The organism is Streptomyces enissocaesilis, from assembly GCF_039533765.1.
In the GTDB taxonomy this organism is placed as follows: domain Bacteria; phylum Actinomycetota; class Actinomycetes; order Streptomycetales; family Streptomycetaceae; genus Streptomyces; species Streptomyces enissocaesilis.
The window spans coordinates 169,618-227,288 of sequence record NZ_BAAAUD010000053.1; the positions used below are offsets into that span (position 1 = coordinate 169,618).

Annotated in this window: 44 protein-coding genes and 1 pseudogene (1 of these 45 running past the window's edge); 26 read left to right on the forward strand and 19 right to left on the reverse strand. The window is 72.4% G+C overall.

All coding sequences use genetic code 11. The features are described from left to right. A protein-coding gene (locus ABD374_RS27975) for an ROK family protein (RefSeq protein WP_344498737.1) crosses the window boundary here: on the reverse strand, positions 1–777 show its 5' portion. It extends 444 nt beyond the left edge of the window; the window shows 777 of its 1,221 coding nt (coding positions 1–777); the start codon lies at positions 775–777; the stop codon falls past the left edge of the window. Positions 778–849: 72 nt separating this feature from the next. On the opposite strand from ABD374_RS27975, the gene ligA reads away from it, so the two are divergent. Beyond that, a complete protein-coding gene (ligA, locus tag ABD374_RS27980) occupies positions 850–2,943 on the forward strand; it encodes an NAD-dependent DNA ligase LigA (protein WP_344498739.1) in 2,094 nt (697 codons plus the stop codon). A gap of 75 nt (positions 2,944–3,018) precedes the next feature. Further along, a complete protein-coding gene (locus tag ABD374_RS27985; RefSeq protein WP_344498742.1) occupies positions 3,019–3,270 on the forward strand; it encodes a hypothetical protein in 252 nt (83 codons plus the stop codon). Positions 3,271–3,291: 21 nt separating this feature from the next. On the opposite strand, the gene ABD374_RS27990 is transcribed toward ABD374_RS27985, so the two are convergent. The 3 genes from ABD374_RS27990 to ABD374_RS28000 form a co-directional block, all read right to left on the reverse strand. After that, positions 3,292–5,250 carry a M64 family metallopeptidase gene (locus ABD374_RS27990; protein WP_344498744.1) on the reverse strand — a complete coding sequence of 653 codons (1,959 nt, stop codon included), beginning with the start codon at positions 5,248–5,250 and terminating at the stop codon, positions 3,292–3,294. Between the two features lie 65 nt (positions 5,251–5,315). Further along, complete coding sequence (locus tag ABD374_RS27995; protein WP_344498857.1) at positions 5,316–6,536, reverse strand: anhydro-N-acetylmuramic acid kinase; 1,221 nt, start codon at positions 6,534–6,536, stop codon at positions 5,316–5,318. An 8-nt stretch (positions 6,537–6,544) separates the two neighbouring features. Beyond that, complete coding sequence (locus tag ABD374_RS28000; RefSeq protein ID WP_344498746.1) at positions 6,545–7,867, reverse strand: MFS transporter; 1,323 nt, start codon at positions 7,865–7,867, stop codon at positions 6,545–6,547. Positions 7,868–8,011: 144 nt separating this feature from the next. Here ABD374_RS28000 and ABD374_RS28005 point away from each other — a divergent pair, with 144 nt between their 5' ends. The 4 genes from ABD374_RS28005 to ABD374_RS28020 all read left to right on the forward strand — a co-directional run bounded on the left by ABD374_RS28005 (position 8,012) and on the right by ABD374_RS28020 (position 11,860). Then, on the forward strand, positions 8,012–8,464 hold the full coding sequence (locus ABD374_RS28005; RefSeq protein ID WP_344498748.1) for a YchJ family protein: 453 nt from the start codon (positions 8,012–8,014) through the stop codon (positions 8,462–8,464). A 165-nt stretch (positions 8,465–8,629) separates the two neighbouring features. After that, entirely contained in the window at positions 8,630–8,971 is a 342-nt protein-coding gene (locus ABD374_RS28010; RefSeq protein ID WP_344498750.1) for a DUF3140 domain-containing protein, read from the forward strand. Next, on the forward strand, positions 8,968–9,657 hold the full coding sequence (locus ABD374_RS28015) for an HhH-GDP family DNA glycosylase (RefSeq protein WP_344498752.1): 690 nt from the start codon (positions 8,968–8,970) through the stop codon (positions 9,655–9,657). The genes ABD374_RS28010 and ABD374_RS28015 overlap by 4 nt, the downstream gene beginning before the upstream one ends. Before the next feature lie 232 nt (positions 9,658–9,889). Next, the gene (locus ABD374_RS28020; protein ID WP_344498859.1) at positions 9,890–11,860 is read left to right on the forward strand and encodes a potassium channel family protein; all 1,971 of its coding nucleotides are present in this window, start codon (positions 9,890–9,892) and stop codon (positions 11,858–11,860) included. Between the two features lie 5 nt (positions 11,861–11,865). Here the strand turns inward: ABD374_RS28020 and ABD374_RS28025 are convergent, their stop codons facing one another. Further along, positions 11,866–11,997, reverse strand: coding sequence for a hypothetical protein (locus tag ABD374_RS28025; protein WP_344498754.1), 132 nt, complete (start codon positions 11,995–11,997; stop codon positions 11,866–11,868). A 230-nt stretch (positions 11,998–12,227) separates the two neighbouring features. Between ABD374_RS28025 and ABD374_RS28030 the strand changes: the two genes are divergently transcribed. Genes ABD374_RS28030 through ABD374_RS28040 form a run of 3 tightly spaced genes read left to right on the forward strand, consistent with a single transcriptional unit; the run spans position 12,228 to position 15,070 of the window. Further along, complete coding sequence (locus ABD374_RS28030; RefSeq protein ID WP_425577378.1) at positions 12,228–13,271, forward strand: PucR family transcriptional regulator; 1,044 nt, start codon at positions 12,228–12,230, stop codon at positions 13,269–13,271. A 60-nt stretch (positions 13,272–13,331) separates the two neighbouring features. After that, positions 13,332–13,958, forward strand: coding sequence for a DUF5819 family protein (locus ABD374_RS28035; protein ID WP_344498758.1), 627 nt, complete (start codon positions 13,332–13,334; stop codon positions 13,956–13,958). Further along, the gene (locus tag ABD374_RS28040; RefSeq protein WP_344498760.1) at positions 13,955–15,070 is read left to right on the forward strand and encodes an HTTM domain-containing protein; all 1,116 of its coding nucleotides are present in this window, start codon (positions 13,955–13,957) and stop codon (positions 15,068–15,070) included. Before ABD374_RS28035 ends, ABD374_RS28040 begins: the two co-directional genes overlap by 4 nt. Before the next feature lie 18 nt (positions 15,071–15,088). Here the strand turns inward: ABD374_RS28040 and ABD374_RS28045 are convergent, their stop codons facing one another. Further along, positions 15,089–17,176 (reverse strand): MDR family MFS transporter, encoded by a 2,088-nt coding sequence (locus ABD374_RS28045; RefSeq protein ID WP_344498762.1) that lies wholly within the window; start codon positions 17,174–17,176, stop codon positions 15,089–15,091. Between the two features lie 149 nt (positions 17,177–17,325). Between ABD374_RS28045 and ABD374_RS28050 the strand changes: the two genes are divergently transcribed. Together ABD374_RS28050 and ABD374_RS28055 are read left to right on the forward strand one after the other, a co-directional pair. Next, entirely contained in the window at positions 17,326–18,768 is a 1,443-nt protein-coding gene (locus tag ABD374_RS28050) for an FAD-dependent oxidoreductase (RefSeq protein ID WP_344498764.1), read from the forward strand. A 175-nt stretch (positions 18,769–18,943) separates the two neighbouring features. Further along, complete coding sequence (locus tag ABD374_RS28055) at positions 18,944–20,119, forward strand: ABC transporter permease (protein ID WP_344498766.1); 1,176 nt, start codon at positions 18,944–18,946, stop codon at positions 20,117–20,119. A 10-nt stretch (positions 20,120–20,129) separates the two neighbouring features. Here ABD374_RS28055 and ABD374_RS28060 read toward each other — a convergent pair whose 3' ends face one another. Both ABD374_RS28060 and ABD374_RS28065 read right to left on the reverse strand, forming a co-directional pair. Then, entirely contained in the window at positions 20,130–22,304 is a 2,175-nt protein-coding gene (locus ABD374_RS28060) for an OmpL47-type beta-barrel domain-containing protein (RefSeq protein WP_344498861.1), read from the reverse strand. Between the two features lie 60 nt (positions 22,305–22,364). Further along, positions 22,365–24,854: a ThuA domain-containing protein gene (locus ABD374_RS28065; RefSeq protein WP_344498768.1), complete on the reverse strand. Its 2,490-nt coding sequence runs from the start codon at positions 24,852–24,854 to the stop codon at positions 22,365–22,367. Between the two features lie 173 nt (positions 24,855–25,027). Here ABD374_RS28065 and ABD374_RS28070 point away from each other — a divergent pair, with 173 nt between their 5' ends. From ABD374_RS28070 to ABD374_RS28080, 3 genes are all read left to right on the forward strand, one after another. Beyond that, on the forward strand, positions 25,028–26,029 hold the full coding sequence (locus ABD374_RS28070) for a multicopper oxidase domain-containing protein (RefSeq protein ID WP_344498770.1): 1,002 nt from the start codon (positions 25,028–25,030) through the stop codon (positions 26,027–26,029). Between the two features lie 46 nt (positions 26,030–26,075). After that, entirely contained in the window at positions 26,076–26,330 is a 255-nt protein-coding gene (locus ABD374_RS28075) for a WhiB family transcriptional regulator (RefSeq protein WP_344498772.1), read from the forward strand. Positions 26,331–26,459: 129 nt separating this feature from the next. Next, a complete protein-coding gene (locus ABD374_RS28080; protein WP_344498774.1) occupies positions 26,460–28,064 on the forward strand; it encodes a GMC family oxidoreductase in 1,605 nt (534 codons plus the stop codon). 160 nt (positions 28,065–28,224) lie between these two features. On the opposite strand, the gene ABD374_RS28085 is transcribed toward ABD374_RS28080, so the two are convergent. The 3 genes from ABD374_RS28085 to ssgD all read right to left on the reverse strand — a co-directional run bounded on the left by ABD374_RS28085 (position 28,225) and on the right by ssgD (position 31,885). Continuing rightward, positions 28,225–29,199 (reverse strand): acyl-ACP desaturase, encoded by a 975-nt coding sequence (locus tag ABD374_RS28085; protein WP_344498776.1) that lies wholly within the window; start codon positions 29,197–29,199, stop codon positions 28,225–28,227. Between the two features lie 325 nt (positions 29,200–29,524). Then, entirely contained in the window at positions 29,525–31,150 is a 1,626-nt protein-coding gene (locus ABD374_RS28090) for an ABC-F family ATP-binding cassette domain-containing protein (protein WP_344498778.1), read from the reverse strand. Between the two features lie 318 nt (positions 31,151–31,468). Further along, positions 31,469–31,885, reverse strand: coding sequence for a spore wall synthesis regulator SsgD (gene ssgD, locus ABD374_RS28095; protein WP_344498780.1), 417 nt, complete (start codon positions 31,883–31,885; stop codon positions 31,469–31,471). A 140-nt stretch (positions 31,886–32,025) separates the two neighbouring features. Between ssgD and ABD374_RS28100 the strand changes: the two are divergent. After that, positions 32,026–32,145: pseudogene (locus ABD374_RS28100) on the forward strand (oxidoreductase); the annotation flags it as partial. Positions 32,146–32,164: 19 nt separating this feature from the next. On the opposite strand, the gene ABD374_RS28105 reads toward ABD374_RS28100, so the two are convergent. Beyond that, entirely contained in the window at positions 32,165–32,464 is a 300-nt protein-coding gene (locus ABD374_RS28105) for a YciI family protein (RefSeq protein WP_344498782.1), read from the reverse strand. A gap of 33 nt (positions 32,465–32,497) precedes the next feature. On the opposite strand from ABD374_RS28105, the gene ABD374_RS28110 reads away from it, so the two are divergent. Together ABD374_RS28110 and mmpA are read left to right on the forward strand one after the other, a co-directional pair. After that, on the forward strand, positions 32,498–33,199 hold the full coding sequence (locus ABD374_RS28110; RefSeq protein ID WP_344498784.1) for an endonuclease V: 702 nt from the start codon (positions 32,498–32,500) through the stop codon (positions 33,197–33,199). A 51-nt stretch (positions 33,200–33,250) separates the two neighbouring features. Further along, complete coding sequence (mmpA, locus tag ABD374_RS28115; RefSeq protein WP_344498786.1) at positions 33,251–33,472, forward strand: morphogenic membrane protein MmpA; 222 nt, start codon at positions 33,251–33,253, stop codon at positions 33,470–33,472. On the opposite strand, the gene ABD374_RS28120 is transcribed toward mmpA, so the two are convergent. Further along, complete coding sequence (locus tag ABD374_RS28120) at positions 33,459–34,685, reverse strand: saccharopine dehydrogenase family protein (RefSeq protein ID WP_344498788.1); 1,227 nt, start codon at positions 34,683–34,685, stop codon at positions 33,459–33,461. The genes mmpA and ABD374_RS28120 overlap by 14 nt on opposite strands. 96 nt (positions 34,686–34,781) lie before the next feature. Between ABD374_RS28120 and ABD374_RS28125 the strand changes: the two genes are divergently transcribed. The 4 genes from ABD374_RS28125 (at position 34,782) to ABD374_RS28140 (ending at position 40,698) form a co-directional block, all read left to right on the forward strand. Continuing rightward, positions 34,782–35,963, forward strand: a complete 1,182-nt coding sequence (locus tag ABD374_RS28125) for a CaiB/BaiF CoA transferase family protein (protein WP_425577379.1) — start codon at positions 34,782–34,784, stop codon at positions 35,961–35,963. 116 nt (positions 35,964–36,079) lie between these two features. After that, positions 36,080–37,222: an acyl-CoA dehydrogenase family protein gene (locus ABD374_RS28130; RefSeq protein ID WP_344498792.1), complete on the forward strand. Its 1,143-nt coding sequence runs from the start codon at positions 36,080–36,082 to the stop codon at positions 37,220–37,222. A gap of 48 nt (positions 37,223–37,270) precedes the next feature. Next, a complete protein-coding gene (locus ABD374_RS28135; RefSeq protein ID WP_344498794.1) occupies positions 37,271–38,485 on the forward strand; it encodes an acetyl-CoA C-acetyltransferase in 1,215 nt (404 codons plus the stop codon). A 38-nt stretch (positions 38,486–38,523) separates the two neighbouring features. Then, on the forward strand, positions 38,524–40,698 hold the full coding sequence (locus tag ABD374_RS28140; protein ID WP_344498796.1) for a 3-hydroxyacyl-CoA dehydrogenase NAD-binding domain-containing protein: 2,175 nt from the start codon (positions 38,524–38,526) through the stop codon (positions 40,696–40,698). Positions 40,699–40,797: 99 nt separating this feature from the next. Here ABD374_RS28140 and ABD374_RS28145 read toward each other — a convergent pair whose 3' ends face one another. The 3 genes from ABD374_RS28145 to sph form a co-directional block, all read right to left on the reverse strand. Beyond that, a complete protein-coding gene (locus tag ABD374_RS28145) occupies positions 40,798–41,526 on the reverse strand; it encodes a MerR family transcriptional regulator (RefSeq protein ID WP_344498798.1) in 729 nt (242 codons plus the stop codon). 196 nt (positions 41,527–41,722) lie between these two features. Further along, positions 41,723–42,724 (reverse strand): cation diffusion facilitator family transporter, encoded by a 1,002-nt coding sequence (locus ABD374_RS28150; RefSeq protein ID WP_344498800.1) that lies wholly within the window; start codon positions 42,722–42,724, stop codon positions 41,723–41,725. Positions 42,725–42,986: 262 nt separating this feature from the next. Continuing rightward, a complete protein-coding gene (gene sph, locus ABD374_RS28155; RefSeq protein ID WP_344498802.1) occupies positions 42,987–43,997 on the reverse strand; it encodes a sphingomyelin phosphodiesterase in 1,011 nt (336 codons plus the stop codon). 289 nt (positions 43,998–44,286) lie between these two features. On the opposite strand from sph, the gene ABD374_RS28160 reads away from it, so the two are divergent. Beyond that, on the forward strand, positions 44,287–45,159 hold the full coding sequence (locus ABD374_RS28160) for an oxygenase MpaB family protein (protein WP_344498804.1): 873 nt from the start codon (positions 44,287–44,289) through the stop codon (positions 45,157–45,159). A 97-nt stretch (positions 45,160–45,256) separates the two neighbouring features. Here ABD374_RS28160 and ABD374_RS28165 read toward each other — a convergent pair whose 3' ends face one another. Beyond that, the gene (locus tag ABD374_RS28165; protein WP_344498806.1) at positions 45,257–46,234 is read right to left on the reverse strand and encodes a nitroreductase/quinone reductase family protein; all 978 of its coding nucleotides are present in this window, start codon (positions 46,232–46,234) and stop codon (positions 45,257–45,259) included. Between the two features lie 538 nt (positions 46,235–46,772). Between ABD374_RS28165 and ABD374_RS28170 the strand changes: the two genes are divergently transcribed. Next, positions 46,773–49,562: a glycosyl hydrolase gene (locus ABD374_RS28170; RefSeq protein ID WP_344498808.1), complete on the forward strand. Its 2,790-nt coding sequence runs from the start codon at positions 46,773–46,775 to the stop codon at positions 49,560–49,562. Positions 49,563–49,598: 36 nt separating this feature from the next. Here the strand turns inward: ABD374_RS28170 and ABD374_RS28175 are convergent, their stop codons facing one another. Both ABD374_RS28175 and ABD374_RS28180 read right to left on the reverse strand, forming a co-directional pair. Next, positions 49,599–50,639 (reverse strand): LacI family DNA-binding transcriptional regulator, encoded by a 1,041-nt coding sequence (locus ABD374_RS28175; protein WP_344498810.1) that lies wholly within the window; start codon positions 50,637–50,639, stop codon positions 49,599–49,601. 147 nt (positions 50,640–50,786) lie between these two features. After that, complete coding sequence (locus ABD374_RS28180; RefSeq protein WP_344498812.1) at positions 50,787–52,298, reverse strand: M1 family metallopeptidase; 1,512 nt, start codon at positions 52,296–52,298, stop codon at positions 50,787–50,789. A 174-nt stretch (positions 52,299–52,472) separates the two neighbouring features. Here ABD374_RS28180 and ABD374_RS28185 point away from each other — a divergent pair, with 174 nt between their 5' ends. The 3 genes from ABD374_RS28185 to ABD374_RS28195 all read left to right on the forward strand — a co-directional run bounded on the left by ABD374_RS28185 (position 52,473) and on the right by ABD374_RS28195 (position 57,568). Then, positions 52,473–54,449, forward strand: coding sequence for a Xaa-Pro dipeptidyl-peptidase (locus ABD374_RS28185; RefSeq protein WP_344498814.1), 1,977 nt, complete (start codon positions 52,473–52,475; stop codon positions 54,447–54,449). After that, a complete protein-coding gene (locus ABD374_RS28190) occupies positions 54,449–55,735 on the forward strand; it encodes a M14 family metallopeptidase (RefSeq protein WP_344498816.1) in 1,287 nt (428 codons plus the stop codon). The genes ABD374_RS28185 and ABD374_RS28190 overlap by 1 nt, the downstream gene beginning before the upstream one ends. A 117-nt stretch (positions 55,736–55,852) precedes the next feature. Then, on the forward strand, positions 55,853–57,568 hold the full coding sequence (locus ABD374_RS28195) for a BCCT family transporter (RefSeq protein ID WP_344498863.1): 1,716 nt from the start codon (positions 55,853–55,855) through the stop codon (positions 57,566–57,568). The last annotated feature ends 103 nt before the right edge of the window (positions 57,569–57,671 follow it).

Here is a 57,671-nt window from a genome sequence, read left to right on the forward strand (position 1 = left end):
CACGTGCCCGATCTCGCCGGCGAACCCGTGCGCGCCACGCAGCAGTTCGCCGCCCAGGACGAGCGCGCCGCCGACGCCGATCTCCCCGCTGAGGTAGAGGAACGTCCGCTCGCGGCCGAGATCGCCGAACCACAGCTCGGCCAGCGCCGCCAGGTTCGCCTCGTTGTCGGAGCCGACCGGCAGGGCCCGGCGCCCGGGCAGCAGCTCCGCCAGCGCCCGCGCGAAGACGTCCTCGGCCGCGACCCCGTTCCACCCCAGATTGGGCGCCTGGCGGACCGTACCGCCGGAGACCAGTCCGGGCAGTGCCAGCTGTACGCCGACCGGCCGCAGGTCGAGCCCGGCCGCCGACTCCCACGCCCGCGAGGCGATCCGGGCGGCGCGCGCCAGGACTTCGGCGGGTTCGGCGCCGCGGTTGTCGGTGTGCTCGGTGAGCCGTACCCGGTCGCTTCCCGACAGGTCCGTCACGCACACCGACACGTAGTCGATGTTGACCTCGACGCCCAGTCCCGCCACGCCGGTGCGCGCCACCTCCAGGACGGTGCCGGGCCGCCCCGCCTGCCCGCTGAACGTCTTCCCCGACTCGGTGAGGAACCCGCCGGCCAGCAACTGCTCGACCAGCGAGGAGACGGCGGCCCGCGTCAGCCCCACCCGGGCCGCGACCGCGGCGCGCGTCGCCTCGCCCCCGTCGTGGACGGCGCGCAGCACCAGGCTCAGGTTGTGCCGGCGCACGGTGTCCTTGTCGGCCTTGGGTTCCAGTCGCGGGGGGTTGCTCCTCATGGCACCGAGAGCCTAGGCGACGCCGCGCGGCGGGCGGCGGGCCCCCGGGCATTGTCAGTGGTGGGAGGCAGGATGAGGGGCATGACGAACACATCGGCCGTTCTCGAGAACACCGCCGCGTACGCCCAGGCGGTACAGACCGCGACGCGCGCGGCCGCCGCCTATTACGGCCGGGGCGACAGCGCCCTGGACGACGACGCGTACGACCGGCTGGTGCGGGCGATCGAGGGGTACGAGCAGGCCCACCCGGACGAGGCGCTGCCGGACTCCCCGACCGGGAAGGTGGCCGGCGGCGCCGCGGCCGGGGACGTGCCGCACAGCGCGGCGATGCTGTCGCTGGACAACGTGTTCTCCGCCGAGCAGTTCGCCGGCTGGGCGGCCTCCCTGGAACGCAGACTCGGCCGGCCGGTGGAGCGGTGGAGCGTCGAGCCCAAACTCGACGGTCTGGCTGTCGCCGCCCGCTACCGCCACGGCAAGCTGGTCCAGCTCATCACGCGCGGGGACGGCACGGCGGGCGAGGACGTCTCGCACGCGAAGGGCACCATCTCCGGTCTGCCCGACGAGCTGACCGAGCCGGCCACCTTCGAGGTGCGCGGCGAAGTCCTCATGACGACCGGGCAGTTCGAAAGGGCGAACGCGGTGCGCACGGAGCACGGCGGCGCGCCGTTCGCCAACCCGCGCAACGGCGCGGCGGGCACGCTGCGCGCCAAGGACCGCCCGTACACCGTGGAGATGACGTTCTTCGCGTACGGCGCCCTGCCGCTGCCCGGTTCGGGCGAACTCGGTGAGTGGCTGGGGGAGTGGCCGCACAGCGAGATCCTGCGGCGCGTCGCCGCGCTCGGTGTGCACACCGCGGCCGGCACCGCCGTGCCGCCGCGCACGGCGGCCACCGTCGAGGAGGTGCGGGACCGGGCCGAGGAGATCGCCGCCCTGCGCCCCGAGCTGCCCTTCGGCATCGACGGGATCGTGATCAAGGCCGACTCCGCGGCCGACCAGCGGGAGGCGGGGGCCGGTTCACGCGCGCCCCGGTGGGCCATCGCGTACAAGCTGCCCGCCGTGGAGAAGGTCACCCGGCTCGTCGCCGTGGAGTGGAACGTCGGGCGGACCGGGATCATCGCGCCGCGCGCCGTCCTCGAACCGGTGGAGATCGACGGGTCCACCGTCACGTACGCCACGCTGCACAACCCGGCCGACATCACCCGCCGCGACCTGCGCCTCGGCGACCAGGTGATGGTCCACAAGGCCGGCGACATCATCCCGCGCGTCGAGGCGCCGGTCGTCCACCTGCGGACCGGTGACGAACAGCCGATCGTCTTCCCCGAGGCGTGCCCGCAGTGCGGTTCGGAGATCGACGCCGGCGAGCAGCGCTGGCGCTGCGTGCGCGGCCGCGACTGCCGGGTGGTGGCGTCCATCGCGTACGCCGTCGGGCGCGACCAGCTCGACATCGAGGGCCTCGGTGCGGCGCGCGTCGTCCAGCTCGTCGACGCGGGCCTGGTCGCCGACTTCGCCGACCTGTTCGTCCTCACGCGCGAGCAGCTCCTGACGCTGGACCGGATGGGGGAGACCAGCGCCGACAACCTGCTGGCCGGTATCGAGCGGGCCAGGACCCGGCCGCTGTCCCGGGTCCTGGCGGCGCTCGGCGTGCGGGGCACGGGCCGCTCCATGTCCCGCCGCATCGCACGGCACTTCGCGACGATGGACCATCTGCGGGCCGCCGACGCGGAGGCGGTGCAGCGGGTGGAGGGCATCGGGGCGGAGAAGGCGCCGGTGATCGTCACCGAGCTCGCCGAACTGGGGCCGCTGATCGGCAAGCTCGTCGCCGCGGGCGTGAACATGACGGAGCCCGGGGCGACGCCGCCGGCGGAGGGCGCGGACGCGCAGGCACAGGCGGAACGGGACGTGCCCGCGGGGCCGCTCGGCGGCATGACCGTCGTCGTCACCGGTGCGATGACCGGGCCGCTGGAGAAGCTCAGCCGCAACCAGATGAACGAGGTCATCGAACGCGCCGGAGGCAAGGCGTCGTCCAGCGTCTCGAAGCGCACGGCGTTGGTGGTGGCGGGCGAGAACGCCGGGTCCAAGCGCGCGAAGGCCGAGGGCCTCGGCGTACGCATCGCCACCCCGGACGAGTTCGCGGCGATGGTCGCGGACCTGCTGCCGGGGGTCTAGGGGTTCCCCCCCCCGGGGGGGGGGATCTCGCGGGCGCCCACGCCGTTCGAGGAGTGGGCCACGCCGGCCACGGAGGTGGACCCGCCCTCCAAGGAGGTGGCGCCGCACCGGGCGGCGGTCGCCCAGCAGCTCCGGGAGGCCACCTTCCAGGGCGCGACCGGGAAGATCGACTTCCGGACCTCGCGCATCGGCAACGAGCGCAACCTCGCGGTCCTGCGGGTCTCCGACATCCACGACCTGGACGCCGCGCCCACGTGCGCGTACATGAAGGGCGGCCTCTTCGACCCCCGGCAGTCGCGCGACCCGGACACCGGCTGCCCCGAGTAGGCGCGGTCCGGCGCCCGCCGCTCAGTGCCCGCCCCGGTGAAGCCCGCCCCCCGGTCCCGGCGGCACCAGCGTCACGCGGAACGCCTTCGCCGCGCCGGTGTTGCCCGCCGCGTCGATCGTCCGGTACTCGACCGTGTGCGAGCCGTACTCCGGTGTCGCGTCGTCCCACGGCACGGTACGCGGCGTGCCGAGCCTGCCGTAGACCAGGCCGTCGACGACCGTGCCGCCGGGGGTGAACCGGAACGGCGCGTCCGCGTCGGTCGGCCAGCCGAAGTACGTGTACCAGCCGTCGCCGTCGACCCGGAACTGCGTGACCACGTAGCCGCCCTGGTCGTCGCGGGCGGTCAGCTTCATCGTGAACGGACCGTCGTGGACGTACTCCACGGGCTTTCCGGCCCGCCGCACCGTGCGCAGCGGCTCGGACAGCTCGTACGCCGCCTTCGCGGGCGTCGCGTCGACCGTCCAGGCCAGCGTCCGGTCCGTACCGGCGATGCGGGCCTCCAGGGTGTGGCTGCCGCGCAGCGCCAGCGCGCCCAGGTCGAGGTCGCGGTCGTTGCCGGGGTTGGGGACCGGCCGCCCGTCCAGCTCCCACCGCACCCGCGGGGCATGGCCCGTGGGGTGCGTGGTGTCGGCGTACACGACCGACCCGGCGCCCACCGGGGCAGCGGTGGCGGTGTGCCCGGTGAACTCCGGCGCGGCGGAGGACGGCCGCGTGGTGACGGACGGGTCCACCGTCCAGGTGACGGTGCGCGTCAGCGCCGCCGAGGCGCGGATCTCCGGGTCCCGTACGAAGGGGGTCGGGTCGGAGACGGTCGCCGTGAGGGTGTGGCCGCGGCCCCCGGAAAGGCCGAGGCGCCGCAGATCGAGGCTGCGCGCCCCCGCCGTACCCGTGCCCGTGTGCGTACCCGAGCCTCCCACCTCCCGGCCGTCCAGCCGCCACACCGTCTCCAGTTCCCCGCCGACCGGGTGCAGCGTGTCGACCCACACCGTCCGGTCGTCGCCGATCGCCGCGTCGTTCGGGGTGTGGCCCTGCACGAGGTTCACCTTGGCGGAGATCGCCTGCGTCATCACCTCGCGCTGCACCTGGTCGAAGGCGTAGCCGAGGGTCTTCATCATCGAGTGCCTGCTCGGCCGCCAGATCCCCTCCGTCCGGTACACACCGCCCTCGTGGCGCCCGATGACCCCGCCCGAGTCGCTGCGCTCACCGAGCCAGCGCCACCACTTCCGCCGTTCGGCGCGCATCTCCTCCTCGGTGAGGAGCGTGTGGTGGGCGGAGTCCGGCTCGCCGCCCTCGTGCGTGCCGCCGGGGACGCCGCGCGCGTAGTAGTCGTACTCGTCCTGGAGCTTGCCCAGCGAGTGGCCGATCTCGTGCGGGGTGATCAGCGAGGACAGCGCGTTGCCGCCGGACGCGGTGGCGAAGGCGCCGCCCGCGCCGCCGTACGTGGCGCTGTTGGCGAGCCCGACGATCTGCCGGTTGGAGCTCTTCGTACCGGGGACCAGATCGGCCAGGGCCGTCGCCGCCGCCGTGTCCATGGACACCAGCCGCTGCACGCCGGCCGGGTCGCAACCGCCCCAGAAGCCCATGTTCAGCGGGGTGTCACGGCGTGGCGCGTCCAGGCCGGGATCGCAGTCGACGCCCGACTCGGGGGACGGGACCTCCACCGCCCAGACGTTGACGTACGAACGGTAGGAGGCGAACGGTTCCATGCTCCACAGCACATTGAGGTGCTTGTCGACGTCGGCCCGGAAGCCGGGCATGTCGCCGGCGGTGTAACCGTCGCCGAGGATCACGAGATTGAAGCGCCGGTCGGCCGGGCCGGTCTGCTGGACGGGCACCACCTCGGCGTCCGCCGTCGCCGGATGCGGCGCCGCTCCCCGGGCGGCCGTCGTCGCCGAGGCGGACGGTGTGGTCCCCACGGCGCAGGCGGCGAGCAGGGCCCCCGCCGCCGCGAGGAGCACGGGTCTGTTCAGGAGTCTCATGCTGGTGCACCCTCCGTCTGCCGTACGACTGGTGATCACGCGGTGGCGGGAGCGTACGGGCGCGGTCAACACGGCCTAAAGGACGCAGAGTTGCCCCTGGGGGAGACGGCGAGCCGCACGGGCGCCGCCGTCACAGGCTCCGGCAGGCGCAGGCCGGGCCCGCCGGGCGTGAGGGAGCCGAGGACGCTCGGGCGGCGGGCGCCGGTGCAGGAAGGGACCGTGCCGGGCAGGCCGTGCGCGGTCAGCCAGCCCAGGACGGTGAAGGCGTACGCCTCCTTGGCGGCCGACACCAGCCCGAGCTCGTCCGACGTCCGCAGTACCGCGCCGGCCCCGTCGCCACCGCCGAGCTCCTCGCGCAGCCACGCCATCAGCACCGGGTTGCGGGTGCCGCCGCCCGACGCGATCACCTCGGTCGCCCCGAAGGGCCGGACGGCGTCGGCGACGGTCCGTGCCGTGAGCCGGGTCAGGGTCGCGACGACGTCCTCGGCGGGCAGCGAACCGAAACCGGCCAGCGCGGCGCGCAGATAGGGCAGATGGAACAGCTCCTTGCCCGTCGTCTTCGGCGCCGGCCCGGCGTAGTACGGCTCCTCCAGCAGCCGTCGCAGCAGCGGCGGGCAGACGCTGCCCCGGGCGGCGAGGACCCCGTCCCGGTCGAAGGGGTACGCCCCGCCGCCCGCCAGGTCCCGCACCGCCGCGTCGATCAGCGCGTTGGCCGGCCCGGTGTCGAAGGCCAGCGGTTCGCCCGAACCGCCGTCGGCGACAGTGATGTTGGCGATGCCGCCGAGGTTCAGCGCCACCGGGGCCCCCGGCCGCCCGCGCAGCCACATGACGTCGACGACGCTCACCAGCGGCGCGCCCTGCCCTCCGGCGGCGACGTCGCGCGGACGGAAGCCGGAGACGACGGGGCGGGCCGTGGCCTCGGCGATCCAGGCGGGCTCACCGATCTGGAGCGTGCCGTGCACCCGGCCGCCCTCGGCCCAGTGGTAGACGGTCTGCCCGTGCGAGGCGATCAGGTCGGCCCGCCCGTCGCACAGTTCACGGTCGGCCCGGACCGCCGCACCGGCGAAGGCCCGCCCGATGCGCGTGTCGAGCCGGCACACGGCGGCCAGGGTGGTCCCGGCGGGCGGCAGCGCCCCGGCCAGCTCCGCCCGCAGATCGTCGTCGTACACCTCACTGATCATGCCCAGCGGGGTGAGCACCAGGGTGTCCCCGTCGAGGGTGAGGTCGGCGGCGGCGGCGTCGATGGCGTCGTACGACGTGCCGGACATCAGGCCGACGACCCGCATGCGGCCGCTCACCGCAGCGCCCGCCTGTGGTCGTCGCCGCGCAGCGTCAGCAGGGCCAGTACGCTGACCGCGCAGGTCGCCGCCGCGTAGTAGGCGGGGATGTCGACGTCACCGGTCCGCTTCACGGCCTCGGTGATGATGAGCCCCGCGCAGCCCGAGAACACGGCATTGGACAGCGAGTACGCCAGGCCGAGCCCCGTACAGCGCACCGTGGTCGGAAACATCTCGGCCAGCATCGCCGGCCCCGGCCCCGCCATCAGCCCGACGGCGGCCCCCGCGCCGAACAGCGCCGCCCCCTTCGCGTACGTCGACGCGCCCGGGTCCTGCACCAGGTTCAGCAGCGGCAGCGCGAGCACGGCGACCAGCAGCGCCCCGGCCAGCATCACCGTCCGCCGCCCCACCCGGTCGCTGACCAGGCCGGCCGGCAGGATCGACGCCGCGAACCCGAGGTTGGCCAGGACGGTCGCGATCAGCGCCTGCTGGAACGTCGCGTCCAGCGTGCTCTGGAGGTACGACGGCAGGACGACCAGGAAGGTGTAACCGGCCGCGGACCAGCCCATCACCCGCCCGGCGCCCAGCGCGATCGCCCTGGCCGTCTCGCCGGCGGGCGGCGGCCGCACGGGCACGCTCCTCTCGGCGACCGCCGACGCGAAGGCGGGCGTCTCGTCCAGGCGCAGCCGCAGCCACAGCGCGACGAGCCCGAGCGGCAGCGTCAGCAGGAAGGGCACCCGCCACCCCCACCCGGTCAGCTGCGACTCGCTCAGGACGGTCGCCAGGAGCGCGGCCGCCCCGGCGCCCCCGAGGAGGCCGAGCGCCACGGTGAACGACTGCCACGCCCCGTACCGGCCCCGCCGCCCGGGTGGCGCGAACTCCGTCATGACCGACACCGCGCCGCCGAACTCCCCGCCCGCCGAGAGCCCTTGCAGGATCCGCAGCAGGGTCAGCAGCCACGGCGCGGCCGCGCCGACGGTGGCGTACGTCGGCAGCACGCCGATCAGCGCCGTCGCCCCGGTCATCAGGCAGATCACCAGGATCAGCGTGGGCCGCCGGCCGATCCGGTCCCCGACCCGCCCGAAGACCGCGGCGCCGACCGGGCGGAAGAAGAAGGCCAGGGCGAAGGACGCGTACGTCTTGACGAGTCCCTCGGCGTCGCTGCCGCCCTCGGGGGTGAAGAAGTGCGCGGCGATGATGGTGGCGAAGTAGCCGTAGACGCCGAACTCGTACCACTCGACGAAGTTGCCGACGGACCCCGCCACCAGCGCCCGGCGCGAGCGGGCCGGCCGGGCGGCTGCCACGGGGACGGGAGCTGGACCATGGACGGGGGTGGTCATGGGGAAAGGGTGCTGACCGGGCAGCCGCACCACAAGTACCGTGCGCCCCCTGTCACCTGAGTGACCTGCCCGTGTACGGCAGCCGGCCCCGTCCCGCGGAGGAGCGGCGCGAAGGGCCCCGCCGGGCCCGGGCACAATGGGGACATGTCCCGACGCAGTGCACGTGCCACGAGCCGCCACCCCCGGAGCCGGTCCCCCCCCGCCCCCGTCCCCGCCGCATCCGCGAGACCCTGCGGCCTCCCCGCCGCCTACGGGGCGTGCTGCGGACGCCTCCACTCCGCCGCGGCCGCCGCGCCCATCGCCGAGCTCCTCATGCGCTCCCGCTACAGCGCCTTCGCCGTCCAGGACGCGGCGTACCTGCTGCGCTCGTGGCACCCCGACACCAGGCCGCGGACCCTCGACCTCGACGCGGACATGCGCTGGCAGGGCCTGGACATCCTGGCCACCACGGAGGGCAGCGCCTTCCACACCACGGGGACGGTCACCTTCCGCGCCCACTACACCCACGAGGGCGAGCCCGGCGAACTCCACGAGCAGAGCCGCTTCGCCCGCCACGAGGGCGCGTGGGTCTACCTGGACGCGGTCTTCACGCGCTGAGACCGCGCCGGGACGGCGGGTCCCTCCCCTCACGGGCTGTTTCGGGATGCGGTGGACGGGGTACTGCGGACGGGATCGCGGCGGCCCGGACCATGCCGCCCGACGTCGTCCGACGTACGCCCGACCTACGCAGCGACCACCCCCGAACCGCCCGGGAGGCACCCCATGGACGACCTCACCACCCCGGAACTCGAAGGGCTCTGGGACGAATTCCACCGCGTGGTGAACATGACGTCGCAGGAACTGGCCTCCTGGCTCCGGACCAGCGACGCGGGCGAGAACGCCGAGCCGCTGCCCGACCGCGCCGGGGCCGGGACGGGACGGCACGTCCTCTCGATCCTGAGCAAGCGGCGCACGGATCTGACCGACGACGACATCGCGGTCATGCGGCAGGTCGTGGAGGCCGTCACCGCGCAGCGGCGCGACGACCTGGAGCCGACGGCCGGTGACCAGACCTGGCGGTACCGGCTGATGCTGCTGGGGCACGACCCGCTCAAGCCGGCGTGACCCCCGGGACCCGGCCCCGCGCCCGTTCCCAGGACGAGCGCACGGCGCGGACACTCCTCGACGCGTACGGACGGACGTACGCCGCCGAGGCGGGCATCCGGCTGCGTGACACCCCGCAGCCGCTCTACCGCCTCCTCGTCCTGTCCTGCCTGCTGAGCGCCCGGATCCGGGCCTCCACCGCCGTGGCGGCCGCCCGCGCGCTCCACGACGCGGGGCTGCGCGACGCGCGCCGCATGGAAACCGCCACCTGGCAGCAGCGCGTCGACGCCCTCGGCGCGGGCGGCTACCGCCGCTACGACGAACGGACCGCCACCCAGCTCGGTGAAGGGGCGCGGCTGGTGCTCGACAGGTACGGCGGCGACCTGCGCCGCATGCGCGAGGCCGCCGGCGGCGACACGGAGGCGCTGCGGAGCCTGCTGCGGGAGGTGCCGGGGATCGGGCCCGCCGGTGCGGACATCTTCCTGCGCGAGGCGCAGGCGGTGTGGCCCCAGGTCGCGCCGTACCTGGACGGGAAGGCCCTCCAGGGCGCGGAACGCCTCGGCCTCCCGGCCGACCCGGACCAGCTGTCCCGACTCGTCGGCGAGAAGGAGCTCGCCCCGCTGGCGGCGGCGCTGGTACGGGTCGCACTCGACCGGCGCGGCGCGGACGCGCTGCGGGGCGGCCCGGGGGACGGGCGCACCGGCTGACTCCGCCGCGGGCGGGCTGTTACGGCCGGGGCGCATCGGATACGCCCGGAATCCGGGGGCCGACGAGAGAGGTGGGTACGGTGCCCGAGCCAGGCAGCAAGAAGTACGACACCGAGCGGGCCCGGCTGCGGAAGGAGGCCGAGAACAGAGGCGGGGGCCGGAGCCGGCAAGGCACTCTAGGGGCGTGACCTCACTTCCCCACCAGGGTCGGCACGGCCCCCGCGAGCACCACATGATCGTCAGTGGCGACGACGCACTCGCCCACCGGCTGGCCGCCGAACTGCGCGAGGTGTACGGGGAGGAGGTGACCCTCGTCGTGCCGGCCCCCCGCGAATCGCCCCGCCCGTCCGAGCCCCTCGCGGGCCGCGGCCCCGGCCGGGCGTCCGCGCTGTTCGGGCGGGTGTCCGCCGTCATGAACCGCACCGCCTTCCCGGCTCCGGGCGCTACCGCCCCGGGCGCCGACGGCCGGCCCGCCGACGCCGTACGCGTCGTGGAGGCATGGGAACTCGACGACCTCGTGCTGGCCGAGGCGGGCGTGGAGCGGGCCGCCGCGCTCGCGCTCGTCCACGACGACGACGAGACCAACATCCGTGCCGCGCTGACCGCCCGCCGTCTCAACCCCCGTCTGCGGCTGGTCATCCGCCTCTACAACCGCAAGCTCGGCCTCCACCTCGAAGAACTCCTCGACCAGGCCGCCGCCCTCGCCTCACCCGGGCTCGACCCCGCCGCCCTGGACGCGGCGACCACCGTGCTCTCGGACGCCGACACCGCCGCTCCCGCCCTGGCCGCCACCGCCGTCGCGGGCACCAGCAAGGTCGTCCAGGCCGACGGGCTGCTGCTGCGTGCCGTCGAACGCACCCCGCCCGCCGACGGGGAGGTCGCCGGCCCCGGACTGTGCACACTCGCGCTGCTCTCCTCCACCACCAACAACCCGGCCGGCGCCGAGGGTTCGGACCGCAGCGGCGCGGAAGCGCCGCGCCTGCTGCCCGACGATCGCAGTGTCGCCGAAGCCACCGGCCGGGGCACCGTCGTACTCGAAGCGATCTCCCACACGGGTACGGTCCCGCCGCCCGGCCGGCTCGCGGGCCGCGGCCTGCCGCTCGCCGAACTCTTCTCCCGCCGCCTGCGGTGGGCGATCGCCGGCATCGCGGCCGCCGTACTCGGCCTCGCGGTCGCGACCTGGGTCACCACCGACGAACCCCCGCTGCGCGCCGCCTACGTCACCCTGCTCGACCTCTTCTCGATCAACGACCCCGCGGTCGGCGCGCCGATCGGGCGTCAGATCCTGCAACTCCTGGCAGGACTCGCCGGGATGCTGCTGCTCCCCGTGCTCGTCGCCGCCGTGCTCCAGGCCCTCGGCGCCCTGCGCAGTGTCTCCGGACTGCGCCGCCCGCCGCGCGGTCTCTCCGGCCATGTCGTACTGCTCGGTCTCGGCAAGGTCGGCACACGCGTGCTGGCCCGGCTGCGCGAACTCGACATCCCCGTGGTGTGCGTGGAGGAGGACCCGGAGGCGCGCGGCATCCCGCTCGCCCGCCGCCTGCGCGTACCGACCGTGATCGGCGACGTGACGCAGGAAGGCGTACTCGAAGCCGCCAAGATCCACCGCGCGCACGCCATGCTCGCGCTCACCAGCTCCGACACCACCAATCTCGAAGCCGCCCTGTACGGCCGCTCGATCAAGTCCGACCTGCGCGTGGCCCTGCGCCTGTACGACGACGACTTCGCCACCGCCGTCTACCGCACCCTGCGCGCCGCCCACCCCCGCGCCCTGACCCGCAGCCGCAGCGTCTCCCACCTCGCCGCGCCCGCCTTCGCCGGAGCGATGATGGGCCGTCAGATCCTGGGCGCCATACCGGTCGAGCGCACGGTGCTGCTCTTCGCCGCCGTCCAGGTGGCGGGCCTGCCGCAGCTCGAAGGGCGTACCGTCGCCGAGGCCTTCAGATCCGGGGCGTGGCGCCTCCTCGCCCTGGACACCGCCACCGAGGACCGCCGCAGCGACCTGAGCGCGAACCGTGCCGACGACGACGGTGACGGCGCGGGCCGGGGCAGGGGCGCGGGGCGCCCGCCCCGCCTGGTCTGGGACCTGCACCCCGGCTACGTGCTGCGCCCCGACGACCGCGTGGTCCTCGCGGCCACCCGCCGCGGACTGGCCGAACTCCTCGGCCGTACGCCCGCGTCACGCGCCGACGCGTCGACGGGCTGACGGCGTCAGCGCGGCCCCAGGACGAACAGCGAGACGAGCAGGACCGGCAGGGCCCAGCCGGGCACCCCGGTCCTCCGTCGCCGCGGGTCGCGTCCCCGGTGCCATGCGCCGGCCCGGTGCGGAGCCTCGTCTCCCATGACCGACCAGCATACGACCCGGCGTCCGGGGACTGCCGTGCCGGACTTGCCGGCCCGGAGCTGCCGACCCCTGTGCGGCAGCTCCGGGCCCGCCCATCGTGTCAGGCGGGCAACTCCCGGTGTATTGCCGTATTCCGGCAATCTTTATGCTCTGTCCATGCCGAAGGGCCACCTCGAGGAGTGGTCAACGGCGCGTCAGGAAGCCGGGGAAGTGCGTGACGGAGCACGAGATGTCCGAGGATTATCTGGACGGCTATGCCCGGATCCTGGCGGAAGTCTCCGCCACCGGACGCCGTCTCACGCGGGACGAACTGGACTCGCGTCGCACGCTCGGAGAGCAGGCGGCCGAAGCGGGACACGGCCTGCGCGCCCTCGTCGGCCTCCACCTGGCGGCCACCCGCGCCGACTGGCCCGGCGCGTCCGCGGAGCCGGACCGGGTCCTGGCCGCCGTGGAACAGGCCGTCGACGCCTTCGCCGAGGGGTACGAGCGGGCCCAGCGGCTGGCCGTACGCCAGGAAGAGGCGGCCCGGCGCGAGTTCATCGACGACCTCCTCCACGGGCGCAGCGACCTGGGCCGGCTCGCCGCCCGCGCCGAGCGCTTCGGCCTGCGGCTCTCCCAGGCCCACGCCGTCGCGGTGGCCGAGGGTGCCGAGGCGTACGAGGACACCGACCACGTCACCCGCCGGGTGGACCACGAGCTCATCGGCCGCTTCGGCGACCGCCGCATCCTGCTCGCCACCAAGGACGGCCGGCTGATCTGCATCGTGCCCGGGGACCAGACCGATGTGCTCACCCACTTCGCCAAGCAGGCGCACGCCGCCACGGACGGCGGCCGCGTGGCGATCGGCCGCGCGCACCCGGGCGCGGGCGGCGTGGTCCACTCGTACGAAGAAGCCCTCAGCGCCCTCGAACTGGCCGACCGCATGGCCCTCGACAGCCCCGTGCTGCACGCCGCCGAGCTGCTGGTCTTCCCCGTCCTCACCCGCGACCGCCAGGCGATGGCCGATCTGGTGCTCAGCGCGCTGGGCCCGCTCCGGCAGGCCCGCGGCGGCGCCGAGCCGCTGCTGGAGACGCTGAGCGTGTACTTCGACGCCGGCTGCGTGTCGGCGGAGGCCGCCCGGCGGCTCAGCCTGAGCGTACGGGCGCTGACCTACCGGCTGCACCGCATCCACCAGCTCACCGGGTCCGACCCGGCCGACCCCATGCACCGCTACACGCTCCAGACCGCGGTGATCGGCGCGCGGCTGCTGGAATGGCCCGCCAAAGAGATCTGACGCGGCAGGTGGATACCCTGGGCGCCGTCGCGACGCAGGAGCACCATGAGGAGAACAAGCGTGGCCGAGTCCGTCATACCGCCGCCCGACCCACTCGCTCCCGGCGGCACGCCCCTGGGGGCGTCACGGCGCGCGATCGTCCGGTGGTTCGCGGTCTTCGTCGCGTTCGTGGCCCTGGTCCACTCCAGCATGCTGCTGCTCCACGTCGCCACGGACTTCCCGCTCTCCAGGAGCTACCGGGAACGGGTCGACGGGTGGATGCGGCCGCTCTTCCCGCAGGACTGGAGCATCTTCGCGCCGGAACCCTCCAAGTTCAACCAGCACCTCGAGGTGCGCGCGAACGTGGACGGGGAGTTCGGCCGGTGGATCGACCTCACCGCGCACGACAACGCGGCGTACCGGGGTGAACTGCTCCCCAGCATCGAGGACCAGCTCGTACTGCGCCGGGCCGTGTCCCACTACCGGACGAACGCGGCGCGCCAGAAGGCCGCCCCGGCCACCGGCCGCTCGGCACGCTATCTGCTCAACGTGGTTCTGGTCAGGCTCGACGCCATGGGGGAGGAGCCGGGACAGGCCGTCCAGCTCCGGCTGAAGAGCACCCGCATACCGGCGCCCGGCTCCCGGACCGGCGCCGTCGTGACGCGGCCGCAGTATCAGACCCTCGGATACTGGAAGGTCCGCTCATGACCGTACGCGCGGCCCTCGCCCTGGGCCTCGACTCCGCGGGCGGCCTCGGCCGCCATGTCGCGGACACGGCCCGGAAGCTGACCCTCCAGCCGCTCGCCCCCTACAGCGCGGCCGCGATCCGCATCGGCCTCGGCGGCCTGTACCTGATCCACCTGCTCCGCGAATCGGTACGCGCCGACCGCCTGTGGGGGCCGGGCTCACCGTTCACCCCCGACCTCTTCGAGCAGACCCTGAAGGCGCGCGGTCTGGACGGTGCCTTCTCCTGGTGGTACTCGCTCCTCGCCACCGACAGCGCGCTCGTCTTCTGGGCCTGGTACGGGCTCGCGATCGCGGCCAGCGCGCTGCTGATGCTCGGCTGGCGCACCCGCGCCACGGCCGTGGTCTTCTGGTTCCTCGTAGTGGCCTTCCACCTGCGCGGGTCCATGGCCAACAGCGGCTGGGCGCTGCTGAGTCTGCTGTTCGCCAACTACCTGCTCCTCGTCGCGTCGGGCCGGTACTGGTCGCTCGACGCGCGCCGCCGCGCCCGCCGGGCGGAGGCGGCAGGCGCGGCCTCACCGAAGCCGCAGCCGGTCTTCTGGGGCGCGGAGACCGAAGAGCTCCGCCGGCGCCTGGTCACCGTCCTGCACAACGGCGGCATGGCGATGATCGCGCTCCAGGTCATGGTCATCTACGGTTCCGCGGCCATGTACAAGATCCAGGGCGAGTCGTGGCGCAACGGCACGGCCCTCTACTACTCGATGATGTACGACGACTTCTCGACCTGGCCCGAACTCTCGGCCTGGGTCGCGGGCCACGGCGCCTTCGCGGCCCTCATGGCGTACGTCACCGTGTTCTCGCAGATGCTGTTCCCCGCGCTGGTGTTCAACCGGCGGCTCAAGTACTGCATCCTCGTCCTCATGCTCGGCACGCACATCGGCATCGGCGTCCTGATGGCCCTGCCGATGTTCTCGGCCATCACGATCGTCGGCGACCTGGTGTTCCTGCCGACCACCTTCTGGCTCGCCGCGGCCCGGCTGGTGCGGACGGCGCGGGCGGCTCCGGAGGAGACGCCGGACGCACCGGTTCCGCTCCCCCGGGAAGCGGCGGGCGCCGAGGCCGGTTCATCGGTGTGACCCGGTGGCGGGCCGGCCTCACGGCACTCGGCGGCCGGCCGGCAGGAGTCCGTCCTGCGCCAGGTCCTCGGCGAGCAGCCGCTTGGCGATCGCGTCGACGGCGGCCCGCAGTTCCCCGCCGTCCGGCCGTCCGCCGTCCATCTCCAGCTGGTCGCCGAGCCACCGCGCCCACGCCCCGGTGACGACTTCGGCCTCGCGCGCGCCCGCCGGGGTGTGGGAGAGCAGACTGCCGTCACGGGTGAGGTAGCCCTCGTCCACCATCCGGTCGAAGACCGGCAGCAGGACCTCCGGCGGGACGTTGCGGCGGGCGGCGATCAGTCCGAGGCTGGCATGTCCGACGAGGCGGGTGAGCAGCGTCACCTGCATGACCGCCCAGGCACCCGCGATGTCGAGACGGGTGTCGGAGCCGCTGACGATCCACCGCGCCGTGTCGGGGCCCCTGGCCCGGAGGATCTGCCCGACGGACAGTTCGAGCAGCTTGGCCGAATCACCCGTACCGGGGGACGCGAACCCCTCGCCCATGTCGGTCGAGCCCGCGCGGGCGGAGTCGCGCAGCGTGACCTGCTTGAGGAACAGCGACACCAGGAACCCCACGACCGCGACCGGGACCGTCCACAGGAACACCGTGTGCAGCGAGTCCGCGTACGCCTGGACGATCGGCTCCGCCTGCGCGGGCGGCAGCGCGTGCAGGCCCTCCGGGCTCTGCGCCGCCCGCGTCAGGGCCGTGGGATCCGCCCCGCCGTCGCGGGCGGCCTCGGTGATGCCGGCGGCGAGGTGGGGGCGCAGCGAGTTGGCGTAGAGGGTGCCGAAGACCGCCGTGCCGAACGACATGCCGAGCGTACGGAAGAAGGTGACACCGGAGGTGGCCGTGCCGAGGTCGGTGTACTCCACGGTGTTCTGCACGGCGATCGTCAGGACCTGCATGGACAGGCCGATGCCGACGCCGAGCACGAACATGTAGAGCGACTCCGGCCAGACACCGGTCCCCGTCCCCATCAGGGACAGCAGGAACAGGCCGACGCCCATCACCAGTGAGCCGACGATCGGGAAGATCCGGTACCTGCCCGTCCTGCTGACGACGTTGCCGCTGAAGACGGACGCGATGAGCAGGCCGACGATCATCGGGAGCGTCCGCACGCCCGAGACCGTCGCGGAGTCCCCGTCGACGTACTGGAGGTACGTCGGCAGGAAGACCATCGCGCCGAGCATCGCGAAACCGACGACGAAGCTGAGGATGGAGCAGACGGTGAAGACGGGGTCGGAGAACAGCCGCATCGGGAGCATCGGCTCGGCGGCGCGCGTCTCGGCGTAGCAGAACAGCGCGAACGCGGTCAGCCCGCCCGCGAAGAGCCCGATGATGACGACCGAGCCCCAGGCGTACTCGTTGCCGCCCCAGCTCGTCCCCAGGATCAGCGCGCTCGCGCCGACCGTGACGAGCGCGATGCCGAGGTAGTCGATGACGGGGCGGCCGGCGGAGCGTACGGAGGGGATGGTGCGGGCGGCGGCGACGACCACGGCGATCGCGATCGGGACGTTGACGTAGAACGCCCAGCGCCAGGTCAGATGGTCGGTGAACAGGCCGCCGAGGAGCGGGCCGATGACGGTGGCGAGGCCGAAGACCGCTCCGACGGCACCCTGGTACTTGCCGCGCTCGCGCAGCGGGATGACGTCGGCGATCAGCGCCATCGAGGTGACCATCAGGCCGCCCGCGCCGATGCCCTGGAGCGCGCGCCAGGCGATCAGCAGCGTCATGTCGGCCGACAGGCCGCACAGGAACGAACCGGTGATGAAGACGATCGCCGAGACCTGGAAGACCAGCTTGCGGCCGAAGAGGTCGCCGAACTTGCCGACGAGGACGGTGGCGACGGTCTCGGCCAGGAGGTAGGCCGTGACCACCCACGACATGTGCTCGGCGCCGCCGAGTTCCGAGACGATCGTCGGCAGGGCGGTGCCGACGATCGTCTGGTCCAGAGCGGCCAGCAGCATGCCGAGCACGATCGTCCCGAAGACGATGTTCCGCTGCCGTCCGTCGAGCACGGGCGGCGCGGAGGACGTCTGCCCGGGGGTCGGGGCCGTGGCCGGGCTGGTCTCGCGGGTGGTGGTCACCCCTGCACCCTCACACCGGGGCGGGCGCCGCGCATGCGGTGACGTCCGTACGCCGTAGCGGCTGTGCCCCGCGGGGTTCGCCGCCCGGGTCGGGCCGCCCCGCACTGGGCAGACTCCAGCGACGGGCACTTTGGGCTGAGGGGGACGGCATGGCGGACTTCGCGGTGATCGGCGGCGGGATAGGCGGACTGGCAACGGCGCTCTTCGCCACCCGACGCGGCCACCGGGTAACGGTCTTCGAGCGCGACCCCCGCGCCCCGGGCGGCTCCGCCTCCGGCCTCGACGAGGACTTCTTCGGCCGGCGGCGGCCCGGCGTACCGCAGGCCGCCCAGCCCCACCTCGTGCTCGGTGCCGCCCGCGCAGTGCTCCGCGCCGAAGCGCCCGACGTCCACGACACGGTCATGCGGCTCGGCGCCCGCGAACGGCACGAGCTGGACTGGTTCGGGGAACGGCCCCCGGCCCGGCCCGGCGACGAGGACCTGGTGACGGTCCAGGCCCGGCGCATCGTCGTCGAAACGGCGCTCACCGAGGCGCTGCGGGCCGAACCGCGGGCCGCCCTGCGCTACGGCGAGCCCGTCACCGGACTCCTCGTCGACCCGTCGGCGGCCCCGCCCCGCGTCCGCGGCGTACGGACGGAACGGGGAGCGTACGAAGCCGAACTGGTGATCGACGCGGGCGGCCGCCGGTGCGCGTCGGGGGAGTGGCTGACCGGGGCGGGCTGCCGCCCCCCGGTGGTGGAGCGGCACCGTACCGGCATCGCGTACTTCAGCCGCTGGTACCGGTTGCCGGGCGGGCGTCCCGACGGCCCCGCCCGGCCCTGGACCGTGTCCGGCGGAACCTTCGCCGGCTGCGCCGTCTTCCCCGCCGACAACGGGCTGTTCGCGGTCACGCTCTTCGTCCACACCAAGGACCCGACGCGCGGCGCGCTGCGCGACCCGGCCGTCTTCGAGGCGGCCGCCCGCGCGTTCCCGCCGGGGGAGGCGTGGCTGGAGCTGGGAGCGCGGCCGCTCTCCCCGGTCCTCGCGACCGCCGGGTTGGACAACCGCTGGAGCACGCTCGTCGACGAACAGGGGCCCGTCGTCACGGGCATGGTCGGCGTCGGGGACGCCGTCACCCACACCAACCCGACCCTCGGGCAGGGGATCCCGCTCGCCCTGTGGGCGGCCCGCCGGGTCGCCCACGAGACCGACCCGGACCGAGGCCCGTGTCCCGGCCCGCACCAGGGCCCGCGTCCCGGGCCGGGTTCGCCGGACTTCGTCACCGAGCACTACGCCTGGGCGCTGCGGACCCTCAGGCCCTGGTTCGACTTCCAGGTCATGACCGACCGCGCGCTCGGCGAACGCTTCACCGTCAGGGAGTTCGCGGCCGGACCCCCCTGGCAGATGGCGGCGCTCTTCGCGTGCGCCCAGGAGGACCCGGAGGTGATGCGGGCGCGCGCCAGGGTCCGGCATCTCACGGCGTCCCCGGCCGAGGCGTACGGAGCCCCGGAGATCAGGGCGCGGGTGGCGGCCTGGCTGGCGGCGCACCCCGACTACGTACCGAGCACGGTGGGCCCCGACCGCAGGGAGTGGGAGAAGATCACCGCGCCCTGAGGACGTCCGCGGGGCCGTGACCCATCCGCTCCTGCGACCGGGCGTACGGTCCGGCCCGGTGTGCGGTCCGGGCCCGTCCGGCTTAGCGTGACGGACATGGACGATCACGACCACGGTCCGGAAGGCGCGCCGTACCCGCCGGACCGGGCCGAGCACGAGGGCGTGTGAGCGCCGTATGACCGAGGGACAGGGAGCGCGGGAGGCGCGGAGCGCGCGGGGCGCACCGCAGGCCGAGGAAGCCCGGGAAGCCGAGCGAGCCGAGGACACACCGGGTACACCGGACGCCCCCGGGGAGCGCCCCGCGCACGGCGCGCACGGCAGGCCGCCGACGGCTGCCGAGAAGTGGGCGGCCTTCAAGGGATCGCCGTTCCTGCCCGCCCTGGTGCTGGTGTTCATCCTGGCCGTCGCGGCCGGGCTCTTCGCCGGCTCCTACACGTACACGATGGCCGACCCCACCCCGCGCCGGGTCCCCGTCGCCGTGGTCGGCGGCACGAAGGCACCGCCCGCCCGGACGTTCGTCACCGGCATGGAGGAGGCACTCAACGCCTCGCTCGTCCTGACCCCCTACGACACCGCCGCCGAGGCGCGCGAGGCCGTGAACGAGCAGGAGGAGTTCGCCATCCTGCGGACCAGGGGCGACGGCGTGGAACTCGACGTGGCGGGCGCGTCGGGCGCCTCGGTCGCGCAGGTGCTCGCCGAGACCACCGCGAAGGTCGGTGCGCGGACCGGTGTGCCGGTCGTGGTCAGGGACGTCAAGCCGCTCCAGGAGGGCGATCCGCGCGGGCTCGCCCTCTTCTACATCTCGCTCGCCGCCGTCATCATCGGCTTCGTCGGCGCCATCCAGCTGAGCGTCCACGCCCGCGGGCTCAACCCCGCCGAGCGGATCGCCTTCACCGTCGCCTACTCGCTCCTGGGCGCGTTCGCCGTCGCCGCCGTCGTGGACTGGCTGCTCGGCGCGCTCGACCTGCCGTTCACCGAGTCGTGGCTGATCCTGGCGCTGACGATGTTCACCTCGGGCATGGTCTTCACGATGTTCAACACCCTCATGGGCCGCTGGGCGATGCTCCCCACCTGGGGCCTGATGGTGCTCCTGGGCAACCCGTCGTCGGGCGGCGCGGTGTCCTGGCCGCTGCTGCCGTCCGTACTCGGCCACATCGGCCAGTGGCTGCCTCCGGGCGCCTCGGTCAACGCCCAGCACACGGCCGTCTACTTCGAGGGCCACCAGCACCTCTTCCCCTTCCTGGTGCTGGCCGCCTGGGCACTCGTCTCCTGCACGGTCTTCTGGGTGTACCGGCACCGCCACCCCGGCGGACGCGGCCGCGCGCCCGCGCACGCGCCCGCCGGGGCCTGACGGCTCCCGCCTACAGCTGCTTGACGCGGATGTCGCGGTACGAGATCACATCGGTGGTCCCGTGGACCTGGAGGCCGATGTAGCCGGAGGCGTACCGCCGGCCGTCCGTCCCCGGGTCGTCGCCGCGCGGCGGGGAGAAGTCCTGCCCGCCGTTGTTGTCGAACTCGTTGATCAGGACGCCGTTGCGGAAGACCGAGTAGTGCTGGCCCTCCACCCGGATCTCGTAGTCGTTCCAGGTGCCCTTGGGGGTGACGCCCGCGCCGCCCAGGCCCACGCGGTCGAAGCCGTAGACCGAGCCCGTCTTGTACATGTCGCCGTCCGGGCGGTCGAGGATCTGCACCTCGTGCCCGTACTTGATGGCGACCCACTCGGGGCGCGGCTCCTCCGGGTGGCCGTGGACCTGCGGGAAGCGCACGAAGACACCGGCGTTGGCGTTGCCCGTGCCCGGTGCGTCGTCGCGCCACCGCAGCTTGAGCGAGAAGTCCTCGTACCTGCGCTCGGGGAACCACAGCATGCCCATGCCCGGCGTCGTGCCGGAGCTGGTCATCGAGCCGTCCGAGTTCAGGCCGAAGGAACCGCCGCCCACCTGCTGCCACTTGGCGAAGGAGGACGGCGTACCGTCGAACAGATCGCGGTAGCCGGCCGTCTGGCCAGGCTTGCCGATGCCGGACTGCCTGGCCGCGCGGTAGATCTTCCGGTGCTCGCGCTCGTCGACGACCCCGTCGTACAGCAGCTTGTCGAGGACCTTGTCGACGTGCTTGAGGAAGAGGGCCTGGGAGGTCCACTCCCGCTCGTCCTCGATCAGCTCGTTGATGGTGCAACGGCTGCGCGTGACGCGGTTGGGTACGCCGGTGTCGACCGTGCCGACGATGACGGTCAGTCGCTCGTCGTGCTCGGGGCAGTTCGGCGCGGGTACGCCGCCGCCCTCCGCGACGGTGAGCACCACCTGCCCGGCCGGGGAGGTGTTGCCCGCCTTGTCGGTGGCGCGGTGGCCGAGGGTGTGCCGGCCCACCCGGTCGATGATCACCGGTGTGGTGTACGCCAGGTACGGGCCGCCGTCGAGCGAGTACTCGACCTTGTCGACGCCCGAGCCGCCCGCGTCCGTCGCCGTCAGCGTCACCTTGGCGCTGGTGATGTAGGCGCCGTCGGCGTTCTTGTCGCCGCTGACGGTCGCGGTGGTCCGCGGCGGGGTGGTGTCCCCGGCCGGCGGGGCGACGACCGTGAAGCCGACGGCCTTCTCGGCGGAGACGTTCCCGGCCCGGTCGGTGGCCCGGTAACGGACCGTGTGCGTACCGGTCTCGTGGACCATGACCGGCCCCGCGTACGCCGTCCAGGCGCCGTCCGTCCCGATCGCGTACTCGATGGTGTTGACGCCCGAGCCGGTGTCGGAGGCGGTCACCGTGACCGTCGCCATGTCCAGGTACTGGCCTTCGGCGTTCTTCTCGCCGCTCACCGTCGCCGAGGTCTCCGGCGGGGTCCTGTCGTCCGTCGGCGGGGCGACGACCGTGAAGCCGACGGTCTTCTCGGCCGCGGTGTTGCCCGCCTTGTCGGTGGCCCGGTAGCGGATCGTGTGCGTGCCGACCTGGTGCACCATGACCGGCGCGGTGTACGCCGTCCAGGCGCCGTCCGCTCCGACGGCGTACTCGATCCTGTCCACGCCCGAGCCCGCGTCCGTGGCCGCGACGGTCACCGAGGCGTGCCCGATGTACGCGCCGTCGGCGTTCTTCTCGCCCTCCACCTTCGCCGAGGTCTCCGGCGCGGTGGTGTCCTCGCCGCCGCCCTCGGTGACGGTCAGGATGCCCTGCATCGGGCCGTGGCCGGGGATGGTGCAGTGGTAGAAGTACCGGCCGGGCGTGAGGGTGACCGTGGCGGTGTGCCTGCCGCCCCGGTCGTCGTTGGGGTTGGCGAGGATGTTCAGCTGTACGTCGTCGTTGTACTCGGGGTCGGACACGCCGAACGTCAGCGTGTGCGGCATCCCGGTCGTGTTGCCGGTCGCCGCGCTGTTCTCGAAGACGATCGCCGTCTCGCCCGCCACCGCCGTCCTCGGGAACGTCAGATAGCGGTCGATCGGGTCGCCGGCGGTCCAGGTGAGCGTCTGGACGGGCGCGGCCGCCGTTTCTGTCCCTGCCCCCCTTCCGTCGTCCTCACGTCCGTATGCCGCCGTCGACGTCAGCCCGAGCACCATCAGCAGGGCGGCCGCGAGCGCCGTCCACAGCCGGGGAGTTCTCCGTTTCAGCTTCACTGCCTACTCCGCCTTCCTGGCCAGGTCCCCGGCGGCCGGTGTCGGCGCGCCGCCCTTGTACGTCACGCGCCACAGCGCCGACTTGGAGTCCGAGGTGAAGAAACCGCGCCCGTAGTCGAGGACGTAGAGCGAGCCGTCCGGCGCGAACTTCCAGTCCATGAGGTTGCGGATGCCGTTCGCGCCCACCGGGACGATCTTCTTGAGGGACTCGGCGTGCGTGGGCAGCCCGCCGTTGCCGACGGTCCTCGGATCGGTCAGCACCGCGTGGCGCGGCTGGTCGCCGTCGTAGAAGTCGCCGACGAACCACTTGCCGTCCCAGTACGCGGGCCACTTGTCCTTGCTGTCGCTCGCCGCGTCGTAGCGGTAGACCGGGCCGTTCATGGTCGCCTGGCCGCCGCCCTTGAGCCACGGCAGCAGCAGCTTCTGCTCCTCCTGCTTGTAGCTGGGCACGCCGTTCGCGTCGCGCGGGTAGTCCACGCCGCCGCCCTGCGGCGAGTACCAGATGGTGTTGGGCGTGACGGGCGGCAGGTTCACCAGGCCGTCGTTGTTCGGCGACTCGTTCTTCGGAGCGTCGCAGTCGTACCAGCCCAGCGGCTTGCCCGGATCGGGCAGATTGCGGTCGCGGTAGGGCTGGTTGTTGCCCATGCAGTACGGCCAGCCGTGGTTGCCCGGCTTGGTGATCGCGGCGAACGTGTCGTACTTCGCCGGACCCCAGGTGGTGCTCGGCGCCCCCGCGTCGGGGCCGACCCATCCGGCGTACAGGATGTCGGTCTTCGGGTCGACGGTGATGCGGGCCGGGTTGCGCACGCCCATCACGTAGATCTCGCCGCGCGTCTTGCCGCCGCCCTCGTCCGGCTCCTTGCCGGTGAAGAGGTTGCCCTCGGGCAGGGTGTACGTACCGTCGTCCTCGGGGTGGATCCGCAGGATCTTGCCGTTGAGGTTGTTGGTGTTGCCGGAGGTGCGGCGGGCGTCCGCGAAGGAGACACCCTTGAAGTTCGGCTCCGGGTTGTTGCCGGAGTAACCGCCGCTGAAACCGGACGAGTTGTTGTCGCCCGTCGCGATGTACAGGTTCTGCTTCGAGTCCCAGGCCAGGCCGCCGCCCGCGTGGCAGCAACTGTGGATCTGGACCGGCCACTTGAGCAGGACCTTCTCCGAGGCGAGGTCCAGCTTGTTGGTGGCGAGGTCGAGGGTGAAGCGGGAGACCCGGCGCTCGGCCATGCGGGTGTCGCGGTTGATCCGCGCGTGGGGTGTGTAGTGCAGGTACACCCAGCCGTTGGTGAGGAAGTCCGGGTCGGTCTCGACGCCGAGGAGGCCCTCCTCGTTCTTGACCAGTTCGTCGCCGCCGCCCTTGTTGCCGAAGACCGTCAGCGCGCCCGCGAGCGTCACCTTCTTCGTCTTCGGGTCGTAGACGTGGATCTGGCCCTGGCCCTTGCCGATGTCCGGGTCGTTCCAGTCGGTGACGACGGGCGCGCCGCTGTCGCCGCCGCCCCGGCCGATATAGAGGACGCGGCCGTCCTCCGCGGTCACCAGGCCGTGCGGCTCGCCGATCTGGTCGGACTGGCCCGGCTGGTTGGGCGCGGTGATCCGCTCGGCCTTGTAGTGGGCGTTGATGCCCGCCTTGCAGTCGGCGCGCGCGATGCGCGTCGTCCACTGGAGGGCGCCCCGCAGGTGGTCGCGGAAGTCCGTCTCCTGGAAGGAGTCGGCCGTACCGCCCATGCCGGTGTAGAAGGACCGGCCGCCGTCGTAGTCGCGGCACCAGGAGACCGGGTGGTCCCAGCCGTTGGCGCCCGCTCCCGGCTTGTACGTGGCTTCCCGGACCCGCGCCACGGTGTGCACGTCACCGGAGGGGTTCTTCGTCCAGTTCAGCCACGTGTCGGGCCGCTTCCACTGGAGCGGCAGGTTCTTGGTGGCGGGGTGCTGCCGGTCGCCGACCTCCACGGTCGCGCGCTGTACGTTCGTGGGCCCGCCCGCGGCGGGACGGGCGCCGATCAGGCCGCCGAACCAGTCGGAGTACGGCTCGGTGCGCGCTGCGTCGTGGATGCCGAGGAAGCCGCCGCCGGCCTCCATGTACGCCTCCAGGCCCGCCTCCTGCTCCGGATCCAGCACATCGCCGCCACCGGTCAGGAAGACGACGGCGTTGAACCTGCCGAGCCTGGCGGTGGTGAAGACGGCCGCGTCGTCCGTGGCCTCCACGCGGAAGCGCTGCGCGGCGGGACCGGACTGGCCGATCTTCTCGATGGCCTCGATACCGGCGTCGACGGCCGGCGACTCGTCGGCGCCGGCCGAACCGTGGAAGACGAGCACGCGGACGTTCGCGCCACCGGGCGGAGACGGCAGCGCGGGGAGGGACAACGTTGTCGTGGGCGGGGGTTCTGGGTACGGCCGGGCGGTGGCCGCGGTGCCGCCGAGCAGGCCGGATGCGGCAACTCCGGCCGTCAGTGCGGCTGCCAGTCCGCGTCGGCGTCTTGACCGGTGATGTGGTGTGCGATGCATGTGTTCACCCATCCCTCAGTGGTCACGGGAACAGCCGATGAAGTTAGACCTCTTTTCGTCACGCGCCAAGAGGTATGACCGGAATACCGCGAACTTTGTCCTTGGTGTGGATGAACTGGGCCGCTCCCGCTACGGTGTGGCCGTCAATCTCCGTACCACGTGGGGAGTTGGGCATGGACAGACGCAGCTTCAACCGGCGCCTTCTGGCGGGCGGGGCGGTCGCGGCGACCGGCGTGACATCGTTGTCCCCGGCGACGGGTTCCGCGTCCTCGGCCGCGGCGGCCGAGGGCCCGCCGAGAACCGCGCCGGCCGGCGGCCGGATCCACCGGCTGAAGATGTACGCCGAGAAACTGCCCGACGGGCAGCTGGGCTACGGCTTCGAGAAGGGCGGGGCGTCGGTGCCGGGCCCGCTGATCGAGCTGGTCGAGGGCGACACCGTCCACATCGAGTTCGAGAACACGCTGGACGTGCCGGCCAGTCTCCATGTGCACGGCGTGGACTACGAGATCGGGAGCGACGGCACCAAGCTCAGCAAGAGCCATGTCGAGCCCGGCGGGACCCGGACGTACACCTGGCGCACGCACGTCCCCGGCCGGCGCAAGGACGGCACCTGGCGGGCCGGCAGCGCGGGTTACTGGCACTACCACGACCACGTGGTGGGCACGGACCACGGCACGGGCGGCATCCGCAAGGGCCTCTACGGCGGCGTGATCGTGCGCCGCAAGGGCGACATCCTCCCGGACAAGACCTTCACCATCGTCTTCAACGACATGACCATCAACAACAGGCCGGGACACCGGAGTCCCGATTTCGAGGCCACGGTGGGCGATCGTGTGGAGATCCTCATGATCACGCACGGCGAGTTCTACCACACGTTCCACATCCACGGTCACCGCTGGGCCGACAACAGGACCGGCCTGCTGACCGGCCCCGACGACCCCAGCCGCATCGTCGACAACAAGATCACGGGACCGGCCGACTCCTTCGGCTTCCAGGTCATCGCGGGCGAACACGTCGGCGCGGGCGCCTGGATGTACCACTGCCACGTCCAGAGCCACTCCGACATGGGCATGGCCGGGCTCTTCCTGGTGGCCAAGGCCGACGGCACGATCCCCGGGTACGAGCCGCACCATCCGGCGGAGCACGCCCACCAGCCCCCGGGCGGACCGCGTTGACGGGACGTTCAGCGGATGTTGATCCTTCCGGGGCAGGGTGGGCGGCATGCCGATCAACACCATCACCACCACCACTGAACGTGAACTCTCCTGGCAGGAGACAGCGCTGTGCGCCCAGACCGGGCCCGAGTTCTTCTTCCCGGCCCCCGGCAGCTCCATCCGCGAGGCCAAGCGGCTCTGCGGCGCCTGCGAAGGGCGGGTGGCCTGCCTGGAGTACGCCCTCTCGAACGACGAGCGGTTCGGGGTCTGGGGCGGACTCTCCGAGAACGAGAGGCTCCGCCTCAGGCGGGGACCACGCTGAGCCCCGGGCGCGGGCCGTGCCGGGCCCGGACCGCACCGGCGCGCCGCCTCCGTAGGCCCTCTGGTACGGGTGTTCCCCACCCGCCATGCTGAGGTCCGCACCGTCCGCGAACCGCCCGGGGGAGACGTGTTGAGCAGCAGGCAGGCAACGGCCGAGTACGACTACGTCATCGTGGGAGCGGGTTCGGCGGGCTGTGTGCTCGCCGCCCGGCTGTCGGAGGACCCGACGGTGCGGGTCGCGCTCGTCGAGTCGGGCGGCCGGGACCGCAAGGCCGAGATACGGATCCCCGCGGCCTTCCCCAAGCTCTTCAGGACGCCGTACGACTGGAACCTCAGCACCGCCGCGCAGGCCGGGCTGGGCGGCCGCGAGCTGTACTGGCCGCGCGGCCACACGCTGGGCGGCTGCTCCTCGGTCAACGCGATGATGTGGGTGCGCGGCCACCGCGACGACTACGACGCCTGGGGCGAGGCGGCGGGCCCCGAGTGGTCGTACGACGCGTTCGTGCCGTACTTCCGGCGGGCCGAGCGGTGGACGGGCGGCGCGGCCGAAACGGCGGGCCGCTCGGTGTACGGGACCCGGGGGCCGCTGTTCGTCTCGCCGCCGCGCGACCCGAACCCCACCACGGCGGCCTTCCTGGAGGCCTGCCGCGGAGCGGGCCTCACCGAACTCCCCGAGCTGAACGTCCCCGACCCCAGCGGCTTCTCCCCGACCCCGGTCAACCAGCGCGCCGGCCGCCGCTGGAGCACCGCCGACGGGTACCTCAGGCCGGCGGCGCGCCGCCGGAACCTGGACGTCGTCACGGACTTCCGGGTACGCCGGCTGACTTTCGAGGGCACGCGCGCGACGGGGGTGGTGGCGGACGCGGGGAGGGTGCTGCGCGCCCGCCGCGAGGTGATCCTCAGCGCGGGCGCCGTCGGCTCCCCGCACCTGCTCATGCTCTCGGGCATCGGCGACCCGGACCACCTGCGCGAGACCGGCACGGAGCCACGGGTGGCCTCTCCCGACGTGGGCCGCCACCTCCAGGACCACCTGTCCACGGCGGTCGCGATGCGCTGCCCGCTCCCGGTCACCCTGACCGGCGCGGACACGCTCGTCAACCTCGGCCGCTTCCTCCTCGCCGGGCGCGGACCGCTCACCTCCAACGTCGGCGAGGCCGTCGCCTTCGTCCGCAGTACGCCGGAACTGGCCGCCCCGGACATCGAGTTGATCTACGCTCCGGTGCCGTTCGTCGAGCACGGCCTGACGCCGCCCACCGAGCACGGCGTCACGATCGGCGTGGTCCTGCTCCAGCCCGCGAGCGAGGGCCGCGTCACCCTCACCGACGACCGGGCCACCTCGGCGCCCCGCATCGACCCGGGTTACCTGACGGACGAGTCCGACCTGCGCCGCCTGGCGGCGGGCGTCCGCCGGGCCGAAGCCCTCTTCGCCGATCCCGCGTTCGCGCCGTACACGGCGGGCCCGATGGTCCCGTACCCGGGCGCCGTCGACGACGAGGCCCTGGCCCGGGCGATCCGGGACTCCTGCGAGACGCTCTACCACCCGGTGGGCACCTGCCGCATGGGCGCCGACGACGCGTCGGTGACCGATCCCCGGCTGCGGGTCAGGGGAGTGCGGGGGCTCCGGGTGGTGGACGCTTCGGTGATGCCCCGGATCACCCGGGGGCACACGCAGGCACCCACGGTGGCGATAGCGGAGAAGGCGGCGGAGCTGATCCGTCAGGACGCGCGGGTGTAGAGCCGGCGGACGCCGGGGTCGTGGGCCATGCCCGGACGCGAGGTGTGCGGGCACGGCCCCGGCACGGCCTGCCGGAACGGCTGCGCCGCCACCCGGCGCAGGACGCGTGCGTGACGCGGCCCGTGCCGTGGTGACGGCGCACAGCTGGTGGCCGGGGTGGTCAGGAGGCGGCGCGGGCGGCCATCCGGGCCTTGCGCGCGGCCAGCTTCTCGTCGAACTTGCTCGCCTCGGAGTCCAGCCCGTTCATGTACAGGCCGAGCTCCTCCTGCGCCTTGAGACCCTCGGGGCCGAGCCCGTCGATCTCCAGGACCTTCAGGTAGCGCAGGACGGGCTGGAGCACGTCGTCGTGGTGGATGCGCATGTTGTAGATCTCGCCGATCGCCATCTGCGCGGCGGCCCGCTCGAAGCCCGGCATGCCGTGTCCGGGCATCCGGAAGTTCACGACGACGTCGCGCACCGACTGCATCGTCAGGTCGGGGGCGATCTCGAAGGCCGCGCCCAGCAGGTTGCGGTAGAAGACCATGTGCAGGTTCTCGTCGGTCGCGATGCGCGCCAGCATGCGGTCGCAGACGGGGTCGCCCGACTGGTGTCCGGTGTTGCGGTGCGAGACGCGGGTCGCGAGCTCCTGGAAGGCCACGTACGCCACGGAGTGCAGCATCGAGTGGCGGTTGTCGGACTCGAACCCCTCCGACATGTGCTGCATGCGGAACGCCTCGAGCTTGTCCGGGTCGACGGCGCGCGAGGTGAGCAGGTAGTCGCGCATCACGATGCCGTGCCGGCCCTCCTCCGCGGTCCAGCGGTGCACCCAGGTGCCCCAGGCGCCGTCGCGGCCGAAGAGGGAGGCGATCTCGTGGTGGTAGCTGGGGAGGTTGTCCTCGGTCAGCAGGTTGACGACGAGGGCGATCTTGCCGATGTCGGTGACCTTCGACTGCTCGGGCTCCCAGGCCTGGCCGTCGTCGAAGATGCCGGGGAAGTTACGGCCGTCGGAGAACGGGACGTACTCGTGCGGCATCCAGTCCTTGGCGACCTTGAGATGGCGGTTCAGTTCCTTTTCCACCACCTCTTCCAGCGCGTACAGCAGCCGGGCGTCGGTCCACGCGTCCGAACTGCCGAGTTGGGGAGAGGTGATCGTCACGGGTGCTCCTGGGGACGGGGACGAGGGGGAAATACCTACGGCTTCGTAGGTTACGAGACCGTAGGTTAAGGGAGTCGTAAGAGCTGAGCCAAGTCTCGGTGCGCGATGTCCCGTTACGAACGCTTATGACCACGGGCTGGACGGGTGCACCGAGAGGCATGTCACGTCACCCCCCGGCTTCCCCCACACCCCGGTTTCAATCGGAACCGCTCCAGGTGTCCGAGCCGGCGAACGACGCGGGGCCCCGGCCCGGCGGCCCCCGGTCCCCGGCCCGGCGGCCCCCGGTCCCCGGCCCGGCGGCCCCCGGTCCCCGGCCCGGCGCCCCTCAGACGCTGTCGTCCGGCCCCGGCTCCACCCCCGGCCCCAGTCCCAGCTCCAGCCGCCGGGTGATCCCGATCGACTCCAGGAACGGCTCGTCGTGGCTCGCCACGACCAGCGCGCCCTCGTACGACTCCAGGGCCTGGACCAGCCGGCGCACGCTCGCCATGTCCAGGTTGTTCGTCGGCTCGTCCAGCAGCAGCAGCTGCGGCGCCGGCTCCGCCAGCAGCAGCGCCGCCAGCGTCGCCCGGAACCGCTCCCCGCCGGACAGCGTCCCCGCCCGCTGGTCCGCCCGCGCCCCCTTGAACAGGAAGCGCGCCAGCCGCGCCCTGATGGCGTTGTTGGTCGCCGAGGGCGCGAACCTCGCCACGTTCTCGGCCACCGTCAGCCCGTCGTCCAGCACGTCGAGCCGCTGGGGCAGGAAACGCAGCGGCACGTGCGCGACCGCCTCGCCCGAGACCGGCTCCAGCTCTCCGGTGACCGTGCGCAGCAGCGTCGTCTTGCCCGCGCCGTTGCGCCCGGTCAGCGCGATCCGCTCGGGACCGCGGACCTCGAACCCGCCGTCGATCCGTGCCCCGTACCGCAGGTGGAGATCGCGCAGCGTCAGCACCCTGCGCCCCGGGTGCACGGTCGTGTGCGGCAGTACGACGTTGATCTCGTCGTCGTCGCGCACCGCCTCCACCGCCCCGCTCAGCCGCTCCTTCGCCTCCGCCAGCTTCTCGGCGTGCATGATGCGGTGCTTGCCCGCAGACTCCTGCGCGGCGCGCTTGCGGGCGTTCATGACGATCTTCGGTTCGCGCTTGCTGTCGTACATCTTCTGCCCGTACCGCTTCCGGCGGGTCAGCTTCACCTGTGCGTCGGCCAGCTCCTTCTTCTGCCGGTGCACATCGGCCTCGGCGACCCGCACCATGCGTTCGGCCGCCTCCTGCTCGACGGCGAGTGCCTCCTCGTACGCGGAGAAGTTCCCGCCGTACCAGCGGACCTCGCCCTCGCGCAGCTCGGCGATCTGGTCGACGCGCTCCAGTAGTTCACGGTCGTGGCTGACCACGACCATCACGCCGGACCAGCCCTCGACCGCGGCGTACAGGTGCTCGCGGGCCCGGCGGTCCAGGTTGTTCGTCGGCTCGTCGAGGAGGAGGACGGCGGGGCGGCGCAGCAGCAGCGCGGCCAGCCGCAGCAGCACCGACTCGCCGCCCGACACCTCGCCGATGGTCCGGTCGAGGCCGATCCGGACGAGTCCGAGCTGGTCGAGGGTGGCGCGGGCACGCTCCTCGACGTCCCAGTCGTCGCCGACGGCCGTGAAGTTCTCCTCGGTCGTCTCGCCCGCCTCGATCGCGTGCAGGGCGGCGCGCGCCCCGGCGATGCCGAGGGCCTCGTCCACGCGCAGTGCGGTCTCGAGGACCAGGTTCTGCGGGAGGTAGCCGACCTCGCCGGCCACCTGGATCTTCCCGCCGGTGGGAGTGAGCTCACCGGCCGCCAGCCGCAACAGGGTCGACTTCCCTGATCCGTTGAGACCGATCAGGCCGGTCCTTCCGGGGCCGACCGCCAGCTGGAAGCCGTCGAACACGGGGCTCCCGTCCGGCCAGCCGAAGGAGAGCGCGGAGCAGGTGAGATGGGTGGGGAAGGTGGACAAGAGTGCCTCCCGGTTGCTGGAAAACGAGCAAGGGCAACGGGTGGAGACACCGCGGCGTGGGCGACGTACGGACGGAAGGGAGCGAGGGGTCTTCGCGCAGAACCGCGAAACCGCGGGACTGTGGGACTGCGAAAGGCCCCGGTCCGGGAAGGACGGCTCCAGTGCCGAGGTCGCACGCGGCGCGCACAGACGGAAGCCGTGCGGCACGGTGTCTCAGAACCTCAGACGAGCAACGTCCACTCCGATCGACGACAACAGGGCCACGACCAAAGTACGTCATGGCCCCGGGGGCGCCAACCGATTAATCCGGCTCTCCCGTCACCGCGCGTCACGCAGCAGTTCGGCCAGGTCGTGGTCGACGTCCAGATGCAGGTGCTCGTCGCCCGCGGGGACGAGGGCGTGCGCGCGCTGGAGGAAGCGGCGCAGGTCGGCGGTGCGGAGGTGGACCATCGCGGTGCCCTCGGCGGCGTGGAACTCCAGCACGGTCCGCCCGTAGCCGTACGGCCGCACCTGTACGTCGCCCAGGCCGGCCCGGGTGTCCGTGCCCGTGGCCAGGAGTTCACGGGCGAACACCCAGGACACCTCGACGCCCTCCAGGGTCGCGGGCGGCGGGAAGCCCATGCGTACGGCGAAGGGGTCCGCGCGGTCGTACCGCAAGGTCGCGGGGACCGTCTCCATCCGGGGCGCGGACGAGATCAGACGGGCCTGCACGGCTTGCTCGATCACGGGTGACACGGCGTGCCCCCTCCCACGGTTCGGTTGATGCGTCCGGTCACAGGGACAGACGTAAGAACACGCGATTCCGTGCATGCGACGGGGGCGTGACCTGCGTCACCACCGCCGTCCCGGGGCGCGGGCGGGAGCCGCGCGCCCCGGACGGGGGCAGCAGCCGGCGGACGGTCGGCACCGGTTCGTACCCCACGGTCGACTGCGCGCCGGACTTCGGCTGCTGGGCGTCGGGGGAGAAGGGCCGCGTGGCGTGCCTGGAGCTCTGACGGCCGGGAGCAGCCTCCCCTACGCGGGCGGCTGCTCCCGGTAGGACGCGAGTCCCGGCGCCGTCTTCGTCGCCACGAACTCGGTGATCCGGTACGCGCACACCCCCGCCACCGTGAACGGGTCGGCCGCCGCGATCTCCTCGATCCGCGCCCGGTCGTCCCCGACGGCGAGGATCACCCCGCCGTCACGCGGCACCTTGCGCCCCGAGGCGATGAACACCCCCGCCTCGTACTGCGCGTCCAGCCAGGCCACGTGCGCTTCCAGCAGTTCGTCGGCGCGCTCGACGGGGGCGGTGTAGGTCAGCTCCAGTACAAACATGATCGTCAGGCTACCCGTACCCTTCTGATCACTATGAAGAGCCCGAGTTCCCCCGCCGGCGAAGCCGAAGCCCGAGCGATCCAGGACGAACTGCGCGCCCGCGTGGTGCTCGACGAGCCGGGACCGCCCCCCGGCACCGGCCTGGTGACGGGTGTCGACGTGGCGTACGACGACGCGCGTGACCTCGTCGCCGCGGCGGCCGTCGTCCTCGACGCCGCGACGCTCGCCGTGGTGGAGGAGGCCACGGCGGTGGGCCGCGTCGCCTTCCCGTACGTCCCCGGCCTGCTCGCGTTCCGGGAACTGCCCACGGTGCTCGCCGCCCTCGAATCGCTGTCGGCGGACCCGGGGCTCGTGGTCTGCGACGGGTACGGGCAGGCCCACCCGCGCCGTTTCGGCCTCGCCAGCCACCTCGGCGTCGTGACGGGGCTCGCGGCCATCGGCGTCGCCAAGAACCCCTTCACCTTCACGTACGAGCAGCCGGGCCCCCACCGCGGCGCCGTGTCGCCGCTGCTGGACGGGGCGGGTGAGGAGGTGGGCCGCGCGGTGCGTACGCAAGACGGGGTGAAGCCGGTCTTCGTCTCCGTCGGCCACCGCGTGAGCCTGGACAACGCCTGCGCGCACACGCTGCGCCTGGCGCCGGGCTTCCGGCTCCCGGAGTCGACACGCAGGGCGGACGCCCTGTGCCGGCGGGCCCTGCGCGAGGCGGTCGGCGCCGGTTTCGGAACAGGCGCGTAACTGAGTATCTGTACGGATGTTTGAACCAGGGTGATGGGACAGGGTGATGGTATGAACCCCTACCCGAATCCGAGCCCGAGCCCGAGCCTCGACGTGCACGCGCACCTGTACGCGCACCCCGAGCACCCCACGTACCCCAGGGCGGCCGAGTCCGTGACGGTCCACCGGGCGGGACGCCGTACGAACATGGGGATTCTGCTCGGCGGCCTGGCCGCGCTGGGCTGGACCGGCGGGATGATCTACACCATCGCGGGCTGGGTCACCGGTCAGTGACCCCGGTCGCTTCCCGCACGTCCGCGACCCGGAATCCCAGCCCCGCCGCCCTGAGCCGCTCCAGCAGCGCCTCGCCCATCGCCACCGCCGTCGTCACCTGCCCCGACGTGGGGGGCAGCTCGTCGAAGGCCAGGCACAGCACCGACTCGGCCAGCATCTTCGCCGTCTCGTCGTAGCCCGGGTCGCCGCCCGACACCTCGGTGAACACCCGCCGCCCGCCGCCCTCGCCCACGAAGCGCACCGTGAACCAGCTCCTGGCCCTGCGCTCCTCGTCGGGACCCGAGCCCGCCGCGTACCGGTTCGTGAGCCAGGCACGCGCCGCCGGGAACTGGGCGAGCGCGAAGGCGGCCCCCACCGCCGCCACTCCGCCGACCGCGACCGGCAGCCACTTCACCGACGCGTAGTGCCGGTAGCGGAAATCCGGACCGTACCGCTCCAGCGCGGCCGCCGAACGGACCACCACCCGCGGGTCGATGGTCGCCAGCGGCAGTGCCCAGGTCCCCGTCTCACGACTGCGCCGCGCCCCGCCGAGCGGGGCCCGCACCCGCCGTCCCACGGGCCCCGGCTCGGACAGCCGCCGCTCCTTCGCGGCCCGGAGCATCTGCGGCCCACGCCCCAGCGCGGTGATCGCGGAGGCGAAGGTGCCGCCCGAGAACATCGCGCGGGAGCGTACGAATCCGTCGACGCGCAGCGGTACGCCCTCGGGCAGCTGCTTGACGGTGAAGTACACCCCGAGGTCGTGCGGGACCGAGTCGAAGCCGCAGGCGTGCACGATCCGTGCCCCGCTCCTGCGGGCCCGCGCGTCGTACCCGAGGTACATCCGGTCGACGAACTCCGGCTCGCCCGTCAGGTCCGCGTAGTCCGTACCCGCGTCCGCGCAGGCGGCGACGAGCCCCTCGCCGTACCGGATGTAGGGACCGACCGTCGTGGCCAGGACCCGGGTGCTCGCGGCGAGTTCGCGCAGCGAGGCGGGGTCGGACGCGTCGGCGTGCAGGAGGGGGAGCGTCGCACAGGCCGGATCGACCGCGACGAGCCGCTCGCGCAGCTTCTCCAGCTTCGCGCGGTCGCGCCCGGCGACGGCCCAGCGGCAGTCGGCGGGCGCGTGGACGGCGAGGTACCGCGCGGTGAGCTCCCCGACAAAGCCCGTCGCCCCGAAGAGCACGATGTCGTACGCGCGCCCCGTGCTGCCACTGTCCCGCACTGTTTCGCTCATGGGGGCAGAGGCTAGCGGCAATGGGGAGTAAAAAGAACTAAGCGCTTGCTTGCCCCAGGGGCTTGTGCTGAGGGGAGCGCGTTCTTAGCATCCTTGATGTTACATCAGTTGTGTCACAGCGCTGGGGGCTTGATGGCAGGCACAGGGAACGGCCCGCACGGACCTCTGGACGGGGTGCGCGTGGTGGAGCTGGCGGGGATCGGCCCCGGCCCGTTCGCCGCCATGCTCCTCGCGGACCTCGGCGCCGACGTGGTCCGGGTGGACCGCCCCGGCGGCGCGGGGCTGGGCGTCGACCCGGCACACGACCTCACCAACCGCAACAAACGCTCGGTGATCGTCGACCTCAAGTCGGCGGACGGCCCGGCCCGGGTGCTCGACCTCGTCGAGCGCGCCGACGTGCTCATCGAGGGCTACCGCCCCGGCGTCGCCGAGCGCCTCGGCGTCGGCCCCGACGCCTGCCTGGCCCGCAATCCGCGGCTCGTGTACGGGCGGATGACGGGCTGGGGCCAGGAGGGCCCGCTCGCCCGGCGCGCCGGGCACGACATCGCGTACATCGCCCTCACCGGCACCCTCGGCATGTTCGGCAGGGCGGACGAGCCGCCCACCGTCCCCGCCAACCTCGTCGGCGACTACGCGGGCGGCTCGCTCTACCTCGTCGTCGGCGTCCTCGCCGCGCTCCAGCACGCCCGTGCCGAGGGCGGCACCGGGCAGGTCGTCGACGCCGCGATCGTCGACGGCGCCGCCCACCTCGCCACGATGATCCACGGCATGCTGGCGGCCGGCGGCTGGCAGGACCGGCGGTCGGCCAACCTGCTCGACGGCGGCTGTCCCTTCTACGGCACCTACGAGACCTCCGACGGGCGGTACATGGCGGTCGGAGCGCTGGAGCAGCAGTTCTACGCCGAGTTCACCGAGCTCCTCGGCCTGGAGGCGGGGGACGCGCGGGCCCGCGACGACACGGCCCGCTGGGGCGAGCTGCGCGAAGCGATCGCCGCCCGCTTCAAGGCGAAGACCCGCGACGAGTGGACCGCCGTCTTCGAGGGCTCGGACGCCTGCGTCGCCCCCGTCCTCTCGCTGCGCGAGGCCCCCGCCCACCCGCACCTGGCCGCGCGCTCCACGTTCACCGACCACGGCGGGATCGTCCAGCCGGCCCCCGCGCCCCGGTTCTCCGCCACGCCCGGATCCGTACGGCGGGGCCCCGCCCGGCCCGGGGCCGGCGCCGCCGAGGTGGCGCGGGACTGGGACGTACCGGGGCTCGCCGGGGACGGCGGTGCCTGATGGGGCTCCCCGGACCGCTGAGCCGCGCGGTCCTCGGCGTCCTTCCCGCCGGTCCCGAACCGGCCGGGCCGATCGAAACTGTCAAGGACCGCAAGGGCCGGCCGTAGGAGGCACAGTTGAAGCGTCAGATCTTCACCGCGGAGCACGAAGCCTTCCGGCAGACCGTGCGCACCTTCCTGGCGAAGGAGGTGACGCCGTACTACGAGCAGTGGGAGAAGGACGGCATCGTCAGCCGGGAGGCGTGGCTGGCGGCCGGAAGGCAGGGCCTGCTCGGTCTCGCCGTACCGGAGGAGTACGGGGGCGGCGGGAACTCCGACTTCCGCTACAGCGCCGTACTCGCCGAGGAGTTCACCCGGGCCGGCGCGTCCGGGCTCGCGCTCGGGCTGCACAACGACATCATCGGCCCGTACCTCACCGGGCTCGCCACCGACGAGCAGAAGCGGCGCTGGCTGCCCGGTTTCTGCACCGGTGAGACGATCACCGCCATCGCGATGACCGAACCGGGCGCGGGCTCCGACCTCCAGGGCATCCGTACGGCGGCCGAGGACCGGGGCGACCACTGGGTGCTCAACGGCTCGAAGACGTTCATCTCCAACGGCATCCTCGCCGACCTGGTGATCGTCGTCGCGAAGACGTCGCCCGAGGGCGGAGCGAAGGGCCTGTCCCTGCTCGTCGTGGAGCGCGGCGCCGAGGGCTTCGAGCGCGGGCGCAACCTCGACAAGATCGGCCAGAAGTCCCAGGACACCGCCGAGCTCTTCTTCCACGACGTACACGTCCCCAAGGAGAACCTGCTCGGGGAGCTCGACGGCGCCTTCGCCCACCTGATGACCAACCTCGCGCAGGAGCGCATGGGCATCGCGGTCGCCGGCATCGCCGCCGCCGAGTACCTGCTGGAGATCACGACGACGTACGTCAAGGAGCGCGAGGCGTTCGGACGGCCGCTGTCCACACTCCAGCACATCCGCTTCGAGATCGCGGAGATGGCCACCGAGTGCGCCGTCACCCGCACCTTCCTCGACCGCTGCATCGTCGATCACTCGAACGGGGAACTCGACGCCGTCCACGCGTCGATGGCCAAGTGGTGGGCCACCGAGCTCCAGAAGCGCGTCGCCGACCGCTGTCTGCAACTGCACGGCGGCTACGGCTACATGGCCGAGTACCCCGTCGCCAGGGCCTTCACCGACGGCCGCATCCAGACGATCTACGGCGGCACGACCGAGATCATGAAGGAAATCATCGGCCGCTCGCTCCTCGCCTGAGCACTTCTCGCCCGCCTTCTGTCACGTACCCCTCGAAAGGCTGCTGTCTTGAGTACCGAAGCGTTTGTGTACGACGCGATCCGCACCCCGCGCGGGCGCGGCAAGGCCAATGGCGCCCTGCACGGCACCAAGCCGATCGACCTCGTCGTCGGCCTCATCCACGAGATCCGCCGCCGCTTCCCCGACCTGGACCCGGCGGCCGTCGACGACATCGTCCTCGGCGTCGTCAGCCCCCTCGGCGACCAGGGCTCCGACATCGCGCGCACCGCGGCCGTCGCGGCCGGACTGCCCGACACCGTCGCCGGCGTACAGGAGAACCGCTTCTGCGCCTCGGGCCTGGAGGCCGTCAACATGGCGGCGGCGAAGGTCCGTTCCGGCTGGGAGGACCTCGTGCTGGCGGGCGGCGTCGAGTCGATGTCACGCGTCCCCATGGGATCCGACGGCGGCGCCTGGGCCATGGACCCGATGACCAGCTGGGACACCGGTTTCGCGCCCCAGGGCATCGGCGCCGACCTCATCGCCACCATCGAGGGCTTCACGCGCCACGACGTCGACTCGTACGCCGCGCTGTCGCAGGAGCGGGCCGCCGAGGCGTGGAAGGACGGCCGCTTCGCGCGTTCCGTCGTCCCCGTCCTGGACCGCAACGGCCTGGTCGTCCTCGACCACGACGAGCACATGCGCCCCGGTACGACCGCCGAGTCGCTCGCCGCGCTCAAGCCGTCCTTCGCGGCGATCGGCGAGCACGGCGGCTTCGACGCCGTCGCGCTGCAGAAGTACCACTGGGTCGAGGAGATCGACCACGTGCACCACGCGGGCAACTCCTCCGGCATCGTGGACGGCGCCGCCCTGGTCGCCATCGGCTCGCAGGCGGTCGGCGAGCGCCACGGCCTCACCCCCCGCGCCCGTATCGTCTCGGCGGCCGTCTCCGGCTCCGAGCCCACCATCATGCTGACGGGCCCCGCGCCCGCCACCCGCAAGGCACTCGCCAGGGCGGGCCTGACCATCGGCGACATCGACCTGGTCGAGATCAACGAGGCGTTCGCGGGCGTCGTCCTGCGCTTCGTCAAGGACATGGGCCTCTCCCTCGACAAGGTCAACGTCAACGGCGGCGCCATCGCCATGGGCCACCCCCTGGGCGCCACCGGCGCGATGATCCTCGGCACGCTCATCGACGAGCTGGAACGCCGTGACCAGCGGTACGGCCTCGCCACCCTGTGCGTCGGCGGCGGCATGGGCATCGCCACCGTCGTCGAGCGTCTCTGACCGTCGTGCCCCATTCCCCTTACGGAGAAGAAGAAGCCATGAGCGAGAGCACCACCATCCGCTGGGAACAGGACGAGAGCGGTGTCGTCACCCTCGTCCTCGACGATCCGAACCAGTCCGCGAACACCATGAACGCGGCCTTCAGGACCTCCATCGCGGCGATCGCCGACCGCGCGGAGGCCGAGAAGGACGCGATCAGGGGCATCATCTTCACCTCCGCCAAGAAGACCTTCTTCGCGGGCGGCGACCTCAAGGACATGATCAAGGTCGGCCCGGAAGACGCCCAGCGGGTGTTCGACACCGGAACGGCGATCAAGGCATCCCTGCGCCGCATCGAGACCCTCGGCAAGCCGGTCGTCGCCGCCATCAACGGGGCGGCCCTCGGCGGCGGTTACGAGATCGCGCTCGCCTGCCACCACCGCGTGGCCCTCGACGCCCCCGGCTCCAGGATCGGCCTGCCCGAGGTCACGCTCGGTCTGCTCCCGGCGGGCGGCGGCGTCACCCGTACGGTACGCCTGATGGGCATCGCCGACGCGCTCCTCAAGGTCCTGCTCCAGGGCACCCAGTACAGCCCGCAGCGCGCCCTGGAGAACGGGCTGGTCCACGAACTCGCCGCCACCCCCGACGAGATGCTCGCCAAGGCGCGCGCCTTCATCGACGCCAACCCCGAGTCCCAGCAGCCCTGGGACGTCAAGGGCTACAAGATCCCCGGCGGCACGCCGTCCCATCCGCGCTTCGCCGCCGACCTCCCCGCCTTCCCCGCCGGCCTCAAGAAGCAGACGGCGGGCGCCCCCTGCCCCGCCCCGCGCAACATCCTCGCGGCGGCCGTGGAGGGTTCGCAGGTCGACTTCGAGACCGCGCTGACCATCGAGGCGCGGTACTTCACCGAGCTGGTCACCGGGCAGATCGCCAAGAACATGATCCAGGCGTTCTTCTTCGACCTCCAGGCCGTCAACTCCGGCGCCAACCGCCCCCGGGGCATCGAGCCCCGCCCCGTCCGCAAGGTCGCCGTCCTGGGCGCCGGGATGATGGGCGCGGGCATCGCGTACTCCTGCGCCAAGGCCGGTATCGAGGTCGTCCTCAAGGACGTGACGCCCGAAGCCGCCGCCAAGGGCAAGGCGTACTCCGAGAAGCTGCTCGCCAAGGCGCTCTCGCGCGGCCGTACGACCGGGGCGAAGCGGGACGCGCTCCTCGCCCTCATCACGCCGACCGCCGACCCCGCCGACCTGGCGGGCTGCGACGCCGTGATCGAGGCGGTCTTCGAGGACACCTCGCTCAAGCACAAGGTGTTCCAGGAGATCCAGGGCATCGTGGAGCCGGACGCGCTGCTCTGCTCCAACACCTCCACCCTCCCCATCACGGGCCTGGCCGAGGGCGTTTCCCGCCCCGCCGACTTCATCGGGCTGCACTTCTTCTCGCCCGTCGACAAGATGCCGCTCGTCGAGATCATCAAGGGCGAGCGGACGGGCGACGAGGTGCTGGCCCGTGCTTTCGACCTCGTACGCCGGATCAAGAAGACGCCGATCGTCGTGAACGACTCACGCGGCTTCTTCACCTCGCGGGTCATCGGCCAGTTCATCAACGAGGGCGTCGCGATGGTCGGCGAGGGCATCGAGCCCGCGTCCGTCGAGCAGGCGGCGGCCCAGGCCGGGTACCCGGCGAAGGTCCTGTCCCTGATGGACGAGCTGACGCTCACCCTCCCGCGCAAGATCCGGAACGAGGCGAAGCGGGCGGTCGAGGAGGCGGGCTTCACCTGGCCGGAACACCCGTCGGACGCGGTGATCGACCGCATGGTCGACGAGTTCGGGCGTACGGGCCGCAGCGGCGGAGCGGGCTTCTACGAGTACGGCGAGGACGGGAAGCGCACCCGTCTGTGGCCGGGTCTGCGCGAGCACTTCACCAAGCCGGGGGTGGAGATCCCCTTCACCGACATGAAGGAGCGGATGCTCTTCTCCGAGGCGCTGGACACGGTCCGCTGCTTCGAGGAGGGCGTGCTGACGTCGGTCGCCGACGCCAACATCGGCTCCATCATGGGCATCGGCTTCCCGGCCTGGACGGGCGGCGCGATCCAGTACATCAACGGGTACGAGGGCGGCCTGCCCGGCTTCGTGGCCCGCGCGCGCGAGCTGGCGGCGACGTACGGCGAGCGCTTCACACCGCCGGCGCTGCTGGTGGAGAAGGCCGAGCGGGGGGAGAGATTCAGCGACGCGTGATCGCCCGCGGGCACCGGGGTCCCCTCGCGGGGCCCCGGCGCGGGGCGGGGAGAGCTCCGCGCGGCGGCACCCGCCCCGCACCTGCCCCCGCGCCCTGGGTCACTCCGTACCGAACGCCGTCCGCAACTCCTCCTTCAGGGACCGCTGGAACGTCGTGACCAGCGCCTGCACCACCATCGGCTGCATGTGCGCCGACAGCGACTTCATCGCCTTCACATGCTCCGGATCCGACTCGCGCTCCCGGTAGGGGCTCCACACCTCGTCCTTGAAGAGCCGCGCGAGCGCGTGCGCCGCCGAGCGGGTGTGCTCCATCAGGACGGTGCGGGCGGCGAGTATCGTCTCGTGCGCTATCGGTACGTCGAGCAGCTGCATGCCGAGCGCCAGCAGCCCCGGGTCGACGCGGAAGGTGCCGGGGGCGTCCGTGCGTTCCAGGACGTTCATCGCGGCGAGCCGGTCGATGTCCTCCTCCGTCAGGGAGCGGCCCGCGCGGCGGTCCAGCTCCGCGCGGGTGGCGTCCTCCGCCGAGTCGGGCGCCCACGTCGCCACCAGCGCACGGTGGATCGCCAGGTCGTGCGCGCTCAGGCCGGGCGGCAGCTGCTCCAGGTAGCGCTCGATCGCGGCGAGCGTCATGCCGTGGTGCTGGAGCTCCTCGATGAGCGCCAGCCGGGAGAGGTGGGCGGGCCCGTAGTGGCCGACGCGGCGCGGACCGATCACGGGTGGCGGGAGCAGGCCGCGCGTGCTGTAGAAGCGGACCGTACGCACCGTGACACCGGCCCGTGCGGCCAGCTCGTCTACCGTGAGCGTCGGCTCCCCGGTGTCCGTCGTCATGTCTGCGCCTCGCTTCCCGTCCCACTGCTGTGCTGCGGTCCAGTGCAACAGTATTGCTGTCTCACCAGTGTGGTGAAAGCGTCCGGCCCGACTGCCGGTGGTGGCCCGTACGGTTGTGCCAGGTCCGGGACCGGTCACACGCCCGCAACCGCGCGGGGGCCGACAGCGGGCGAGACTGCGGTTGCCGTCGCGCGCGTCACCGGGAGGACACGGGCGGGGCGAAATGGTGGGCCAGGGTGGCGTGCGGGTCCGGAGCCGCCGCCTGCGGGGCGTGGTCCACGTGCACCGTGGCGCAGGCCAGCCGCTCCACCGCGTGCAGCAGCGCGTGTTCCGCGGCCACCGCCACCGCGTGCGCCTGGACCACCGTCAGGTCCGGATCGACCACCACGGACGTCTCGGCGCGCAGGCTGTGACCGAGCCACCGCATCCGGACGGCCCCCACCGCCCGTACGCCCCCGACACGGGAGAGCGCGCGCTCGGCCTCGTCCACCAGCGCCGGATCGACCGCGTCCATCAGCCGGCGCCAGATCTCCCGGGCGGTGCCCCGCAGCACCAGCACGATCGCGACCATGATCACCAGCCCGATCAGCGGGTCGGCGTAACGCCAGCCGAGAGCCGAACAGCCCGCGCCCAGCAGCACGGCGAGGGAGGTGAATCCGTCGGTGCGGGCGTGCAGCCCGTCGGCGACCAGCGCGGCGGAACCGATTCTCCTGCCGGTACGGATACGGGCCCGCGCCACCCACTCGTTGCCCGCGAAGCCGATCAGGCCGGCCGCGGCGACGGCGGGGAGGTGGCTGACCTCCTGCGGTTCGAGGAGCCGCCGCACCGCCTCGTACCCGGCGAACACCGCGGAGGCGGCGATCACCAGCACCACGAACACGCCCGCCAGGTCCTCGGCCCGCCCGAAGCCGTAGGTGTAACGGCGGGTCGCCGCACGCCGCCCCAGCAGGAAGGCGACGGCGAGGGGCAGGGCGGTCAGGGCGTCGGTGGCGTTGTGGACGGTGTCACCGAGCAGCGCGACCGACCCCGAGAGGGCGGCGACCACGGCCTGGGCGACGGTGGTCGCCCCGAGCACGGCGAAGGAGAACCAGAGGGTCCGCAGCCCGGCCGACGACCCTTCGAGCGCGGAGTCGATCCGGTCCTGATGACCATGGTGGTGTCCATGCCCATGCCCGTGTCCGTGTCCGTGACCCGTCATGTACGTCACACTGGCACATCGGCTCCCTTGCAGCCACTGTCGAAGAACCGCCCGTGACCAGGTGCGAACGGCTCGCGATTGCGCCGCTCCAGAACGCACCGGGCACGGCCGCCATGCCCCCGCCAGGAACACCCCCTCGCCCGCGCGGCGCTACCGCCGGGCCGCCCGCCGTCCGTCCCGGTCCTCTGTTCACCAGTGTTCACCAGGACGGACGGGACGGCACGGCACGGAGCGTGACGCCGGCCCGCAGGAGGGGGTGCGGTCAGCGGCTGCCCGCCACGACCGGGTAGTGGTCGCTCAGATTGGTGTACGTGTACTGCTTGCCCCAGCTGGAGACGGTCCAGGGCGCGCTCCGCTCCTTGATCACCTCGTTCGTCCAGCCCGCCGGCCTGGCGTGCCCTGCACGGTGCAGGACGTGGTCGAGATCCTCGCGCGGATCGTCCGGATAGCGCTCGGACGCGATCGAGTTGTCGGCGGTGTCGAAGGAGTACGGGTGGCCGGTGCGCGCGTCGGAGTCGGCCAGGCCGCCGTCGGCGAGCATGGTGGCGTACTCGGGGCTGTGCGAGTCGACGTTGAAGTCGCCCGCGACGATCACCTGCTCGGAGGCGGGGATGTTCTTGCCGTCGAGGAAGGCGTCGATCGCCTTGAACTGCCGGCTGCGCATCTGCGCGGCCTCGCCCGCGCCGCAGCCCGGGTCGGTCGACTGGGCGTGCGTGCCGACGACGTGGACCGGCGCGCCGTTCACGTTCAGCACGGCGTACACGAAGCCCTTGTTGGAGTGCCAGTCGGCGCCGCACGCGTCCTTGTAGACGTACTGCTCCTTGCGCACGACCGGCCACTTGCTGAGCACCGCGACCCCGCCGTCCTCCGGGGTCGTGGCGGAATAGGACCCGCCGGTCGCGTCCCAGCCCTCCTTGCTGCGGCCCATCACCGGTGTCTGGTACGGGTACTGCGCGGCGGCGTTGCTCTTCAGCGCGTCCGAGGCGCCGTTGTCGAAGGCCTCCTGGAGGACGACGACGTCGTTGCCCCGGAAGAAGGAGGCCGCCGGGATGGCCCTGGCCCGGTGGTCCTGGCCCCAGCTGGGGTAGAGATTTCTGCTGAAGAGGAAGGTGTTGTACGCCAGCACCTTCAGCGACGGCACCCCGGCGGCGGCCGGCGCCGCCGGGACCGTCGGGGCAGCGGAGGCGGACGGGGCGGTCGCGGCAAGTGTGGCGGCCGCGAGTGCGGTGGCCAGGGCTGCGCCAGGGGTGCGGCGGAGCACGGAGTGCGGCACTGGAACTCCCGTTTCGAGTGGGGGTGATGATCGGCGCGGCACATCAAATCAGTCGGAGTTACCTGCCGGTAGCCATTCGGCGGCGAATGGCCGACCGGCTGCGCATGATCTGGCCAACTTCCGTCACCGGCCGGCCCGGCAAGTCCGGTAGGCCCGGTGGATCCGGTGGGTCCGGCAGACCTGGTGCACCCGCCGGTACAGCTCCTCCACCGGCTGCGTGCTCCACCGCCGCGTGTGCGGCCTGTGCCCCGTGCCGCCTCGGACGGAACCGCAATCGCATACTGGAGGGGTGGGAAAAGGCAGGCAGGACCCCGTACCACCCCCGCCCGGCGGCATCCTGTGGTCGGTCGCCGGGGACGTGCGCGCGCTGCTCATGCTGCCCGCCGCGCTCACCCTCCAGGTCGCGCACCCGGCCGTCGGCGCGGGCGTCGACCAGCACTCCGTCTTCCGTACGGACCCGTGGGGACGCGGCGAGCGGTCGCTGCGCTCCGTGCAGCTGTGGGTGTACGGGGGAGAGGCGGCCGCCGAGGAAGGCCGCAGGCTCAGGCGGCTCCACAGGACGATCCGGGGCACCGACGCGCACGGCCGCCGCTACCACGCCCTGGACCCCGCCCCCTACTCCTGGGTCCACGCCACCGGCTTCCCGTGCTACCGGCACGCGCTGCGCTACCTCGTCCGGCCGCTGACCGGGGCCGAGGAGCGGCAGCTGTACGCGGAGTGGCTCCGGGTCGGCCGGATCCTCGGCATCGACGACCGGGACATGCCGCAGACCGTCGAGGAGTTCTGGCCGTACTACCGCAGGATGCTGGCCGACGAACTGGAAGCGACCGTGGTGGTGCGCGAGCTGCTCGCCACCGACGCCCGGGTCCCCGCCCCCGACCGGGGCCCGCTGCCGGTACGTCTCGTCCTGCGCGCCCTGTGGCCGGTCCTGCTGCCGCCGCTGGCCCGCTTCAGGGCGTTCCTGACCCTCGGCTACCTGCCGCCGGACGCGCGCCGGGCCCTCGGACTGGAGTGGAGCGACGCGCAGGAGCGCAGGCTGCGCCGGTTCAGCCGCGTCGTACGCACCCTGGTTCCGCTGCTGCCCGAGCGGCTGCGCTATCTGCCCCTGGCGCAGGAGGCCCGGGCGCGGTACCGCGGCGGCGTCGCCGCCCGCAACGGCTGAGAGCGCTCTCGGCCATTCCGCCCGGCCATTCCGCCCGGGCGGGCCGTGGAGCTGCGACGCCGGAGGAACCGGACCGTCACAGCCCCGCGTGCCCCTGTCAGCCGTTCCTGTCGTCACTGTCCTCCCTGTCGTCACCGTCCCCGGCGCCGCCGCTGTCCTCGGCCGTGTTCACGGGAGGAGCCGGCGGCCATGGAACTTCGGCGAGGAGGGGCAGAAGCGACTCTTCCTCGTAGTCGAGGTGTGCGTTCAGCTCCGTCGACATCCGGTCCAGCTCGGAGCGGAAACGCCGGGGGTCGGCGATGCCGATGCCGGACAGCAGGGCCACCAGCTCGCCCTGGAGGCGCGCGACCGTGCGGTGTTCGTCGCTGAGCCGGTCGAAGGTGTCGGCCGAGTGGGGGTGGTAGCGGGCGATTCCGGGGAACAGGTGCGCGTCCTCACTGGTGTGGTGGAACTCCAGGGACTGGCAGAACGCCAGGCAGCGCTGCCGGATCTGCAACCCGAGACCCGGGGCCTGCGGTTCGCCGGGGCCATGGTGGGCCGCGCGTGCGGCGAAGTGGGCGTCGACCTCCGCCCTCACCTGACGCAACTGGCCCCGCAGCCAGGTGTGGACCTCCATGAGCTTGTCGGCCAGGCTCTTGATTTCGACAGGGCCCTCCCAGCCGTCGGGCTCGGCGCGCTCCAGCACCACGACCGGCAGGAGCCGGGTGGTCCGGTCCTGGTACTCGCCGTACCCGGGCGCCACTCGTACGACGTGCTCGAACAGTTCCTCGCGCCGCGTTCCCTCGGCGGGAACCGCGAGGGCCTCGAAGGTACGGGTGCCGGTCTCCACCTGTACCACGGGATGGGCGAGCAGGTTGTGGTACCAGTCGGGATGACGCGGGGCACCGAGGTTGGAACCGACGACCACCAGCGAATCGCCGTGGCGGACGTAGCCGAGGGGAGTGGTGGTCTCCTTCCCCGACTTCGCGCCGGTGGTCGTCAGGAGGAGCAGGTCCTCGCCCGTGAAGGGGCCGCCGACCTTCCCTTCGTTGGCGCGGAATTCCTCGATGACCGATTGATTGAAAGACGTGGGCATACGGTTCTGTGTCTCCGGAGATGCAGAGGGATCCGCAGTGGCTGCGGGAGTGGCCGATGGTGGTGCGCGCAGGGCGGAGCGACCGCGCGGCACGCGACCGCACCGCACCGCATGGCGCGGTGCGGCACGCGTGACGGTGCCGGGAAGCGCGCGGAGTGAAAGACGGAAGGCGACGTGCGGCTGCGCTACGTCATGTACAGGGCGCGGAGTGTGAACTCATGGCGGGCCCCTCGAGTGAAGGGTGTTCGCCCGATCACCGGCCGGCCCACTGCTCTTTGGCCGGAGTCACGCGACACCGGGTCCATTACACGTATCCGGCAGTCGCCTGTCAACGGGGAAGATCACGCACCGGTGCCGCGCCGACCGCCCCCGCCCCACCCGCCCCGTTCCGTCAACAGTTGAACGCGCGGTGACCCACCGCATCCCCAACTGCCGTGCGTGTCACACGTATTGACACTTGCATTTCAGGAGTTTTACGTTCCTTGACATCTGAGAGCGCTCTCGGACGCCCTTCCCCCACGACTTCGAGGTGCCGTCCATGCCAGCCCCCCCGTCCAGATCAGCCCGATCCGCCCGATCCGCGTCCGCGCTGATCCTCGTCTCCGCCCTGACCGCCCTCGGCCTCGGCACCACCGCCGCCCCGGCGGCCGCGGCCACCATCCCCGTCGGGTCGGGCAGTTACTCCGACGTACGCCCCGCCGGAACCTCCGGCCCCACCACCAACACCGGCACACCCGTCACCCCCAAGCTCACCCCGGCCGCGAAGGACAAGCCGCTCCCCACCAACGACTGGTGGTCCTCCCTCGCCTTCCAGCGGTACGGCGACAACCCGCACTCCACGCCCATGTACGGGCACCCGCTCACCTACCAGGCCACCGCCGCCGGCCTCGAAGTCGGCTACCCGACGACTCCCGCCGTCGTCGGTGACGGCCGCCAGTACGAGTACGCCCACAAGCGCGACCTCACGCTCGGCCTGACCGGTCTCAACTCGCCCGACACCAAGGCCGACGACTGGTCCGACTGGACCGTCACCCCCTACTGGTCCGACGGCGCCCGCACCCTGCGCACCACCATCGGCCACGGCCTGCCCTTCGTGTACGCCAAGGGCTCGGGCGCCGGCGCCCAGATCACCACCGCCGCCGCGCCCACCGTCTTCGCCGACCAGGGCAACGTCCTCGGCATCACCGTCTCCGGCCACCACTACGCCCTGTTCGCGCCGACCGGCAGCGACTGGAACATCGCCGGCTCCACCCTCACGGCGGGCCTCGGCGCCAAGGACTACTTCTCGCTCGCCGTGCTGCCCTCCACCGACGCCCTCGCGACGTACAAGAAGTACGCGTACAGCTTCGTCACCGGCTCCAAGGCGAGCTGGAACACCGCCGGCGGCACGGTCAGGGCGACGTACACCCTCACCACCGAGGCGAAGGAGGGCAGCGAGACGGGCACGCTCCAGGCCCTCTACCGCCACCAGTGGCTGCACACCTCCGACCCGCTCACCCCGTACACGTACGTCTCGCCGCGCGGCACGATGAAGGTCCGCGAGGGCGCGTCCTTCACCACCAGCCAGCGGGCCTCCGCCGTACTGCCCGCCCTCCCGCAGTCGAGCGGCGTCGACAGGGCGAGGCTCAGGGGCTATCTGAACGAGGCCGCGAACGCCTCCGACCCGTTCTCGGGCGCCACCGACACGTACTGGACCGGCAAGGCGCTGGGCCGTCTCGCCCAGCTCGTCCCCGTCGCCGACCAGATCGGTGAGACCGCCGTCCGCGACAAGCTCCTCGGCCTGATGAAGGGCCGCCTCCAGGACTGGTTCACGGCCGGCGGCGCGAACGAGTTCTCGTACGACAGGACCTGGAAGACGCTGACCGGCTACCCGGCGTCGTACGGCAGCGACACCGAGCTCAACGACCACCACTTCCACTACAGCTACTACGTCTACGCGGCCGCGATCGTCGCCCAGTACGACCCGGCCTGGGCCGCCGACTCCGCCTGGGGCGGCATGGTCAAGACGCTGGTGCGGGACGCCGCCAACCCCAGCCGCACGGACTCCGCCTTCCCCTTCCTGCGCGGCTTCGACGTGTACGCGGGCCACAGCTGGGCCTCCGGCCACCAGGGCTTCGCCGCCGGCAACAACCAGGAGTCGTCCTCCGAGTCCACCAACCTCAGCGCCGGCCTGGTCCTGTGGGGCGCGGCGACCGGCGACACGGGCCTGCGCGACCTCGGCACGTACCTGCTGACCACCGAGTCCGAGGCGATCGCGCAGTACTGGTTCGACGCCGACGAGCAGGTCTTCCCGTCCTCCTTCGGCCACGACACGGTCGGCATGGTGTGGGGGAGCGGCGGGGCGTACGCCACCTGGTGGACGGCCAACCCGGAGGAGATCCACGGCATCAACGTCCTCCCGGTGACCGGCGGTTCACTGCACCTGGGCGGTGAGAAGACCGCCGTCCGGCGCAACCTCGCCGAGATGGAACGCCGGAACGGGGGCCCGGCCGTCGAATGGCGCGACATCCTCTGGGAGTTCCAGTCGCTGGCCGACCCGGCCGCCGCCAAGGCCAAGTGGGACGCGGGCCACGCCTCCTACACCCCCGAACAGGGCGAGTCCAAGGCGCACACCTACCACTGGATCAACACCCTCGACGCGCTCGGCGCCCCCGACGCGACCGTGAACGGTGACATCCCGACCTCCGCCGTCTTCACCAAGGGCACGGTACGGACGTACGCCGCCCACAACCACTCCGCCACCACCCGCACCGTGACCTTCTCGGACGGCGTCAGACTCACCGTCCCCGCCCGCTCGACCGCGACCGGCACCGGAGGCACCGACCCCGGCCCGGACCCCGAACCGCCCACCGGCAACACCTTCCAGCTGCGCACCGGCGGCGCCCTCACCACCGCCACCGGCACCACCGCCACCACCGACACCATCGCCTCGGCGGGCGGCGCCAACCACGACGGCACCCCGCACCAGCCACTGACGTACACGGTCAAGGGGGTCAACGGCACGCTCAAGCCCGGTACGCCGACGGCCTTCCGCCTCCAGGTCGACGCGGGCACGACGGTCGGCCTCGGCCAGCAGGCGCGCGTCAGCTACGACCTGACCGGCGACGGCACGTACGACCGGACGGAGACGTACCGGTACTTCGCGACCGACCCGGTGACCGGCTGGGAGGAGTACACCCAGGCCCGCGGCCTCGTCTCGGCCACCGGCACGCCCGGTGACCTCAGGGGCGGCACTATACGTCTCGAAGTGTGGAGCGCCATCGGGAACGGCACGGCGAAACTGCGGACCGGCACGGCGGATTCGGTCCTGGTGATTCCTTTCCAGTGACCGGCCCGCATCCCACACACGGCGGGCCCCGGCCGCTCAGGCCGAGGCCCGCCGCACCAGTTCGGTCGGCATGATCACCGAGGCCGGAGCACCCGCTTCCCGCCCGTCGCGCCCGCTCAGGACGCGCATCAGCAGCCTGACCATCAGCCGGCCCATTCCCTCGATGTCCTGGCGGACCGTCGTCAGCGGGGGATCGGCCGCCTCGGCGACGCCCGCCACATCGTCGAACCCGACGAGCGCGACATCCTCCGGCACCCGCCGCCCCCGCTCCCGCAGGACCCGCAGCGCGCCCGCGGCCATCAGGTCGTTGGCGGCGAAGACGGCGTCCAGGTCCGGCCGCCGGTCCAGCAGTTCCGCCATCGCGCGAGCACCACTGTCCACGGTGAAGCCGCCCTGGACGGTCAGGGCCGGATCGGCGTCGAAGAGCACGTCGCGGTAGCCGTCGGCGCGGTCGGCGGCGGAGGTCTGGTCGCGGGGTCCCGCGATGTGCGCGATGCGCTCCCGCCCCAGGCCGGCGAGATGGCGTACGGCGCTGCGGGCGCCGCCCCGGTTGTCGCAGTCGACGTACGGCACCGCCGCCCCGGAGCCGGAGCCGGAGCCGGGCCGTCCGCCGAAGACCGCCGGGACCCTGGAGTCGCGGATGAGGGCCGGCAGTCCGTCGTCGTGGTGCAGCGAGAAGGCGAGTGCGCCGTCGACGTGGCCGCCCCCGAGGTAGCGGGCGATCCGGTCGTGGTCGCCGGGCCCCTCCACCCACAACAGCACCAACTGGGAGTCGTTCGCCGTCAGTTCCCTGCTGATCCCGCGCACCTGCTGTTCGAAGAAGGGATCGGAGAAGACCCGGAACTCGGGCTCGGCGATGATCACGGCGACCGCGCCGCTCTGCCGCGTGACGAGGGACCTGGCCGCCTGGTTCGGGACGTACCCCAACTCCTCGACCGCTTCCCGCACCTTGTCGGCCAGCGGCTGCCGCACGCCCGCGCCGCCGTTGACGACCCGGGAGGCCGTGGCCCGGGAGACTCCGGCGCGGGCCGCGACGGCTTCCAGCGTGGGGCGGGAACCGGCGGGCTGCTCGGGCAAGGCGGGCGCTCCTCGGCGAGTCGGAGGGGGAAATGCTTCCGGGAGGGAGCGTATCCGCCGTCACACCCCCGCGAGAGCCCTTGAGAGCGCTTTCAGCCCCACATTCGAAGTCTTCGGAGATTGCGAAGACTTCGTGGACACCGCCGGTCAGCGGTGTCCGTGCTCGTGGACCGTGTTCGTCGCGGCGATCTTCTTCCACGACTCGGGCCGCGCGGGCACACCGCCTCCACCGGTGTCCGAGCGTGCGATACGGGATTCGGCCGCGGCCGGGGCGCCCGGCTTCGACGGCTCGTACAGCCAGGTGTCGAAGAGTGCGCCGAGCGGCTCGCCCGACACCTTCTCGGCGTACTTCACGAAGTCGCCCACGCTCGCGTTCCCGTGCGCGAACGCGGCCGGCCAGCCCTTCAGGATCCTGAAGAAGTCCTCGTCGCCGACCTCGTTGCGCAACGCCTGCACGGCGAGCGCGCCCCGGTCGTACACGGCGATGTGGAACTGGTCGTCCGGGCCCGGGTCGCCCGGCTCGACCGTCCAGAAGGGGTCGTCGGCCGCACGCGTTTCGTAGACGTAGTCGGCGAGCTCCTGCGCCGTGCCCTCGCCCTCCTTCTCGGACCACAGCCACTGGCTGTAGCGGGCGAAGCCCTCGTTGATCCAGATGTCCTTCCAACCCTTGACGGCGACGCTGTCGCCGTACCACTGGTGGGCCAGCTCGTGGACGACGACCGAGACGTTCGCTCCGTCGGCGAACTGCCGCGGGCTGTAGAACGGCCGCGTCTGCGTCTCCAGCGCGTAACCACTCGCCACGTTCGGGACGTAACCGCCGAGCGCGTCGAAGGGGTACGGGCCGAAGACCCCGGCCAGGTACTCGGCGACCTCGGTGGTCCGCTCGATGCTCGCGCGCGCCGCTCCGGCGTTGTCGCCGAGGTCCTTGCTGTACGCGTTGAGCACCGGCAGGCCGTCCGCCGTCCTGTCGGTCGTGATGTCGAACCTGCCGACCGCGAGCGTGGCGAGATAACTGGCCTGCGGCTTGTTCGAGCGCCAGTGGTAGCGGGTCCACCCGAGCTTCGAGCTCTGCGACTGGAGCACGCCGTTGCTGATGGCCTGGGTGCCGTCCGGCACCGCGACGGAGACGTCGTACGTCGCCTTGTCCAGCGGGTGGTCGTTGCTCGGGAACCACCAGACGGCCGAGTCGGGCTCCTGGGCGGCGACGCCGCCGTCCGGGGTGCGGTGCCAGGCGGTGTAGCCGCCGACCTTCAGCGCGGACGGCTTTCCGGCGTACCGGACGACGACCGAGGCGGCCCGGCCCTTCTCCAGCGGGGCGGCGGGGGTGACGACGAGTTCCTGGTCCCCCTCCTTCGCGAACCTCGCCCTCTTCCCGTCGACCCGCACCTCGCTCACGCCCAGACCGAAGTCCAGATTGAAGCGCGAGAGGTTCTGCGTGGTGGTGGCGAGGATCGTCGCCGTGCCCTCCAGCAGATCCGTTCTGGGCTGGTATTTAAGGCGGAGGTCGTAATGCGACACGTCGTACCCGCCGTTGCCGCTGGCCGGGTAGTAGGGGTCGCCGATGCCCGGGGCGCCCGGCGAGAAGTCCGCGGCCGATGCCGGGATCGCCAGCAGGAGTGAGGCCGTCAGCACGCCGGGGGTGAGGAGTCTGCGGTGCACGGATGCTCCAAATGGTCGGTCCGAACGATCGTCTGAAGACTATTCAGCGCCTGTGCCACCAGCCATGTCCACGGTCACTGCTGTCACAGGACTGACATCCGGCCGTCACGCTGCTCACCACTGTGCGTCGCCGCCCCCTTTTGCGCAGCAGTTGACCGGGGTACCTTCCGGCCCATGCCGATACCTGCGCGGAGACCCCACGTGAAGTGGCGAAGGTTCGTACCGGCGGCCGCGGCCGCCCTGATGGCGGTCGTGCTGACCCCGACGGGCGCCCAGTCCGCGGCGGCCGGCCCCAAGGAGAGCAGACCCGTCCACTCCTACGCCGACGCGATCCGCGAAGCCGTATGGGTGGACACCAGGCTCGACGCCGACGGGGACGGGAAGACCGACCGGGTCGCCGTCGACATCGTCCGTCCCCGGGAACCCGCCCGGCAGGGCCGGAAAGTACCCGTCATCATGGACGCCAGCCCGTACTACTCCTGCTGCGGCCGCGGCAACGAGAGCCAGAAGAAGACGTACGACGCGAACGGCGACCCCGTCCGGTTCCCCCTCTACTACGACAACTACTTCGTTCCCCGCGGCTACGCCTTCGTCGCCGTCGACCTCGCCGGAACCAACCGCTCCGACGGCTGTGTCGACGTGGGCGGCCGCTCCGACGTCCAGTCGGCCAAGGCGGTCGTCGACTGGCTGAACGGCCGCGGCAAGGCGTACACCAGCCGCACCGGCGGCGAGCGCGCCAAGGCGGGCTGGTCCACCGGCAACACCGGCATGATCGGCAAGAGCTACGACGGCACCGTCGCCAACGGCGTCGCGGCGACCGGCGTCGAGGGCCTCAAGACCATCGTCCCGATCGGCGCGATCTCCTCCTGGTACGACTACTACTTCGCCCAGGGCGCCCCGCTCTACGACAGCGGTCCCGACTGGCTCTCCGACTACGTCGAGAGCCCCGAAGCCCGCGCCCGCTGCCAGGCCGTCCAGCAGCGCCTCGTCGACGAAGCCCCGCGCAACGGCGACTTCACCCGCCTGTGGGCCGAGCGCGACTACGTACCGGACGCGGACAAGGTCAGGGCCAGTGTCTTCGTCGTACACGGCATGCAGGACCTCAACGTCCGCGCCAAGCACTTCGGCCAGTGGTGGGACGCCCTCGCCGACGCCGGGGTGGACCGCAAGATCTGGCTCTCCCAGACCGGCCACGTCGACCCCTTCGACTTCCGCCGCGGGCACTGGGTGAAGACCCTGCACCGCTGGTTCGACCACGAACTCCTCGGCTACGACAACGGCATCGACCGCGAGCCGATGGCCGACATCGAGCGTGCCCCCGACCGGTGGACCACCGACAAGGTCTGGCCGCCCCGCTCCGCCGGGGCCACCGCCCTGCGCCCCGGCAAGGGCTCCGCACCCGGCGTCGGCACCCTCTCCCTGAAGCCCGCCGCCCCCGGCGCCACCGAGACCTTCACCGACGACCCCAAGCTCGGCGAGAGCGACTGGGCCGCGCGGATCGACACCTCGACCCCCTCCAAGGCCGGTTTCACCACCAAGCCCCTCACCCGCGCCCTGCGCCTGTCCGGCTCCTCCGAGGTGACCGTCACCGCCACGCCCTCCACCTCCACCGCGCACCTCTCCGCGGTCCTCGTGGACCTCGGCCCCGACACGATCCGCGACTACACCGCGGCCGGCGAAGGCATCACCACCCTCACCGACCGCACCTGCTGGGGCCCGAGCACCACCGGTGACAGCTCCTGCTTCAAGGAGACCAAGGCCCGTACCGCGAACGTCGACCACACCGTCTTCAGCCGGGGCTGGGCCGACCTCGGCACGTACGCCGACGCCGACCGCGGCCGTCCGCTCACGCCGGGCAAGCGGTACACGATCACCCTCGACCTCCACGCGAGCGACCACGTCGTCCCCGCCGGACACCGTCTCGCGCTGATCGTCGGCGGCACCGACGCGGGCCTCATCGACCCGCCCTCCACCACCCCCACCCTCCGCCTCGACCTGTCCCGTACGAGCGCCGAGCTCCCCGTGGTCGGCGGCGCCAAGGAGTTCGCCACCGCCACCGCCGGCTCCTCCTACGCCACCCCGTCGGGCGCCCGCCTCGACGGCGTGGCCGAGCCGCGCTCCGCCCGCCCGATCCCGGGAGGCACCCCCTGATGCGCCCACCTGTCCGCGCACTCGCGCTCTGCGCCACCGCGGCGGCCCTCGCCGCCCCCGCCGTCCTCACGGCGCCCGCCCAGGCGGCGTCGGCTCCGCCCCGTACCGGCTTCGAGGTGTCCAACGGCGCGCGCTGGACCACCCAGCCCGAGGAGCAGGCCCTGCTGGCCGCCGTCGACCGGGGCAGCGCGCGCGTCACACTGTCCGGCATCGGCACCACGAAGCAGGGCCGCCCGCTCCAACTCGTACGCATCGCGGACCAGCGGCGCACCGAGAACACCGTGCTGCTGATCTGCTCCCAGCACGGCGACGAACCGTCAGGACGCGAAGCCTGCCTGACCACCGTCCGGGACCTCGCGTACGCCAAGGACAAGAAGACCCTCGACTTCCTCGCCCGCACCACGGTCCTCGTCGTCCCCACCGCCAACCCCGACGGCCGCGCCGCCGACACCCGGGGCAACTCCGACCGTGTCGACGTCAACCGTGACCACATCGCCCTCAGGACCGCCGAGGGGCGGGCGATGGCCGCCGTCGTCCGCGACCACCGCCCCGACGTCGTCTACGACCTGCACGAGTACGGCGCCACCCCGCCGTACTACGACAAGGACCTGCTCGCCCTCTGGCCCCGCAACCTCAACACGGCCGGCCGGGTGCACGCCGAAGCGCGCACCCTCTCCGAGTCGTACGTGCGTCCCGGCGCCGAGGACGCCGGATTCAGCAGCGGCGTCTACGGCATCTGGACCGACCCGGTGACGGGCGAGCCCGTCAAGCAGGTGGCGGGCGACGGCCAGGAGCGCATCCTGCGCAACACGGCGGGCATCAAGCACTCGGTGGGCCTCCTGGTGGAGACCCGCGTCGACCCCCTCACCGAAGCGGAGAAGAAGGACCCCGCCCTCAACAACAGGCGCCGTGTCGGCACCCAACTGGCGGCTCTGGAGAGCGCGTTCACCTATGCGCACGAGCGGCGCGGCCGCATCGGGGCAGCCACCGCCCAGGCGCGCCGCGCGGGCTTCGCAGACCGGGGCCCCGTCCGCCTCGGCGGCGCCGACAACGACCCGGCCGAGCCCGCCGAGACCATCCAGGACCCGCCCTGCGGCTACCACCTCTCCGCGGCGCAGTACGCGGACGTGGGGGACGAGCTGGCCCTGCACGGTGTGGCGTCCCGCCGGGGCGCCGAGGGGGCGTACGTACCCCTCCGCCAGTCCCGGCGAGCCCTGGCCGTCCTTCTGCTCGACGAGCGTGCGGCCTACCGCCTCACCGCCGGGCGGCCCGACACCACCTGCTGAAAGGCTGTGACGTGCGACACATGTGGTAGGGGGTACGGGAGAGCGAAATCAGGCTCCGTGAATCCCTGAAAGGTGCCGCTTGTGTCGCACGAACAGAAACCGGCTCAACGGCTGCGGCTGCCCGTCAGGGCGGCTCTCCCGGGCCGCCACCCGCACGAGGACGAGACGCCCCGGACCGACCGGGTGGTGTTCGGTGTGACGGCGGTTCTCACCCTCGCCTTCGTGGTCTGGGGTTCCGTCTTCACCAAGACGCTGGAGGCCGTCTCCGACAAGATGCTGAGCGGCCTGATGCACCACGGCGGCTGGGCCTTCGTCCTGGCCGCCTCGGGGTTCGTCGTCTTCGCTCTCTGGCTCGCCATCAGCCGCTACGGCAGGATCCCGCTCGGCCAGGAGCACGAGGGGCCCGAATTCCGTACGGTCTCCTGGGTCGCGATGATGTTCAGCGCGGGCATGGGCATCGGCCTGATGTTCTACGGCGTCAGCGAGCCGCTCGCGCACTACACCAGCCCGCCGCCCGGCACCGTCCCCGCCGACTCGGCGGACGCCATGCAGACGGCCCTGGCGACCACCCTGTTCCACTGGACCCTCCACCCCTGGGCGATCTACGCGGTGGTCGGGCTCGCCATCGCGTACAGCACTTTCCGGCGCCGCAGGCGGCAGACCATCAGCGCCGTCTTCGAGCCGCTGATCGGCAAGAAGCGTGCCGACGGCACCCCCGGCCGGGTGATCGACATCCTCGCCATCTTCGCGACCCTCTTCGGCTCCGCGACCTCCCTCGGCCTGGGCACCCTGCAGATCGGCAGCGGATTCGGCGAACTGGGCTGGATGGAGCAGGCCGGCACCGGACTCCTGATCTCCATCATCGGAGTGCTCACCGTCGCCTTCGTCTTCTCGGCCGTCTCCGGTGTCGAGAAGGGCATCCAGTGGCTGTCCAACACCAACATGGTCCTCGCCGTGGTCCTCGCGGCCTTCGTCTTCGTCGCGGGCCCGACCATCCTCGTCCTCGACCTCCTCCCCACCTCCCTCGCCTCCTACGTCGACGAGATCCCCCAGCTCGCCGGCCGGACCGAGGCGGCGACCGGCGGCGGCGACGTCGCCGACTGGCTGAGCAGCTGGACGGTCTTCTACTGGGCCTGGTGGATCTCCTGGACGCCGTTCGTCGGCATGTTCATCGCCCGCATCAGCCGCGGCCGTACGATCCGTCAGTTCGTGGGCGGCGTCATCCTCGTCCCCAGCACCGTCAGCCTGGTCTGGTTCGCCATCTTCGGCGGTACGGCGATGCAGCTCCAGGAGCGGGGACAGCTCGGGGACGAGGCCACACCCGAGGGCCGGCTCTTCGCCGTACTCCAGGAGTTCCCCGTCGCCGGCGTGATGAGTCTGCTCGTCATGGTCCTGGTGGCCATCTTCTTCATCTCCGGGGCCGACGCCGCCTCGATCGTGATGGGCACGCTCTCCCAGCGGGGCACCTTCGAACCGGCCCGGCTCGTCGTCGTCTTCTGGGGCGTGGTGACCGGAGCGGTGGCGGCCGTGATGCTGCTGGTCGGCCACGGCAAGGGCAACGCGCTCGCCGGACTCCAGAACCTCACCATCCTCGTCGCGGCCCCCTTCGTGCTGGTCATGGTGGGCATGTGCCTGTCCCTCATGCGCGACCTGCGCCAGGACCCGCTGATCGTCCGCGGTGAGATCGCCGAGGAGGCGGTGGAGAGCGCCGTGATCGCGGGCCACGAGAAGTACGCCGGCGAGTTCGAGATCCGCATCGGCCCGGGCCCCGAGGCCGGTGACGGCCCCCGGACCGGTACGGACGACCGGGACGACCGCAGCAACCACCCCTGACCGGCAGGACGCGCCCGCCCCCGCGCCGCATGCCACGGCGGCGGGAGGGGACGCGCGGGGACGCTCCCCGCGGGGCGTCGAACGCGTGGCGCGCACGAAGGGA

Bases quoted from the DNA above. Each gene is read 5' to 3' on its own strand.
- ligA (WP_344498739.1), top strand. From the start codon at position 850: ATGAGGGGCATGACGAACACATCGGCCGTTCTCGAGAACACCGCCGCG.
- ABD374_RS27990 (WP_344498744.1), bottom strand. From the start codon at position 5,250: ATGAGACTCCTGAACAGACCCGTGCTCCTCGCGGCGGCGGGGGCCCTG.
- ABD374_RS27995 (WP_344498857.1), bottom strand. From the start codon at position 6,536: ATGCGGGTCGTCGGCCTGATGTCCGGCACGTCGTACGACGCCATCGAC.
- ABD374_RS28000 (WP_344498746.1), bottom strand. From the start codon at position 7,867: ATGACCACCCCCGTCCATGGTCCAGCTCCCGTCCCCGTGGCAGCCGCC.
- ABD374_RS28005 (WP_344498748.1), top strand. From the start codon at position 8,012: ATGTCCCGACGCAGTGCACGTGCCACGAGCCGCCACCCCCGGAGCCGG.
- ABD374_RS28010 (WP_344498750.1), top strand. From the start codon at position 8,630: ATGGACGACCTCACCACCCCGGAACTCGAAGGGCTCTGGGACGAATTC.
- ABD374_RS28020 (WP_344498859.1), top strand. From the start codon at position 9,890: ATGATCGTCAGTGGCGACGACGCACTCGCCCACCGGCTGGCCGCCGAA.
- ABD374_RS28025 (WP_344498754.1), bottom strand. From the start codon at position 11,997: ATGGGAGACGAGGCTCCGCACCGGGCCGGCGCATGGCACCGGGGACGC.
- ABD374_RS28030 (WP_425577378.1), top strand. From the start codon at position 12,228: ATGTCCGAGGATTATCTGGACGGCTATGCCCGGATCCTGGCGGAAGTC.
- ABD374_RS28040 (WP_344498760.1), top strand. From the start codon at position 13,955: ATGACCGTACGCGCGGCCCTCGCCCTGGGCCTCGACTCCGCGGGCGGC.
- ABD374_RS28050 (WP_344498764.1), top strand. From the start codon at position 17,326: ATGGCGGACTTCGCGGTGATCGGCGGCGGGATAGGCGGACTGGCAACG.
- ABD374_RS28055 (WP_344498766.1), top strand. From the start codon at position 18,944: ATGACCGAGGGACAGGGAGCGCGGGAGGCGCGGAGCGCGCGGGGCGCA.
- ABD374_RS28060 (WP_344498861.1), bottom strand. From the start codon at position 22,304: ATGGTGCTCGGGCTGACGTCGACGGCGGCATACGGACGTGAGGACGAC.
- ABD374_RS28065 (WP_344498768.1), bottom strand. From the start codon at position 24,854: ATGCATCGCACACCACATCACCGGTCAAGACGCCGACGCGGACTGGCA.
- ABD374_RS28070 (WP_344498770.1), top strand. From the start codon at position 25,028: ATGGACAGACGCAGCTTCAACCGGCGCCTTCTGGCGGGCGGGGCGGTC.
- ABD374_RS28075 (WP_344498772.1), top strand. From the start codon at position 26,076: ATGCCGATCAACACCATCACCACCACCACTGAACGTGAACTCTCCTGG.
- ABD374_RS28105 (WP_344498782.1), bottom strand. From the start codon at position 32,464: ATGTTTGTACTGGAGCTGACCTACACCGCCCCCGTCGAGCGCGCCGAC.
- ABD374_RS28110 (WP_344498784.1), top strand. From the start codon at position 32,498: ATGAAGAGCCCGAGTTCCCCCGCCGGCGAAGCCGAAGCCCGAGCGATC.
- mmpA (WP_344498786.1), top strand. From the start codon at position 33,251: ATGAACCCCTACCCGAATCCGAGCCCGAGCCCGAGCCTCGACGTGCAC.
- ABD374_RS28120 (WP_344498788.1), bottom strand. From the start codon at position 34,685: ATGAGCGAAACAGTGCGGGACAGTGGCAGCACGGGGCGCGCGTACGAC.
- ABD374_RS28125 (WP_425577379.1), top strand. From the start codon at position 34,782: ATGTTACATCAGTTGTGTCACAGCGCTGGGGGCTTGATGGCAGGCACA.
- ABD374_RS28140 (WP_344498796.1), top strand. From the start codon at position 38,524: ATGAGCGAGAGCACCACCATCCGCTGGGAACAGGACGAGAGCGGTGTC.
- ABD374_RS28145 (WP_344498798.1), bottom strand. From the start codon at position 41,526: ATGACGACGGACACCGGGGAGCCGACGCTCACGGTAGACGAGCTGGCC.
- ABD374_RS28150 (WP_344498800.1), bottom strand. From the start codon at position 42,724: ATGACGGGTCACGGACACGGACACGGGCATGGGCATGGACACCACCAT.
- ABD374_RS28165 (WP_344498806.1), bottom strand. From the start codon at position 46,234: ATGCCCACGTCTTTCAATCAATCGGTCATCGAGGAATTCCGCGCCAAC.
- ABD374_RS28170 (WP_344498808.1), top strand. From the start codon at position 46,773: ATGCCAGCCCCCCCGTCCAGATCAGCCCGATCCGCCCGATCCGCGTCC.
- ABD374_RS28185 (WP_344498814.1), top strand. From the start codon at position 52,473: ATGCCGATACCTGCGCGGAGACCCCACGTGAAGTGGCGAAGGTTCGTA.
- ABD374_RS28190 (WP_344498816.1), top strand. From the start codon at position 54,449: ATGCGCCCACCTGTCCGCGCACTCGCGCTCTGCGCCACCGCGGCGGCC.